We start from the raw sequence: 56,620 nt of genomic DNA, 5'->3' as shown, positions 1-56,620 counted from the left end.
GATCTCCGGGCGCGCGATCCGGTTGCGGCTGGACGAGTTCCTGGCCAGGACCCGGCACTTCCGCGACCACCGCGTCCCCGCGTACCGCGTCTACCAGAAGCGGCGCAACGAGTTGGTCGCGGCCGAGCGTGAGCGGCTGCGGCTTGAGGAGTTCCAGCCGAAGGTGATGACCGCCTTCGTCCGCAACCAGCTGCTCGACGAGGTCTACCTGCCGCTGATCGGCGACAACCTGGCCAAGCAGCTCGGCGCGGCCGGGGATGCCAAGCGGACCGACCAGATGGGCATGCTGCTGCTCATCTCCCCGCCCGGCTACGGCAAGACCACCCTGATGGAGTACGTGGCCAACCGGCTGGGGCTGATCTTCGTCAAGGTCAACGGCCCGGCCCTGGGCCACCTGGTGACCTCGGTGGACCCGGCGCAGGCGCCCGACGCGACGGCACGGCAGGAGATCGAGAAGATCTCCTTCGCGCTGGAGATGGGCAACAACGTGCTGCTCTACCTGGACGACATCCAGCACACCTCCCCGGAGCTGCTGCAGAAGTTCATCTCGCTCTGCGACGGCCAGCGCCGGATGGAGGGCGTCTGGGAAGGCCGGACCCGCACCTACGACCTGCGCGGCAAGCGCTTCGCGGTCTGCATGGCGGGCAACCCGTACACCGAGTCGGGCAAGCGCTTCCGCATCCCGGACATGCTCGCCAACCGCGCCGACGTGTGGAACCTCGGTGACGTGCTGTCCGGCCGGGACGAGCTGTTCGCGCTGAGCTACATCGACAACGCGCTGACCTCCAACCCGGTGCTGTCCCCGCTCTCCACCCGCGACCGCGACGACATCCGCCTGCTGGTACGGCTGGCGCGCGGCGACTCCGGGGTCCGGGCCGACCAGCTCTCCCACCCGTACTCCTCGGTGGAGCTGGAACAGGTCCTCGCGGTGCTGCGCAAGCTGCTCCGGGTCCAGAAGGTGGTGCTGGCCAACAACCAGGCGTACATCGCCTCGGCCGCCCGGTCGGACGCCTCCCGGACCGAGCCGCCCTACCAGCTCCAGGGCTCGTACCGGAACATGAACAAGCTCGCGGCCCGGGTCGTCCCGGTGATGAACGACGCCGAACTGGAGGCGGTGATCGACGATCACTACCTCGGCGAGGCCCAGACCCTCACCTCCGGCGCCGAGGCGAACCTGCTCAAACTCGCCGAACTACGCGGCACCCTGACCGCCGAGCAGGCCGCCCGATGGGCCGAGGTGAAGACCGCCTACCTGCGCTCCCAGGCCCTCGGCGGCGCCGAGGACGACCCGATGACCCGCGCGGTCGGCGCGGTCGGCCTCCTCGCCGACCGGGTCAGCACCGCCATCGAACACGCCGCCGACCGCCTCTCCCCCGAACCGTAAAACCCGCTCACGTAACCAAGGCGGGAAGGGCCGCAAAAGTGTCCCTTCCCGCCTTACCCGCGCAGGCCGGCACCGGTCCCGTTACGGTCTCCCTCACCTCCGGCACCACCCAGGCTCAGCAGGTGGCGAACTTCTGGCTCGGCGACTCCAGGAAAAACCTGCTCCAGGCCACGCCGTACGGGGTGCAGACCGTGATCTCCGGAAGGAGGCAGACCACCGCGGCGAAAACCCCGGCCGCGGAGCCCACGGCGGTGGAGCCGATGGGCCGCGCGCGGAGGGCCGCCGGGCTTTCGGAGAACGTCAACCTGCCCACCACCACGGGCAAGGTGTTCTTCGTCGGCGCGGACGGCCGGCCGCACTGGTGCAGCGGCACGTCGCTGAACTCGGCCCAGCGCAACCTGGTCCTCACCGCCGCGCACTGCGTGTACGACACCGCCGGCGACGCCACCACGCTGGCCAACTGGGCTTTCGTCCCCGGCTACACCGACGACGCGCTGCCGTGGGGCCTCTACGTGGGCAAGAGCGCCGTCGCTCACCACGCGTTCGCCGTCGTCTACAACGGCGTGTCCCAGCCGCCCACCGGCGGGCTGGCCGACACGGGCAGGCTCGGCGACAACGTCGGCGGACAGGGCATCGCCTGGAACCAGCAGCCCGGCCGCACGGTCAACATCTTTGGCTATCCCGCCGGATCCCACCCGGACAACACCGCGCCCTACACCGGCAAAACCCTAGAAAACTCTCAGGGCCTGACGTTCCCCTTCCAACCCATCGATTTCTACGCCGACAACCTCGTCGGGGCCACCTCCCCCTTCACCGACAAAGGCTCCCTCGGCTCGCCCTGGCTGATGTCGTACCGGCCGGACCGCGGCCTCGGTTACATCATCGGCGTCACCATGAGCGTCTCCGACATCGACCTCGACAACCGCTACGACACCGCCGTGTCCGCCACCTTCGACGGCGATGTGTCATCCGTCTACTCCAGCGCCACGCAGCTGTGGTCCGGATCCATAGCCGGTTAGCCGATTCGGCCGGCCACTCGGCCCCGGACCGTCACCGGTCCGGGGCCGAGTGGCATACGAGATCAGCCGTTGGCGTTCCCACCGACCAAACAGTGCCAAGGTCAGCCTCTACGGATCCCTTGCCGTGCAGAAGATCTACTCAGATAGGCCCTCCGACCACCGGTTGTAGCCGGTTCCAAGCCGCCTCCAAGCCGGCTGGACGATCGTCGGCCAGGTCGGCAATGAGAGGAGACCCCCAATGGACAGAAAGCGTCCGGCCATCGCGCTCATGGCCATGCTCATCGCGCTCAGCGGCACACAAACGCTCACCACCGGTACCGCGTTCGCCATGCCCCCGGTGGAACCGCCGTGCGGTGACTGCGGTGAGAACCCCGGCGGCGGAGGCGGAGGCGGGAGCACGACGCCCCCTCCGGGGACCTCGATGGTCCGGGTCGCCCTGGACACGATCATCCCGTGGCGGACGCAGGAGGGCGGTGACGGTGATGAGATCTTCGTCAAGATCATCGGACCTTGGCCGACGGCGTCCGCCAACCAGACCGTGCGCGCCTGGCCGAGCGGCGGGTCGGTCATGCCGGTCCAGGCGAACTCCTGCTACAGCCCCGACCAGGTTCCGTGCCCGCCGGGTAGCACCATCTACCCGGACTGGGCGACTCCCTCCTCGATCAAGCCCTCGTTCGTCGCCCAGGGGGGCCAGGCCGTCATCGAGATCTGGGAGGAGGACGCCCTGGCCCCGGATGACCTCATCTTCCGCCAGACCGTCAAGCTCGACCCGCTGACCGGCAACATCCGCCACCACCTGCGGCAGGTCTCCGGCAGCGACGGCCCCGACTACGAGGTCAGCGTCACGCTGTCGCCCGGCTGATCGACAGACCGGCTCCACCCGGTGGCTGCCATTACCGCCATCTGGGAATGACCACGGCATGGCTACCGAACCAAAGGTACGAGTGCGCCGGGTCTACGAGGAGCCGGAGGCCTCCGATGGTGTCCGGGTGCTGGTCGATCGGATCTGGCCGCGCGGGCTGTCCAAGGAGAAGGCGCATCTGGACGAGTGGTGCAAGGCGGTGGCGCCCTCGACCGAGCTGCGCACGTGGTACGGCCACGATCCGGCTCGGTTCGAGGAGTTCGGCCGCCGCTACCGGGCCGAGCTGAAGGATCCCGAGCGGGCCACCGCGCTGGAGCACCTGCGGGAGCTGGCGAGGCGGCGAACGGTGACGCTCCTGACCGCGACCAGGCAGGCCGACATCAGCGAGGCCGTGGTCCTCGCCGACCTGCTGCGAGGCTGAGTGCGGTGTCCCAGTTGAGCTTGGCGCGGAGAGGGTCGCACCGCCATCGAACACACCGTCGGCCGCCTCTCCCCCGAACCGTGAAGCCCGGTCACCGGACCGGCAACGCCTTACCTCCGTGACCTGTCAGCCAGGAGCGAGCAGGGTGAAGTCGGTGCGGCCGGAGGCGACTCCGTTGACCTGGAGTTCGACCGCGTGTGTGCCGGGGTGGTAGCGCCTGGTGGTGATCTCGCGGAACGAGTGGTCGCGCGAGAGATCGACGGTCTCGCCGGGGGCGAGGGTCCTGGTGGTGAGTTTGAAGGTCTTGCCGCTCTGGCTCCCGTTCGCCTTCCTGTGGTGGACGATGTAGTCGATCGCGAGCCGCGCCGGCTCCGGTCCGGGGTTGGTGACGGAGACGGCGAACCTGAGCGTGCCACCGAACGGCACGGTGGTGCCGGCGAGCTTCGGACCCACGATCTCGACGACCGTGCCCGGAGTGAACCCCATCAGTTCCAGTGCGCCGGGGTGGCCTTTCTTGATCAGCGTCCGCAGCCCGTGCCGAACGAGTCTCCGCGTGTTGCCGTCCGGGTCGGCCAGCCAGGTGGCGGCGGTCTCGACCACCAGGTCGGGCCGCTCCCTGCTGAGGTCGTTGAGATGGTTGGCGACCGAGCGTCGTACGTACTCGCTCTCGTCCCGATACAGGGCGCTGATGATCGGCACGGTCGAGTGAGGGTTCGCGAGGATGGCCGGAACCCGCTTGGCCCAGGGCAGGAAGGCCCGGGTCCCCTCGGTCGCGAGGCGGCGGACGTGCTCATTGGGATGAACGGTCCAGCCGATGATCCGTGCCATCGCGCGGTCGAGATCGTGTGCGAGCAGCAGGCGGATGGCGAACTCGGAGGTCAGGCGTGGAGTGAGCTCCGCGAGCGCGTCAAGGGCGTCGTCAAACGCCTCGCCGCTCCCGTCCTCGATCGCCTTGGTGGCGACGGCATCGCTCACCGGCCAGATCAGCCAGCCGCTGAAGGGATGCTCCCCGTTCAGCGCGGCCCGGACGGTGCCCGCGAAGGACCCGTAGTCTCCGGGCAGGTCCCGCAGCAGGGCGTCCCGCAGCAGGTCGGCACGCTCGCGCAGGGACAGCGAGCCGAGTTCGGAGGGCGCCGCTCGAAGTGCCGCGAGCCGGGTATCCGGCGCGACCGCCCCGATCGCCTGGGCCAGTGTGCGGGCGGTGTCGGGTCCGATGAGCTCGTCGGCGAAGGGCACGCGTGTTCTCCGATAGGACGTCGCGATGGGTTGCGGAGGCCCCTCCTGCTCATCGTGCGGCCTGGCACGCGACAGGAGAGACCAGGTCTTCCAGGGGGCGGCGCGCCCGGGAACCGCCCCGGCCGAGAGGCCGCATGACGGCACGGCCGTCTTCGGAGCGGGCGCGACGCTGGGCGGCTCATCTGCTGGAGGGGCGGGCGCGGACGTGCAGGCGTTCGCCCTGGGGGCCGAACAGGCTGAGTGCCTCGGCGGGTTCCGGGCCGGGGTTGCTGAAGGCGTGCGGGATGTGGGTGTCGAACTCCGCCACCTCTCCGGGCATCAGGACGATCTCCTTCTCGCCGAGCGACAGGCGCAGCCGCCCGGACAGCACGTAGAGCCACTCGTAGCCCTCGTGGACCCGCTGTTCCGGCCCGCAGGCGGGCCGGCTCGCCGGAATGATCATCTTATACGCCTGGAGCCCGCCGGGCCGGCGGGTCAGCGGGATGAACGTCATGCCGTTGTGGGTGATCGGGCGCTGGTGGACGCGCGGGTCGCCGGTCTCCGGCGCGCCGACGAGCTCGTCCAGGGGAAGCTGGTGGGCTCGGGCCAGCAGGAGCAGGAGTTCCAGGGTGGGACGGCGCTGTCCGGACTCCAGGCGGGACAGGGTGCTGACCGAGATCCCGGTGGCCTCGGAGAGTTGCGCCAGGGTCGCGTCGCGCTGCCGGCGCAGTGCCCGCAGGCGCGGGCCTACCGCGTCGAGTGCCCTGTCGAGGGCTTCGTCTGGGGTGAGAACGTCGTCGTTCATGCCACCTATTTGCCATCCCGGCAAAGGAATTTGTCAAATCTGCCGCCAGGCGCGGATAGTTCAGCGACGAGACGGCCGCCGTGATCCCACTCCGGCCGTACGACGAGCGGAGGAGAGCACGCGGTGGAGGAGAAGTACGACGTGGTGGTCGTCGGTGGCGGTGCGGCCGGGCTCAGCGGGGCCCTGACCCTGAGCCGGGCACGCCGCTCGGTGCTGGTGGTCGACGCCGGCGCCCCGCGCAACGCCCCTGCCGGGCATGTGCACAACTACCTGGGCCGCGAGGGTACGCCTCCCGGCGAGCTGCTGGCCGTCGGCCGCGCCGAGGTGATCGGCTACGGCGGTGAGATCGTGACCGGCACCGTCACCTCGGCCCATCGCCTGGAGGACGGCGAGGGCTTTCGCGTACTGCTCGCCGACGGCCGGGAGGTTCGGGCCCGGCGACTGCTGGTGGCCACCGGCCTGGTGGACGAGCTGCCCGACGTTCCCGGACTGGCCGAGCGGTGGGGGCGCGACGTCCTGCACTGCCCGTACTGTCACGGCTGGGAGGTCCGGGACCAGGCGATCGGCGTGCTGGCCGACGGGCCGATGGCCGCGCACCAGGCCCTGCTGTTCCGGCAGTGGAGCGAGCGGGTGACCCTGTTCCTGCACACCGCCCCCAAACCCACCTATGAGGAGTACGAGCAGCTGGCCGCCCGGGGCGTCACCCTCGTGGAGGGCGAGGTCGCCGCCCTGGAGACGAGTGGCGACCGGCTCGGTGGCGTCCGGATGCGCTCGGGAGAGCTCGTCCCCTGCCAGGCCGTGGTGGTCGCGCCGCGCTTCACCGCCCGGGCCGACGCGCTCGCCTCCCTCGGGCTGGAGCCGGTCGAACAGCTGGTCGGCGGCCACGTCATCGGCAGCTACCTGCCCGCCGATCCCACCGGGGCCACCTCGGTGCCCGGGGTGTGGGTGGCCGGCAACGTCGCGGACCTGCGCGCCCAGGTGATCGTCTCCGCCGCCTCGGCACTGAACACCGCCGCGGCCATCAACGCCGACCTCATCGCCGAGGACACCCGCCACGCGGTCGCCGCCCATCGCGGCGGGCCCGAGCCCCGCTCCGACCGCGCCGAGCGGGTGCCCGGCGACCACCGCCACGGCCCCGCGACGCAGCCGGCTGCTCACCGGCACGCCGATCACGACGCCTCGACCGGGGACATGTTCGACGAGCAGGCGTGGGAGCAGCGCTACCGCTCCCGCGACGCGGTCTGGAGCGGCCGGCCCAATCCCCCGCTCGTGGCCGAGACCGTCGACCTGCCCCCCGGCACGGCGCTCGACGTCGGTTGCGGCGAGGGGGCCGACGCCCTCTGGCTGGCCGAACGTGGCTGGCGGGTCACCGCGGTGGACTTCTCCACCGTCGCCCTGCGGCGCGGTGCCGACCGCGCCGACACCCTCGGCGCCGAGGTGGCCGGGCGGCTCGACTGGGTGCACGCCGACCTGACCGCCTGGACACCCGAGCCGGACTCCTTCGACCTGGTAACCGCCCACTTCATGCACCTGCCGGGGCCCCAGCGTGAGGCGCTGTTCGCCCGGCTGGCCGCCTCGGTGGCCCCCGGCGGAACCCTGCTCATCGTCGGTCATCACATGCTGGACCTGGAGACCACGATGCCCCGCGCCCCGATCCCCGACATGTTCTTCACCGCCGAGGAGGTCGCGCACTCCCTCGACGCCGACCGCTGGGACATCCTCGTCACCGACACCAGACCGCGTCCCGCAGCCGACCCCGAAGGCAACGAGGTCATCATCCACGACGCCGTCCTGCGAGCCCGCAGGTACCGGTGACGACACTGGTCAACGGTGACATCGCCCTTACCTCGACCCCACCGAAGGACGGGAGCGGTGCCCGCGCGCAGGTCGTCCGGCGCCGGCCCGAGTTCGTCCCTCCCACTCGCTGAACCGCCCGCCGCGAGACGACGAGGCCTGGACGCCGAGCCGGTGCATCCGGCAGGGCGGGCGCAGCACGTCGCCGGATGTCGAATACGGTGAGCAGGTGTCGGTCAGCGACCGGGTCGAGCGAGAGCAAGGAAAGTAGTGAAGCTTCTTCATTCAGGGAAGGTCCGCGACGTCTACGAGGACCGCGGGGACATCATCCTCGTGGCGTCCGACCGGGTGTCGGTATACGACGTGATCCTGCCCACGCCCATCCCCGACAAGGGGAGGATCCTCACGCAGCTCTCGCTCTGGTGGTTCGAGCAACTCGCCGACATCGTGCCCAACCACGTGATCTCGGCGACCGACGTACCCGCCGAGTTCGCGGGCCGTGCGGTGCGGTGCAGGAAGCTGAGGATGGCGAAGGTCGAGTGCGTCGCGCGCGGCTACCTGACCGGCGGCGGGCTGAAGGAGTACCAGGCGCACGGGTCGGTCTCGGGCGTGCCGCTGCCGCCCGGCCTGCTGGACGGCTCCAAGCTCCCCGAGCCGATCTTCACCCCGTCCACCAAGGCACCGCTCGGGCAGCACGACGAGCCCATCTCCTTCGACGAGGTGGTCGCCCTGGAGGGTACCGAGGTCGCCGAGGAGTTCCGGCGGATCACGCTGGAGATCTACCTGCGAGGCTCCGAACTCGCCGCGGAGCGGGGCGTCATCATCGCCGACACCAAGATCGAGCTGGGCTGGGACTCCGAGGGCACGCTCGTGCTCGGCGACGAGGTGCTGACCTCCGACTCCTCCCGCTTCTGGCCCGCCGACCGGTGGGAGCCCGGCCACCCGCAGTTCTCCTTCGACAAGCAGTACGTGCGTGACTGGGCGACCAGCACGGGCTGGGACAAGAAGGAACCCGCCCCGGAGGTCCCCGCCGAGGTCGTGGAGGTCACCCGAGCGCGCTACATCGAGGCATACGAACGCATCACCGGCAGAACCTGGTAAGAACCCGACGCCCTGCTCCAACGAGGTCCCACCCAGGCCATGAAGGTCACCCGAGCGCGCTACATCAAGGCATACGAACGCATCACCGGCAGAACCTGGTAAGAACCCGACGCCCTGCTCCAACGAGGTCCCACCCAGGCCATGAAGGTCACCCGAGCGCGCTACATCAAGGCATACGAACGCATCACCGGCAGAACCTGGTAAGAACCCGACGCCCTGCTCCAACGAGGTCCCACCCAGGCCATGAAGGTCACCCGAGCGCGCTACATCAAGGCATACGAACGCATCACCGGCAGAACCTGGTAGGACACCTGGAGATTCCCGCCAAGGCCGTGGAGGCCACCCGGGCACGCCGGTGCTTCCCCGACGTTCGGGGAGGCGGCGGGTCCCTACAGGGAGAGTTTCCGCTCGACCGCGGCGCCCACGATGGTCGGTTCCACCGGGGCGGAACCGGCGGGCGCCCCGAAGTCGGCCACGATGCAGGTGATGTTGTCGGGGCCGCCGCCCCGGTTGGCGAGGTCGATGAGCCAGCGGGCCGCCTCGTCGGGGTCGGAGATCTCGGTCAGCGTGTTGAACAGGGTCTCGGGACCGACCACGGCGGTCAGGCCGTCGGAGCAGAGCAGGTAGCGGTCCTCCGGGTAGGCCTCGCGCAGTGACAGGTCCAGCTCACCGTCGCCGGTGCCCTCAAGGACCCGCAGCACCATTGACCGGCGCGGGTGCTCGGCGGCCTGCTCAGGGGTGATCCGCCCCTCGTCCACCAGCGACTGGACCAGGGTGTGGTCATGGGTGATCTGGTAGAGGGCGCCGTCGCGCAGCATGTAGGCCCGGGAGTCTCCGACATGGGCCAGGGCGAAGGTGGCGCCGTCCCAGAGCATCGCGGTCAGGGTGGTGCCCATGCCACGGAGCGTGGGGTCCTGCTCGCTCATGTCGCGCAGTGTGTGGTTGACGTCCCTGGCTGCGCCCTTGAGCGCGGCGAGCAGGTCGACACCGCCGGTGGGAAGGGTGTCGTCCAGCGCCGCCATGGCGGTGACGGCAAGTGAGCTGGCGACCTCTCCACCCGCATGACCACCCATGCCGTCCGCTATGGCGAGCAGGCGCGCGCTCGCGTAGCCCGAATCCTCGTTCGCCTCACGGCGGACCCCCACGTCGGAGCGGGCCGCGTAGCGCAGTGCCAGTGGTTGGTTCAGTGCCATGAAGGCAGTAAATCATTGGTTGAAGCACTTCACAAGCAAAGACGTTGTAGACCGTTGCGGCACAGTCAACTACTGTGGCCCAACATGGAGGAGCGCCAGGAGATCACCGTGAACGCGGGCGACATCGCCCGGCTTGCCGGGGTCGGCAGGGCAGCGGTGAGCAACTGGCGCCGCCGCCACGAGGACTTTCCCCAGCCGGTGGGCGGCACCACCTCCAGCCCGCTGTTCTCGCTGCCGGAGATCGCCGTGTGGCTGCGCGCGAACGGCAAATCCTTCGAGGTCTCGCTCGGAGACCTGGTCTGGCAGCGGATGCGCACCTCGGTCGACGACCTCAGGCTGGGCGAACTGGTGGCCAAGGTCGGCGCGTTCCTGCTGTTCCTGCGCCGCGAGCCCACCGCCTGGCGTGATCATGGAACGAAGTCTCTCACCCGCATGGCCGAGGTGACGACCGATCTCCCCGGCTCCGCCGATCTCCGCCTGGACGATCTGGCCCTCGTCCGGCTGGTCGCCGAGCTGGCCACCGAACGCGACCCGCTGGAGGTCTTCGAGTTCCTGTGCGAGCGCTACGTCGAGGCGCACTCCCGCCAGCTCTCGGTCACCAGGGACGATGTGGCCGAGCTCATGGTCCGGCTGGTGGTGCGGGAGGGGGACGTCGTCCTGGACCCGGCATGCGGTGTCGGAACGCTGCTGCTGGGCGCGGACACCTTGACGGCCCGGCGGGGAAGCGCTTCGACCGGTGGGAAGACCGTCCTGATGGGGCAGGAGGTCAGCGAGACGAACGCGCTGCTCAGCGCGGTTCGGGTGCTGCTGCGCGGGACCGAGGCGCGGATCGTCGCCGGTGACTCGCTCCGCGAGGACGGCCTGGCCGGTGACGTGGCCGACGCCGTGGTCTGCGACCCGCCGTTCAACGAGCGGGTCTGGGGTCACGAGGAGCTCGCCGGCGACCCGCGCTGGGAGTACGGCCTGCCGCCGCGCGGTGAGTCCGAGCTCGCCTGGGTGCAGCACTGCCTCGCCCGCGTGCGGCCGGGCGGCCTGGTGGCGATCCTGATGCCCACCGCCGCCGCCAGCCGGCGGCCGGGCAAGCGGATCCGCGGCAACCTGCTCCGGGCGGGAGCGCTGCGGGCCGTGGTGACGCTGGCGCCCGGCGGCCCCGACCTGTGGATACTCCGCAGGCCCGACGGCGTGCGCCCGCCTTCCCAGCTGCTGGTGGTGGACGCCGGCGAGGACCTGTCGGTCGTGGAGCCCGCCTGGCGCGCGTACCTGGAGAACCCCGAGGCCGAGCTGTCCGGCGAGAGCCGCACGGTGCGCATCATCGACCTGCTCGACGACGAGGTCGACCTCGCCCCGGCCAGGCACCGCCCGCAGCACAGCGGCCTCGACTTCCCGCGCGACTTCACCGAGGCCCTGGCCAGGTTCATGGAGACCTCGGCCACGCTGTCGGAGGCCACTCCCGCCCTGGAGCTGCTCGCCGAGCGGCAGGACCTGCCGACCACCACGGTCGGCGAGCTGGCCAAGGCGGGGCTGATCACGATCCTGCAGGCGCCGCCGAGGATGTCGGCGGACGAGGGCCCTCTCCCGGTGCTGACCGCCGACGACACCGCGGCGGGCGCCGCACCCTCCGGCCGTACCACCCTCGACCCGGCACTGATCATGATCAGGCCCGGCGACGTGGTGACCACGGTGCTCGGCGCGGTCAGGGTGATCACCCAGAGCGGAGCGGCGCTCGGCCCGCAGCTCACGCTGTACCGGGTCGACCCGCAGCGGCTCGACTCCGGGTTCCTGGCCGGTTTCCTGCGCTCGGCCGACGCGGCCAGGGTCCATCCCAGTTCCAGCCGCCTCGACGTGCGGCGGGCGAGGGTGCCCATGCTGCCCCTGTCCGACCAGCGGATGTACGGCACGGCCTTCCGCGAGCTGTTCGAACTGGAGGACAGACTGCGCGCGACGAGGGCGCTGGGGGAAACGCTGATCCGGCTAGGCTTTGACGGACTGGTCGACGGCCATCTCCGGCCATGCGACCAAGGGGCGTGATGCCCGCACGTCCAGGGGAGGGTCGATGGTCATCGGCGACCGATACGTGCTCGACGACCTCCCTCTTGGCCAGGGGGGCATGGGGGCCGTCTACGGCGGCCATGACAGGCATCTCGACCGCAGGGTGGCCGTCAAGTTCCTGAGGTTCCTCACCGGCCCCGACGAGGAGCTGAAGCGGCGTTTCCTGCGCGAGGCCCGCATCCTGGCCAGGCTGGAGCACCCCGGCGCACCGGTCCTGTACGACTTCGGCACCTTCGACCAGCGGCTGTTCCAGGTGATGCAGTTCATCGAGGGCGTCACCGTGGCCGACGTGGTCAGCGAGCACGGCCCGCTCCCGGTGCCCTGGGCCGCGGCGATCGCCGCCCAGGCCTGCGCGGTGCTGACCGCGGCCCACGCGCTGTCCGTCTGCCATCGCGACCTGAAGCCGACCAACCTGATGCTCTGCCCCGACGGGAGCGTCAAGGTCCTCGACTTCGGCCTGGCCGTGCTCCGCGAGGCCGACTCGACGCAGTTCACCCGGGTCGGCCAGATTCTCGGCACCCCGTCGTACATGGCACCCGAGCAGATCCAGCGCGGCCTGTCCGGTCCCCGCAGCGACCTCTACGCCCTCGGATGCGTGCTCCACGAGATGCTGACGGGCCGCCAGCTGTTCACCGGTCCCACCGAGTACGCCGTGTTCGAGCGCCAGGTGAAGGAGCGCCCGCCCGAGGTCCCGGGGGTTCCCGCCGAGCTGAACCGCCTCGTCGCCGACCTGCTGGAGAAGGATCCCGACAACCGTCCCGCGGGCGCCGACGTCCTCTACGAGCGGCTGCAGCCCTTCGCGGTGGACCTGCCGATGCTCCCTGGCTTCCTGCACCCGTCGTCGGTGCCGAGCCCGGGCCGGATGTACGCGCGAATGGTCGGCCGGGTCCTGGCCTGACGGTCCCTCGGAGAGCAGGCCGGGCAGTGCGTGCCAAGAGCTCACGTTCCTCTATTGACATGTCACCAACGGTACGGCTGCCGCGCCGGGTGCCCACCGGCTTCCACGGCTCCTGGTTCGCCGACGCCTGACCGCCTCCGCAGTGACCCACGACCCGCGATCGGAGAGAATACGCCCCGTGGAAGGTCGATGGGTCGAGGTGGCGGACCGGGTGCTGGTGCGGCGATACGCCGAGCTGGACCTGTCGGTGGGGCTGGTCGTGGGCGACGGCGGTTGCCTGGTGGTCGACACGCGGGGAGACGAGCGGCAGGGGGCCGAGCTGGCCTCGGAGGTCAGACGGGTGACATCCGCCCCGTGGGCGGTGGCGATCACCCACTCGCACTTCGACCACAGCTTCGGTACCCGGCCGTTCCTCGACTGCCCCGTCTGGGCGCACGAGGGCTGCCGGACCGACCTGGCCGAGAACGGCGGCCGGGCCAGGGACGAGTGGGCCCGCCACTACCGGGATCGGGGACGCGCGGACATCGCCGGTGACATCGCGAAGACCGGGATCGCGCTGCCGGACCACCTGGTGACCGGCCGGACGGAGCTGGCCGTCGGCGGTCGCCCGGTCGTCCTGGCCCACCTCGGTCGCGGCCACTCCGGCAACGACCTGGTCGTCCACGTGCCGGACGCCGGCGTGGTCTTCGCCGGGGACCTGGTGGAGAACGGTGCCCCACCTGCCTACGAGGACGCCTATCCCCTCGAATGGCCGGCCACCCTCGCCGGGCTGCTCGACCTCCTCGGCGACGGCGGCAGCGGCAGCGGCAGCGGCGTCGTCGTCCCCGGCCACGGCGACCCGGTCGACCGCGCGTTCGCCGCGGCCCAGCACGCGGAGATCACCGCCCTCGGCCGCCTGTGCGAGCGGGTGGCGACGGGTCTGCTCTCCCCCGCCGACGCCGTACGCCTGTCGCCGTACCCGGAGGAGACCACCAGGACCGCCCTCGGCCGTCCCTGTTGAGCGCGGCTCAGATCTCCTTCTGGAGCCCGGTCGCCGGGTCTAGCCGGCGCGGCCGGTCCCCGATCCTCGGGTGATGCAGGTCGAAGGCCGGCCGCTCCGAGCGGATGGTCGGGATCGAGGTGAAGTTGTGCCGGGGCGGCGGGCAGGTGGTGGCCCACTCCAGCGAGTTGCCGAAACCCCACGGGTCGTCCACGGTCACCCGCCGGGCGTGGCGCGCGGTGTGCCAGATGTTGTAGAGGAACGGCAGCGTGGAGGCGCCGAGCACGAACGCGCCGATCGAGGAGACCAGGTTGAGCGTGGTGAACCCGTCGATCTGGCTGTAGTCGCCGTAGCGGCGCGGCATGCCCTGCGCGCCCAGCCAGTGCTGGACCAGGAAGGTCGCCTGGAAACCGATGAACAGCAGCCAGAAGTGCAGCTTGCCCAGCTTCTCGTTCAGCATCTTGCCGGTCATCTTCGGCCACCAGAAGTAGAAGCCCGCGAACATCGCGAACACCACGGTGCCGAAGACCACGTAGTGGAAGTGCGCGACCACGAAGTACGAGTCGTGCACCTGGAAGTCGAGCGGCGGGGAGGCCAGGATAACCCCGGTCAGGCCGCCGAGCAGGAAGGTGACCAGGAATCCGACCGCGAACATCATCGGTGATTCCATCGATATGTGCCCGCGCCACATGGTGCCGGCCCAGTTGAAGAACTTCACCCCCGTCGGAACGGCGATCAGGAACGACATGAAGGAGAAGAACGGCAGTAACACATGACCGGTGGTGAACATGTGGTGCGCCCACACCGTCATCGACAGGCCCGCGATCGCGATGGTCGCGCCGACCAGGCCGATGTAGCCGAAGAGCGGCTTACGGCTGAAGACCGGGATCACCTCGCTGATGATGCCGAAGAACGGCAGCGCGATGATGTAGACCTCCGGATGGCCGAAGAACCAGAACAGGTGCTGCCAGAGCAGCGCTCCCCCGGTCTGCGGGTCATAGATGCGGGCGCCGTGCCTGCGGCCGGCCTCCAGGGCGAGCAGCGCGGCGGACAGTATCGGGAAGGCTATCAACACCATCAGGCCGGTCAGCAGCACGTTCCAGGTGAAGATCGGCATGCGGAACATCGTCATCCCGGGGGCCCGCATGCAGATGATCGTGGTGATGAAGTTGACCGAGCCGAGGATCGTGCCGAGACCCGCCATCACCAGGCCGACGATCCACAGGTCACCGCCGACCTGCGGGGAGTGAGGTGCCGTGGAGAGCGGCGCGTACGACGTCCAGCCGAAGTCGGCGGCACCACCGGTGGTGAGGAAGCCGAACAGGACGATGACGCCGCCGAAGAGGAAGAGCCAGTAGCTCACCATGTTGAGCCGGGGAAACGCCACGTCGGGCGATCCGATCTGCAGCGGCATGATCACGTTGGCGAACCCGGCGAACAGCGGGGTCGCGAACAGCAGCAGCATGGCCCCGCCGTGCATGGTGAACATCTGGTTGTAGCGCTCCAGGCTCACCACCTGCATGCCCGGCTGGATGAGCTCCGCCCGGATGATCATGGCCATGAGCCCGGCGAGTATGAAGAAGACGAATGCGGTGATCATGTACAGATAACCGATCACCTTGTGGTCGGTGCTGGTCATCCAGTTCACGACCAGTGAGCCCGGCACTCGGTTGGGCGGCGCCGGCGGTGAGGTCAGCGGCTCCTCACGTGACTGCTCGGAGGTCGTCACAGCCCACCCCCCTCGGAAACCGGCTCGCCTTCGAACCGGCCCGTCCTCGAACCGGCGCGGCATCCGATCCCCGCCGCCTTCCATCCCGCCATCCCCAGGAAAAGCCGCTCCCACTCGCCCCCTTCCGCCATCTTGCCCGCACGCTGACCTGGCGATTAATCCCCCTCATCCGGACCTCACCGGTCCGAATGGGCGACATCGGACGACCCGCCGTGCTTGACCCGGGAGCAGAGAGGGCACTCCGCTGGAGTACGGAGCGTCGAAAGGAACACCTCATGGCCCAGCGACAGCGAGTCGTCGTGATCGGAGGAGGGTTCGCGGGCTTCACGGCGGTTCGCACCCTTTCCAGGATCGCCAAGGGCGCGATCGAGATCGTCCTGATCAACCCGACCGACTACCTCCTCTACCTGCCGCTGCTGCCCGAGGTCGCGGCGGGAATCCTCGACCCACGCAAGGTGGCGATCCCGTTGGCGGGAAACCGCCCCGGCGTGCGGCATCTGCTCGCCACCGCGGACACCGTGGACATCGAGGCGCGCCACCTGAAGTGCACGGACGCCGAGGGCAACCCTCGCGAGCTGAGCTACGACCGTCTGGTGATCGCGGTCGGCAGCGTCAACAAGCTGCTTCCCATACCCGGCGTCGCCGAGCACGCCCACGGTTTCCGCAGCATCGCCGAGGCCCTCTACCTGCGCGACCACCTGATCCGCCAGATCGAGCTCGCCGCCATCTCCGACGACCCCGAGGAGCGCGGGGCCCGGTGCACCTTCGTGGTCGTGGGCGCCGGATACACCGGTACCGAGGTGGCGGCTCAGGGCCAGTCGCTCACCCTCGACACCCGCAGGAGGCTGCCGGAGCTGCGTGACCAGCCGGTGCGCTGGATCCTCGCCGACATCGCCCCGCGCATCCTCCCCGAGCTCGACGAGCGCCTGTCCCGGACCGCGCACCGGACGCTGTCGGAGCGGGGTATGGAGATCCGCACCGGTACGGGTGTGGCCGAGGCGACGGCGGACGGCGTCGAACTCTCCGACGGGGAGTTCATCGCGACCCGGTCACTGATCTGGTGCGTCGGCGTGCGCCCCGACCCCATGGTGGAGTCGCTGGGGCTGCCGACCGAGAAGGGGCGGCTGCTCGTCGACGAATACCTGCGGGTGCCGGGACACCCGGAGATCTACGCCTGCGGCGACGCGGCCGCGGTGCCGGACCTCACCCGCCCCGGCGAGTACACCGCGATGACCGCCCAGCACGCCGGCCGCCAGGGCAGACGTGCCGCCCACAACATCGCCGCCTCGTACGGGCGCGGACGGCTCCGGCCGTACCGGCACAACGACCTGGGGTTCGCCGTCGACCTGGGCGAGGCCGCCGCCGCCGCGAACCCGCTGGGCGTGCCGCTGTCGGGCATGGTCGCCAAGGCGGTGACCCGGGGTTACCACCTGCTGGCCGTCCCGCACGGCCGGGTGCGCATCGCCGGGAGCTGGCTGCTGGACCTCGTGCTGCCTCGCCAGACCGTCCAGCTGGGCATGGTCAGCGGCGCGGAGGTCCCGCTCACCTCCACCGTCCCCGAGCGCCCACCCGGCGTGAGCGCCCCGGAGCCCGAGCGGGTGAAACGGGCCTGAGCGGGTGACGCGCAAAGGACGGCGAGCCCTGCCTGCGGAGGGAGTGACGGCCAGGCGGTTCCGCGGGAACGTACAGGGAAGGTTCACCCAGGTGAACGACGTGTGGGACCTGGCGGTCGTCGGCGGTGGGCCCGCGGGGGCGGCGGCCGCGCTGCGCGCGAGGCAGCTCCGGCCTGACGCGCGGGTGCTCCTGCTCGATCGGGCCGACTTCCCCCGCGACAAGGCCTGTGGTGACGGCATCGCCGCCCACTGCCGTGACGAGCTCGCCCTGCTGGGCATCCCCGACCTCGTCGCCGACTACCGGCCGACGCGGCGCCTGGCGGTGGTCTCCCCCGGCGGCGCGCGCGTCTCGGCCACCTCCGCCCGGCCCAACCACGTCGTCCCCCGCAGGGTCTTCGACGCCCGCCTCATCGACGCCGCCCGTGCCCGCGGTGTCGAGGTCCGCCGCCACCACGTCCGCTCGCTCGCCGTCCTCGACGGCCACATCGTCCTCGACGGCACCGTCACCGCCCGCGCCGCCGTCGCCGCCGACGGGGCCAACTCGACGATGCGGCGCCTCATCGGCGTCTCCCCCGCCCCCGACAGGCACACCGCGATCGCCGTACGCGGCTACGCCGGCGTGCCCGCCGACGACGACGTGCAGTCCATCTTCATGCAGCAGGACGGGTGGCCCGCGTACGCCTGGTCGTTCCCCATCGGCGACGGCACCGCCAACGTCGGCTTCGGGATGCTCCTGCCCAGGCTGCGCGCCACCGGCCTGCCGGGCCGCGAGGTGCTGCACGGCCGGCTCGCCGAACTGCTGCCCCACCTGAGCGCCCACGACCTGCGCGCCCACCATCTGCCCCTGTCCCCGGGGCGGCCGAGGCCGGGCTCGGGGCGGGTGATGCTCGCCGGTGACGCCGCCGGTCTCATCAACCCGCTCACCGGCGAGGGCATCTACTACGCCCTGGTCTCCGGCCGCCTCGCCGGCGAGGCGGCCGTGCGGGCCACCGCCGACCCGCTGCCCGCCTACCGGCGCGAGCTGAGGAAGGCACTCGGGTGGCACCTGCGCACCACGGACGTGCTCGCCCTCGCCGCCCAGTCGCCCGGCTTCATCGACGCGGCGATCGACACGGCCGCTCGCCGCAAGGAGGTGTTCGACCTGCTGGTCGACGTGGGCCTCGGCGCGGGCACCGTACCGCTCCCGCTGGCGCTGGCCGTGGTCCGCCGCTGGATCGCGAGCGGCGTCCGACGGCGCTGAACACCACATGTGGATTACCGCATGCCGGTGAGGCCCCGGGGAAAGGGAGCGCGCGGAGGAACGGCGGGAGACCGGGAGCCGGGATCCCGCCGTTCCCCGCAGGATCATCCGCCGGCGATCACCTTGTCCGAGCCCAGCGCCTCGGTGCGGGTCTTGAGGGTGGTACGGAGCGACGTGGCGTCGGCCTCGACCTTGGCGGTGTCGGCGCCCTCGTTCAGCCGGTAGGACTTCACGATGTCGTCGAGCAGCGTGGCGGCGGCCCCGCCTCCCAGGAGCTTCTGGTACAGGTTCCGGTACTGCTCCTCGTAGATCTTCTTGAAGGCGGGTGTCTTCAGGAACCTGTCCTTCAGCGCGTGGCCCATCCGCGGCCCGCCCATCGGATCGTTCTGACGGGCGCCGCCCTCCTGACCGGCACCGCCCTGTGGCTGCCCGCTCCGCGTCGGCTGAACCTGCGGCTGCGGCCCCTGAGTCGGCTGAACCTGCGGCTGCCCGTTCCCGGTCGGCCGGGACTGGGACTGTGAGCCCTGTACCGGCTGAGCCTGGGAACCCGCCCCCCGCGCCGGGCCGCCCCCGCCGAACCCCATGCCGATCGTGTCGTTCGGCCCCGCCGTGGCGTTGCCGTTGAAGGCGAAGTTGAGGTCCCAGGCGATGACGGTGAACTTCTTGCCGTCCAGGTCGTACCACAGGTAGTAGTTACGCCCGGGACCGCTCATGTCGTCGAAGTTGACCATCAGGTTCTGCAGGACGAGATAGCGGGCGAAGGACTCCACGTCCACCCGGTCGGCCAGCCCGGCGGCGAACTCCTCGTCGGAGGCCTGCTCCACCCACTTGACCAGGTCGATGACCGGTTGCAGGTCCTTACCTCCCACCTTGTTGACCTGTTTGAAGTCGGTGCCGTAGGCGGTCTGGTCCTCCCCCTTGTAGCTGAAGCCACTTGAGGCGAGCGACTTGTACAGCACGCCGTCGCCGAGCCTCTCCGCGTATCCCTCGTCGAGATACTCCACCAGCAGACGTGGAGACGAGGAACGGCCGTTGACCGTGAACGAGCTGTAGGCGTACCGCTGGGTCGGCTCGCCGGCCGCGCCGACCAGCGAGATCGCCAGTGCCTCGTTCAGCAGGGTCGAGGACTGCCCGGTCGCGGGACGCACGGCCAGCTGCGAGTGCCCCTGGTAGCGGCGCCCCTCCACGAACTCGTCAAAGCTGATCAGCCAGGGCAGATTCTCGGGTTCCTCCGCCTTGAGCGCGGTCATCGGCCCCCCCGGACCCCGCCCGGGTCCTGCCCCGCCACCACCCGCACCGCCGTCCGGCGGCTGGAAACCCTCCGGAGGCTGGAAGTTCCCCGGGCGCCCGCCGCCGGGGACGCCGCCCCGCCCCCCGGTGCGGGACCTGCCGTTCCAGGTGAGCCCCATCAGCGTGGAGTTGCCCTTCAGCCGGATGCCCACACTCGGCAGGGTGGTCCCATCGATGACCAGGTCGGCCTCTACGTACTTCTTCTCCCCCTCCTTGAAGTACTCCTCCAGCATGTCCCGATAGGCCCCGTCCTTGAACGTGATCTGGACGCTGTGCGAGAGCGCGGTGTCGAAGACGTCCTGGGTGCCCGTGATGTCCTGGGTGACCGTCCGCGCCGCGGTGACCTGCCCGGTGGTCACGTAGGGCCGGATCGTCCCGGTGCCGAAGCCCGCACCCACCACCAGCAGGAACACGGCGAAGAGGGCGACCACCCTCCAGTGGTGCCGGAGCCTGACCGGAATCCGGTGCCGCAGCCGCGGCCGGTTCTTGGGAATGGTCACGGCGGCCTACAGGTCGGCCTGGTCGTACCCGGTCAGAACCGTGACCGGCTGGCCGCTGTTACGCTCCCGCAGGGCCGAGATCAGGTTCGCGGGCTCGCCGCCCTTCTTGATCTTGACCGTGTACATCAGCTCGGTCAGTGCGCCACCGCGGATCGACTCCATGCTCACCAGTTCGAACTCGTCGGTGTGCCGGATCAGCACGTCCTGGATCGTGTGGGTGTAATCCTCGTCCGAGGGCACCTGGACCTTGACCACCTGGCGCTGGACGTTCAGATGGAACCAGTTGAAACGACTCATCATCATGATGACCAGCGAGATCGCCACGGCGGCGACGGCGGCCAGCACGTAGAAGCGGGTGCCCACGGCCATGCCGACGGCCATCACCAGGAAGATGAAGCCGACATCCCGGGTCTCCTTGATCGCGTTGCGGAACCGGACCACGGAGAGCGCGCCGACCAGTGCGAACGCGCGCGCGATGTTGGAACCGACGACCAGCATGATCAGCGAGATGATCATGCCGAGGATGACCAGCGTCTGGACGTAGGACTGGCTGTAGGAGACGTTGCGGTGCGTCGCCCGGTACACCCAGCCGATCATCACGCTGAGCACGAACGACAGCGACATCGCGATGGCGATGTCCATCACGCTGAAGGTGCCGGACAGGTCCTGAAAATCAAAGTTCATGGGGGTTACGCCTCCATCAGGTGGAGTAGGGATCATGGTCGGGGACGTGGAAGACCGACCGAGGGGCCCGGCCGAAGGCCTCCACGCTCTGGCAGTACTTGGAGACCCGTACCACCTGCAGGTTCCGTTTGGCGGTCAGATCGGTGAGCCAGTAGGGAACCCGTTCGTTCGCCTTGACCTCGATGATCGATTTGGTGGGCGGGACGATGAACCGGTTCTGGGCGTCGGCGCCGATGTGGAAGTCCCGGTCACGGCCCCGTACGCGCTGGTCGAAGGTGACCCGGAGGCCGACGTCGGCGTCCCTGCCCACATAGGCGTGCCGCTGGTAGCCGGTCATCGCGGTGGCCCGCAGATCGAGCCGGCAGACCAGGTCCAGAACCTCCTCGACGAAGGGCCGCTCCGCCTCGGTGTGCTCGACCGGCTCACGCCCGTCGCACAACCGCAGCGCGTCGGCGTACGGCAGGCGGACCCGGCGCTTCTGGGTGACGCGGTTGACCCGCTGCTTGATCTCGACGAACACCGGGGTGTCCGCGGTGACCGTGAAACGGTCGCCGTAGTGCCTGATCCGCAACTTGCGCCGGAACTTCAGGCCCTCGATCTTCTCCCAGTAGAAGCGGAGCCCGCGGGTGTCGTAGTAGACACTCCAGATGCCGTACCCCTCGTCCCCGCTGTGAGCGTCCCGGTCGAGTCGCCGCTCCATCTCGCCCCGGAGCTCGTCCACCAGAGCGGTGTCGACCAGATACTTGATCTCGTAGCGGTTGAACGCGTGCAGCCTGCTCGGCGCACGCAGTGCGCGCCCGGCATCGGACACCCGCCCCTCCCCGCCACCGTCCCCGGGATCTGCGGGGCTGTCTGCGATCGCGGACGACCTGCGGAGTCTGCGCAGCATGTTGCTCCATTCGAGAGAGCGTCGGCGGACATGTCATGGTGCGAACCCGGGAGCGACGTGTCCGAGCCCCCGGCGTGGGACATCCCGGACGCGTACCTCCCATGAGCGGCGGCCCGCATGGCGAGGCCGCCCGGCCGGAACGCCCGGGACGGCGGCTCACGGACGTCAGGCCCGTCACCGGCGACCAGCGCCTTCACGGCGGCCGAACCGTTCATGACGTCGTTCTACGTGCCCTCGATGAGAGTCGTCTGAGAAGCGGGTCGACTTCCGTTCATTCGGTGGACGAACAACGGTGGCCCGCCGTTAAGCACAGACCGCGAACAGGTCCGGATCTCTCCTCATGACGGATACCCGTCCGTCGCGTTTCATCTGTAAATTTCCGCCTATCACCCTAAAAAGTTGTGACTCTAGTTCACAATATGTTTCACTGTGTTGCAGCGCAGTAGCACCTCTGCTTCCCCCATACCGAGGAGAGTGCGTTGAGTCAGCCCCCCAGCACCGAGTTCACCGGAAATCCCGATGTCATCCGGCTGTCGGCGAGCCTGCTCGACCGCCGGGACGGCGACTGCGAGGACTTCGCCGCGGTCAAGGCCCGCCCGAAGCTGTGGCCGCGGGTCTCCGAGAGGCGCAGGTACGCGCCCTGGGAGACCTTTCCGCTCGGCCTGGTGATGAATGTGCTCAACGCCGTCGAGTTCGAGGCCGCCCCGATCGACGAGGCTCTGCTGAGGACCCTCGGAGACGCCCGCGACACCGTGCACCCGGGGGCCGCCAACTGGATCGAGCACGCCTGCCACACCTACCTGGAGGTCTCCGAGAGCCTGGCCGCCACACTCGCCGCCGAGGGGGTGGAGCTCAGGCCCGAGCACCACCCCCGGATCGTCCAGGGCGGCCGGTCCCCCGCGGAGATGCGCTCCCTCACCGTCTGGGGCCGGTGGTACGGCTCACCGGACGGCACGGTGGTCGAGTTCCGGCGGATGCGCCTGCGCCGCCCCCTGGGCGGCACGGATATTCCGTCCACCCAGGCGATGGCGTACGTGGCGGCGGCCGGCAAGCAGGTGGCGGACCCGTCGGAGCTTTACAGCGCCATCCCCGTCCCGGTGCGGCCCGTTCCCGTCCCGGTGCGGGTGCGGGTGGTCGAGGTCGGGTTGACCACCGGCACGGACCGGGTCCTGGTCGACACGACGGACCTGGAGGAGATCCGCGGCGCCTACACCTCGAACGTCAGACCCGCGACGGCCCGGCTGCTGGCCGGTGGCGGCCGGGCCCCGGGGCGGGACTGCGCCGACTGCAAGGCACGCGCCTCCTGCGGGCACCTCGCGCACGCTCCCGGCCTGCTCGGCCTCGACGACCGGGGCACGCACCGGCGGACGTGGTCGATCACGACGTCCCGGTACTACCAGGTCTGCCCGGCACAGGCTCACCTGCGAGAGCTCCGGCTGCCCGGCGACTGGGAGACGAGCCCGGCGGCCGAGCGCGGCCAGCACGTGCACGCGTGGCTTGAGGCCGCACACGGCCGGGGAAGAGCCTGCGTTCCCGCGGACCTGCCGGAGGTGGACGCCGATGACTGCGGCCTCGCCGACGAGCTGATGGAGCGCCAGGAGTACCACCGGGCCCGGCCGTACCTGCTCCGGCATCTGGCGGTATGCCCGCTGCGTGGTCCGGGCGAGGTCTCCGAGGTCAGGCCCGAGCCGAAGATCGCCGCGTACGACGCGCGGGCCGATGTGATGGTGCTCGCCCACCCGGATCTCCTCCGCCGGGTGGACGGACGCCTCGTCTACCGCGAGCAGAAGACGTCGGCCGTGCCGCGCGGCATCACCACCGAGAACGCGCTGGAGATGGTCCCCCAGCTCGCCCTGGCGGTCTGCCTGATCGCCGCCGGCGTCTTCGGGGACACCGACGGGCTGGTCGAGCTGGAGCAGCTCACCCCGGACTCCGCCGAGGTGCTCACCTTCGACGCGACCGACCCGGCGACCGCCTCGACCGCCCAGGCGGTCGTCCTCGACCGGGTCCGGCCCTGGCACCGCGACGTCGCCTTCCGTGCCACCCCGGGCGCCTGGTGCCGGTTCTGCCCGGTGTCCCGCTGGTGCCCGAGCGCCTCCGAGGCCACCGAACACGTCGCGGACGGTCTCGCCTTCGACCCCCGCACCGGGGAGATCCTGGCAAGCCCCGGCCGGTTGGACGGTCGCGTCGAGGCGATCGCGGCCACCCTCGCCGACCCCGAACCCGACGACGAACCTCCGTTCTGAGCACTCACCTGGAGCGCATCCGGCCATCCGTACGGTGACTCGCTGACTCTCATCGGATCGAGGCTAGGCAGGGCCTGATCACCGGTGTACAAATGAATCATGATCTTCAAGGGAGCGGCGCGTGCCCTGCTCGCGGTCATGGCGGCACTTCCGCTGGCCGCGTGCGGGGCCTCCTCGGCGCAGACGGGAGACAGTGCGGGGATGCGTACTCAGCCGGGCGAGGGCAGTCTGGAAGCGCCGCGGCTGCTCACCTGTTCCAACCGCAACGGCGACATCGGCGACGAGAGCAACCTGCTCGCCTCGATAGGGCCTGACGACCTGGTCGTGGGGCCGCTGGTCCTCCCTGGCCTGCTCGCCTGGGGTACGGCCAACCCGGAGGAGTACGGCAGCGACAACCGCTTCAAGGTCGGCGCGGTGGTGCGCAAGGGCGGCAAGGTCACCCTGTCGATCCCCAAGGAGTTCCACGAGAGCGCCGGCATGCTCTACGCCGAGGTGGCCAGGAGGGCCGCGGACCCGGCGGGCGCCGACCACTCGGTGACGTTCGTGGCCTGCGACGCTCACGACACGGTGTTCGTGGGCGGGTTCCACGTGCTGGCGCCCACGTGTGTGCCGTTCGACATCGCGGTCCCAGGCAAGCCGGTGGTCCGCAAGGAGATCTCCTTCTTCCACGGGAAGTGCTGAGACGCGGTGGGCGGGCGCGGGGCCCGCCCACCGCGCTCAACCGAGGAACACCGTCGCCAGTACGCCGGCGAACGTGAGAGACAGCAGGGCGAACGCGTAGGTCCGGACCGCCTTCTCTCTGTCCATGAGCCAGTCCATCAGCCAGATCGGCTCGGCCTTGGTGTCCTGGTCCTTCGACGAGGGCACGACGACCACCATCGCCATCGACGGAAGTACGAAGCCGAGCGCGTAACACAGACCGGCCCACCAGGGCACCAGTCCGAAAAGCGTTACGCCGAGCGCCGCCCACGTCAGCGACGTGACGCGGAAGGTGGTCACGACAAGCCCGGTGTCGAGCCCCCACAGGAGCGCGCCTCCGGCAGGGCCGAAGCGGGCGAAGTGTTGCCGAGGGGTCTGCCGCCGCAACATGGGCGTGCGGAGGCCGAACTTACCGGAATCGATGGCCATGCAGGCGAGCAGCACGGCACAGGCGGCGATCTTGGGGCCTGTTCCGCGTAGTCCGCTGCCGATGAGATGAACCAGCCCGTACGTGGAGACGGCGGAGATCACGAAGCCGATCGACAGATTGAGGATGGGCCAATACATGGCCTTCTCCCCAGTTGCTCTCCCCTGAACCAGGGGGCGGAGATATCCGACGAAGGATAGGCCTCAAAAACTGAAAAGCTGCGCGAAGCCCGCACTCATAATGAGCAGGAGCAACGCGATTGTCACCCACGTGTCAAGGGGCAAGGCATCTCCTGAAAGGGATTAGCAGCCGTTGGCGTTGACGGTCCAGCCAGCCGAGCAGATGAACGGCCCGGCATTGCAGTTCGCACCCTTCGTGCACTCTCCGCAGGCGTACCTGCGCTGCCAGGGAGCCGTCCCGCTGCAGCAGGTCCAGGTTTTCATGCTGTAGCCGGACGGACACACATACTGCGCGGAACTGTTCCTTCCGCAGAACTTGTTCGGCAGGGCGAGGGTGCAGCAGTTCCAGTTGGCCGCCTCGGCGGACTTGGACATCGCGGCCACGCCGGCGACAGCCCCGACGGCTGTGACGCCGATCTTGCCCATCCAGCCGAGGAAACCCCGGCGATTGGATCCCGGCAAGCCGGAGATCTTCTCCATGTGGTGCCTTTCTGTGCGGCGGGGAGAGGGATCAGTGCTGGACGGACGGCTTGCGGACCAGGTCGTACTTGTAGGAGATGGGAGCGGCCGCGTACATCTGCCTGACCGTCGGCACCGTGTGGGCCCGTGTCAGTTTTCCCTCGGCGATGTGGAGGGCGACGGGCGTCAGATCGAGCCCGATGCTGTTGACGATGAGCTCCCCCTCGTCGAGGAGGACACGCTCGCCACGCAGCTCGAACTCGTCGATGAACTCGTTGCCGTCCCCGCTCACCGGGACGACCACGACCCACATTGAAGGGGGCACCGCGCCACCGCGCAGTGCCGAGGCCAGGTTGCGGCAGGTCTCGCACTTGTTGGAGACGAACAGCACCACGGCCTGTTCAGCGTGATCGAGGACGGCGGGCAGGCCGAACCGGCTGGGGCTGGCCCCTTCCAGGGTGCCCAGGTCCACCGGGGTGGGCTTGTCCTCCATATCGAGATAGCCGCGGATCTGTCTGATCTGCTCAAAAAGCTCGACTTGGGCGCCGATCTGGATGAAAAGCACCACAGCCAGCAAGCAGACCACCACAAGCAGCACCGTCGTCATGCGGCGGACACCTCCGCGTCCTCGTGTTGTTTCGGTTCCGGGATGGCCATACGGTCGCCCCGCAGCACTCGCCAGAGCTTGACCTCAGCCAGGAGTTTCCATGCGACGAGCGCCAGCAGGAGGGTGGCCAGTCCGGCCAGCCCCTCGTCGGCGCTCCACGACGGCGGCGCGTATTCGGCCGCGACTGCCAGGCCCAGCCAGAGCGGCAGGTACACCACCTGCCGCCAGCCCAGTACGGCTTTACCGCCGCCGAAGCAACCGCACTTGATCTTCTCCTTGACCCCCAGCGCACGGATTCCCGCCCCGGCGAACGACAGGGCCAGGAGCACGACGAGCACCCTCGGCCAGGCCGCCGACGGCATGATCGTCAGCGCGGTGACGGCCAGGAGTTCCGCGCCGATCACGAGCAGGGTCGCCGGTCTGGCGACGGCGCCCAGGCCGAGCTTGGAGATGATCTGAGTGAGGTCACGGTTAGTGAGAATCTTCGACAGGGCCGCAACTAGAAAGATGGCGATGAGCGCACCCTGCCCGACAACTCCTGCGGCACTAATCGTCATGACCGAAAAATACGCAAATGACCGCAACTCGGCAATGGGTAATGGTGATCTTTCTTGCCGGACCTCTGACGTTTTTATTGTCAAGAAATAGTTTGAATCCGTCAGTTGACAGGGGTGCAGGTTCGTGATTCATTATCATGCCGCCTCGTATGACCCAGCCTGTCAAGCATTTCCAGCAGTGGCACCGCCACCCGCCGCGTGGTCTGCAGCGCGACCCGCGCCTGGCTCACGGTGAACGGGCCGGACAGCTCGCGCAGCCGCTTCGTCGCCTGGTCGGGGGCGTTGGGCAGCAGCACCACACCGTCGGTGACGACCAGCACGGCACCGGCGCGCTCGGCCTCGGCCAGCGCTCTGCCGGTCAGTCCGAGCTCGGCCAGCCGCCGCGCACTCGGCGCCTGGAAGGGCCGGTCGGCGAGCTCGGCACGGAGCCGGTCGATCGCACGCCGCAGCTGCGGCGGCAACGGCGAAGGGGCCAGGTCCCGCCTGCCGATGACTCCCGCCTCCATCGTGAGCGGCGGCGCGATCAGCGCCCTGGTCAGCCGTCGGTCGGGCAGACCGAGTAGGTGCGTCGCCGCCTCGACGGTCAGCCGCCTGTCCTTGGCCGCGGCCACGGCCTCGCCGAGCGCTTTTCTCAGTCCCGCCCAGTGCTCCGGGTCGGTGTGCCAGCCGCCCGGCAGAGGAGAGGGTGGCGCGGTGACGCCCATCGCGGTGAGGTCGGCGCCGCTGAGCAGCCCGTGCCAGCGCAGCAGATCAGCCGCTCCTGGCGCGGCTCTGGCCGCGGTGAGTGCCGCTCCGCGAGCCGCCGCCGCGCCTCTTCGGGTCAGTGCCGGGGGCCGCACGTCCAGGACGACCACCCCGGTGTGTACGTCCGAGCGGCTGGGATCACGCAGCAGCGCCCGATCGCCCACCCGCAGCGGCAACGCCCTGGCGAACGACAACCTCGCGGTGTCCGCGCCGAGCGGCCTGATTCTGGTGGGCACGGCGGCAGAACCGATGTGGAGGAGCAGATCGCCCTTCGGCGGTTCGCCCGGCGACAGCCGGACATCGGCCGAGGTCGTGAGGTGCCACCCGCCAGGGGTCAGCAGTGCGGCCCCCCGCGACAGGGAGACGGGCCCGCGCAGGTTGACCGCCACGCGGGCGGTGGCGGTGACCAGGTCGGCGCGGGTGTTGAGGGTCTGCAGACCACGCACCTGCACCGGCTCGCCGTCGAGGTGCAGTGTGTCGCCCGTACGCAGGGTTCCCGCCGCCAGAGTGCCGGTGACGACGACCCCCGCCCCCGTGATGGTGAACACCCGGTCGACCCACAGCCGCACAGGACCGTCGGCGTCGGGCGGCGGCAACTCGGCCGCGAGCCGGTCGAGCGCGGCGACCAGCTCGGGCAGGCCCTGCCCGGTGACCCCGCTGACGGCCAGCGCCGGTATCGCCGCCAGGCCCGTTCCCCGCAGCCGGGAGCGGGCTTCGGCGAGCGCGGGAGCCGGGTCGGCCAGATCGGCGCGGGTGATCACGAGCAGGCCATGGCGCACGCCGAGCCGGCCAAGGGCGGCCAGGTGCTCGCCCGACTGAACACGCCAGCCCTCGTCTGCGGCGACCACGATCATGGCGGCCGGGCACGACCCCGCCCCGGCCAGCATGGTGGTGACGAACCGCTCGTGGCCGGGCACGTCGACAAACGCCACCGTCCCTCCAGACGGCAGCGCCGTCCAGGCGAAGCCGAGGTCGATGGTCATGCCCCTGCGGCGCTCCTCGGCCCAGCGGTCGGGCTCCATCCCGGTCAGTGCCCGGACCAGCGTCGACTTACCGTGGTCGACGTGGCCCGCGGTGGCGATCACCAGCATGGCGCCAGGCGGGGGCTCGTGGGACGCTCCGGCCTGACGACCGGCAGGCCGGCCGCGAGCCAGGACTGGAAGCCGCCGACCACATCGGTGGCGCGCCCTAGGCCGAGCTGGTGCAGCGACCAGGCGGCCAGGCTGGAGGAGTATCCCTCGTCGCACAGCACGATCCATCGGATGCCCGCCGACGCCTCGGGGATGCGTGCGGGAGAGTGCGGGTCGAGCCGCCACTCCAGGTGGTTACGCTCGATGACGATGGCGCCGGGCACCTCCCCGCCTCGGCGGCGCTGGAACTCCGGACGGGTGTCGACGATGAAGGCGTCGGGAGCGCGAGCGGCCGCCTCCGCCTCTGCCGGATCGAGCCGACGCATGATCTTTCGAGCCTGAACCAGCAGGTCGTCGACGCTCATCACACTCCAGGGGAGGTTGGCGGAGACGGACGGGAATCGAACCCGCCGCGCCGAGATACTCGGCGCCACCGGTTTTGAAGACCGGGAGGGCCACCAGGCTCCTGGACGTCTCCGGGCGCGATCCTATCCGCGAAGATCGTTCAAGAGAAGAAGGAGATCGTCATCCTCCTCCGGCGGCACAGCCAGCAGGTCGAGGAGGCAGCGTCCGTCCTCGACCCGGCCGAGCACCGCCGGATCGCCCAGCCGCAACGGCCGCGCCAGCCGCTCAGGCACCGCGACCGCCACGCTCGGCAACCCGACCCCCGGTGCTCCGCCGCCACCGACCGTGCCCGTGGTGGCCACCGCCTCGGCGTCGATCCCCGCCTCCTCCAGGCGTACCACCAGCGCCTTGGCCCGCTGCCACAGCACGGCCCGGTCGGTGTGCAGCGCGGTCCACGTCGGCGTCTCCTCCAGGGCGGTCAGCGTGGCCTCGAGCGCGGCGAGCGTGAGCTTGTCCACTCGCAGTGCCCTGGACAGCGCGTGCCTGCGCAACCGCTCGACCAGCTCGGCCCGGCCCAGGAGCAGCCCGCACTGTGGTCCGCCGAGGAGCTTGTCGCCGCTGGCCGTCACCAGGTCGGCGCCCTGCGCGAGCCAGGTCATGGCGTCCGGCTCCTCCGGCAGCAGCGGCTCCCCGCGCAGAAGTCCTGAACCCGCGTCCGCCACCAGCGGCACCCCCGCCGCCCGGCACACCCCGGCCAGCTCGGCGATGTCCGGCGTGCTGGTGAAACCCTCGATCCGGTAGTTCGACGGGTGCACCCTGAGCACGAAGCCGGTCTCCGGGCCGAGCACCGCCTCGAAGTCGGCCGCGCTGGTGCGGTTGGTGGTGCCGACCTCCCGCAGCCGGGCGCCGGTCGAGGCCAGCAGTTCCGGCAGCCGGAAGCCGTCACCGATCTCCACCAGCTCGCCTCTGCTGATGACGATCTCGCGGCCCTGGGCCAGCGCGGTCGCCGCCAGCACGAGCGCGGCGGCGTTGTTGTTCACCACGTGCACCGCCTCGGCGGCGGGGACGGCGGCGGCCAGTGCGGCCAGCGCCCCCCGTCCCCGCCGGCCTCGCCGCCCGCTCGCCAGATCGAGTTCGACGTCGGTCACTCCGGCCGCCACCTCGATCGCGGCGAGCGCCGCGGCCGACAGCCTGGCCCTGCCCAGATTGGTATGCAGGAGCACACCGGTGGCGTTGATCACTCGCCGGGTGCCCTGGCGGCTCAGGACGGCCACCGCGGTGCGCGCGACATCCTCAGGCGCGATCGTGCCCGCCCTGGCGGCCTGCTGTGCCTCATGAACGGCCACCTTCACCCGCTCGCGGCCCAGCCGTCGCACCGCACCGGCGAGGAGAGGGTCGGCCAGAATGGTGTCGGTGCGCGGAACGAACCGCCGAAAATCAGTCATGATGGCCTTACATTACGATCATGATGTGCCTGACGCACCACGCCCAGGGCGGCGGCTGCGCCTGCGAGATCCCCGCGGCAGATCTCAACGACAGGCACAAGGCGACGGGGGAGCCGTTCCCTCAGGCGGTCGAGGTGATGACGGCGCTCAACGCCGAGGCGTCCGCGGCGGTGCTCGCCGCTGGAGTACGGTGCGCCACCGACGTGACCGGGTTCGGATTGCTCGGCCACCTCTACAAACCGGCGCGCGCCTCAGGGGTGACGGCGGTCCTGGACGCGGCGGCCGTGCCGCTCATCGACCGCGCCATGGGACGAACGACGAGGCGGACACCCAGATGGGCATGCATGCCGAGCAGCCACGCCGCGCTGACGTACACCGAGACGGTCGAGCCGCCGAAGATCTGGGCCACCATGGTCACCGGGAACCACATGCCCGCCAGCAGCGGCAGCCACCGCAGTGCTCCCTGGTAGCGGGCCTTGACCGCGATGACGATGCCCAGGACCAGCATGCCGAGCTGGCTGAGCGGCCAGCAGGCGTCCAGGATCATCAGCGGCAGCGGGAAATCGTCGTGGGTGGCGTAGCCGAAGGACAGCGCGTTGAGCAGGAACGCGCCGGGGAGCAGCACGAGCAGGCCGGCCGGGACGATCCGGGCCCACCCGTCGCCGGCGCCGCGGGTGGCCCGCACCGTCCAGACGAAGGCGAACAGACCCACGACGAACAGCATCCCGGTGATGGTGTCGAGGGTCTGGATGCCTTCCTCGATCTTGTCCCCGACGATGACGGTGCCGGCCGCCCAGGAGGCGGCCCCGGCGGCCAGGAGCAGTCCGGCGATCCGGATCCATGCCGGGTCCGCGGTGCGTTGGATCGCGACGGGCTCGTTGGGATTGACGTTGCTGGGCACGATGCGACTGGACATTGGTGTTCCTCCGTTGCTTGTCGGTGGTAACACGATCCCGGCCGTGCGTCCCGGGCGCCCAGGGAGCGCGGCCATGCGCGCGGTCCCGAGTTGGCCCGGCGTGACCTGGGCCAGGCGTCCCGGGGCGGCGGGGACACCGCTCCCAGGCACGCGGGGCGAGCTGCGCGATACCGGCCGTGTCCCCGGAAAGACGCGGCGGTGAGCGTCTCCACGAGATGGTCGAGCAGGCCGGCTGGACCGGCGGGTTGCGTCCACGGAGGGTGGCTCAGCCCCCACGCCATACGACGCGATCTTGTCAGCCGGCCCCTGGGGCCGGCGTCGGCCAATCCTCACTCACCCTTGCGAGGGCGCCGCCCGAACGAGGCCGAGAGCACGCCGGTCACCGGCCAAGGCCGGCCTCGCGAGCCTGGATGATGGCCTGGGCGCGGTCGGCGACCTGAAGCTTGGCGAAAACGCTGGACACGTTGTTACGCACCGTCTTGGGCGCCAGCGACAGCCGTTCGGCGATCATCCGGTTGGACAGGCCGGCCGCGAGCAGGTCGAGTATCTCCCGTTCCCGAACGGTGAGCTGGGGGAACGGCCCCTCTCGGACCGGACAGGCTACAGCCAGCCGGGCGAAGTAGCGCGTCACCCGCCCCGCGAGTGCCGGCCCGAAGATCACCTCCCCGCTGGCCACCGCCATGATGGCGCGCAGGATCTCCGTCTGCTCAGCCCCCTTGAGCAGGTAGCCGCGAGCGCCGGCGAGCATGGCGGCGAAGACGCTCTCGTCATCCTCATGCATCGTGAGCACCAGCACGTGCGTGTCCGGGCAGGTGGCGACGATCCGCTCGGTGGCCTGCACACCGTCCATCCTGGGCATACTCAGGTCCATCACCACAACCTGAGGGCGCAGCCGGACGGCCTCGGCGACGGCCTCCTCCCCGTCCGCGGCGATCCCCACCACCTCGGCCTGGTCAGTCGAGGCGAGCATCATGCGCAGACCGTCCCGGTACACGGGATGATCGTCGGCGATCAGCACCCGAGGCGTCACGAGGAGGTCACGGTCCCGACGGGCAGGACGGCGTGGACCCGGGTTCCGCCGCCGCGGCCGACCCCGACCGCGCACTGGCCGCCCAACTCCTCCGCGCGCTCACGCATGCCGACCAGACCCACCCCGACCACGGCGCCCGGAAGGACCCCGTGCCCATCGTCGGTCACCTCGACCTCCAGTTCGTTCCCCGCCACGGCGACACGCACGTGGCAGGTGTCCGCGCCCGCGTGCCGGGCGACGTTGGTCAGAGCCTCGCAGACGATCCGGTACGCCGCCACCTCGCTCGCGGCGGACAGTCCCGTCAGGTCCCCCTCCACCTCCACCCGCACGGCGAGCCCATCGCCACGGAACCGGGCGGCCTCCTGCCGCAGCGCCCCGGCCAGGCCGAACTGATCCAGAGCCGGCGGGCGCAGATCGTGCACGAGCCGCCGCACGTTCCCCAACATCGTGGAAAGATCCTTCCTCACCTGGTCCAGCGCCTCCCGGGCGGTGCCGGGATCCCGGGTCAACAGGTTGTGCGCCGCCTCCACCTTCAGCGCGGCGGCGGCCAGCGTGGGCCCCAGCCCGTCGTGCAGGTCCCGGCGCAGCCTGCGCCGCTCCTCGGCCACTCCGGTGACCAGACGCTCGCGGCTGTGCTGCAGTTCCTCGGTCAGCGCAGTCGCCCGCACAGCCGCGGCGGCCTGCCGTACCACGTCGGCCAACAGCCGCTGGTCGGATTCGGCCGGCCGCGCACCCGCGCGCAGCACCAGGACAAGCCGCCCGATCGGCACGTCACGGTAGGCGAACGGCAGCACCACGACGTCCTCGCTGGACGTGCCGTGTTCCACCACGACGGTCTTCCCGTCCGCCCGGTCCAGTTCGACCCGCACGTACGGCGAGCGGAATACCGCCGACACCGCTTTCGCCACCTGCAGCAACAGCTCCTCCGGCCGCACGGACTCCTCAAGCCGCCGGGCGAGGGCCGAGACCACCTCGTACGGCTCCGTCCGCCCCATCAGCCCCCGGTTCACCCACCGCCGGACCCGCTCCCGCAACGGCGCGTAGACCACCCCGACCAGGACCGCCGCCAGGACCGCCGCCACCGGCTCGTCGATGATCGCCCCCAGGCTCACGAAGACCGGCACGTCGATCGCCACGACGGCGACCGCGAGCCCGCCGTACAGGAGGGTCCAGCCGAGCACCGGATCAATGTCATAAAGCCGGTACCGGCTCACCGCCACCACGACCGCCGCTGCGACCGCCACCAGGGAGACGACGAACGACAGGTCCTGCGGCAGCCCGTCCACCACGGCGGAAGCCAGGATCAGTGCCGCGTTCAGCAGCGCCGCCATCAGCATCCAGCGAAGCTGCGCCCGCCGAACGCCCGCCGAGCCCCGGAACCGCCAGGCGAAGGCCAGCACCGACACCAGCAGGCTCACCACCAGCAGCGCCGGCACCGCCGCCAGCCCCGAGCGCCATACCGCATCCGGGAGTGGCGGGAACGGCGGGTCGAGTCCCGGCCAATTCATGCCCGGCGATTCGATCCGCCACGGGACGGCGAGGAACACCGCGACCGCCAGGCCCGTAGCCCCCAACGACAGCCACGCGGCCCATCGCCACCGCGGTGACGGCAGCCGCCCATCAGGAAAGAACAGCAGCACCAGCAGCGGGAGCAGGTTCAGCAGCGGCCCCAGCCGCGCCCCGGCGTAGACCGCGGCCGGGGTCAGCGGCAGCGCGCCACCGTGGCGGGTCAGCGACAGCACCGCGTACGCGGCGGCCAGGCCGTTCACGGCGGCGACGACGCCTCCGGCGATGAGCAGCCAGGTCATGAGGTGGCGGGGCAGGCGCACCGCCAGCACGATGCCGGCGATCGCGAGGGCCACGCCGGGCACCGTCGAGGACCACACCGCCCAGTCCAGTGGCTCGGGCCGCGTCACCGTCCCGGTCGCCACGTCAAGCCAGGTGGCGACCCCACACGCCACAACGCAGAGTGCGGCGAGAACCGACGCCCCAACCGCCAGGCGCCGATCCACGGCAGAGGCATCGCCGGTCATGGAAACGCCATGGCCGCCGGAGGCGGGCCCTGGCGGGGCCGGGACACGACCGGCGGGAAAGGGGGCGGACACATCACTCAGAGTGCCACACGGCGCGCCTCGCCCCCCGGGATCAGCGAGGCGTTTCGGAAGGGTGCAACGCGCATACCAGTTGTCAGGGATTCCCTTGGGCCACCGCCACCACCCGCGATTCCGGCCGCCCCCAGGGCGGTGTTTCGGCACCCGGCCACCCGGGAGGGCGACCGCCACCCGTCCGCGGCCGGCGCGGTGCCCCTTACCGCCCTCGCCGATCCGCCCGATCGGCACAAGCCGTCAAGTTCCCTGCGGACGGGCCCGGTCACCACCCGGACGAACGCCCTGGGAGTGTCGTCTCGACAGGCGATTCAACGTTCACTAGAAAGGATCAAAGCCAGGATCTGGGGGAACCCCCGGGGATTCACATGGCCTTCCACACGTCGATCGGATGTGGAATCGGGGCTCGGATGAACCCACTCACTACGAGCCGGCCCCGGTACGTCTCCTTCATACCGGCCGCCATGGTCGTCGTCGGCGCCGTCCTCAACGTGCTGTCCCCGCGCTACTACTGGGGCGACTACCTGCTGGGCGCCGCGGTCGTGATGGCAGGGGCGCTGTTCTCACTCCGGCACACCCTCGCGGTCGCAGCGGCCATCGTCCTGGCCCAGCTGGTGTTGTTGATCAAGGATGGTTACTTCGGTCATGTCATCGGCACGCTCTCATTGATCAGCGCGGTGTTCACCGCACTCGTCGGCCTCGGGGTGAACCGCGTGGTCACCAGCCACAGCCGCCGGCTGGAGGTGGTGCGCTCCGTCGCCGAGGCCGCCCAGCGTGCCGTGCTGCCCGCCCCGCCGGCGCGGATCGGCCCGCTGGCCGTCGCCGCGCTCTACAAGACCGCGCAGATCGAGGCACTGATCGGCGGAGACGCCTACGCCGTGCAGGAAACCCCGTACGGCACCAGGCTGCTGATCGCAGACGTGCGAGGCAAGGGCCTGGGCGCGGTCGGCACGGTGGCCGTACTGCTGGGCGCATTCCGGGAGGCGGCGGACCAGGCGGCCGACCTCGTGCCGCTGGCCGAGCTTATGGAGCGCGCGCTGGTCAAAGAGGCTGCGTCACGCGAGGAGAGCATCCGCATGGAGGGGTTCGTCACAGCGGTGCTCGGCGAGATCACACCGGACGCGGACAGTGTGCGGCTGCTGAACTGCGGCCACCCCCCGCCGTACCTCCTTGACGGTGACACGGTGTCCTCGCTGGATCCCGGCGAGCCGAGTCTTCCCCTGGGCATGAGCGGCCTGGGCGTACCGCGGGCAGAGCCGGAACGCTGGCCGTTCCCGGCCGGGAGCACGCTCCTGCTGGTCACCGATGGAGTGACGGAGGCCCGGGACCGTTACGGCACTTTCTACGATCCGCTAAGCCGGCTCACCGGCCGGGGTTCGTTCCGGCGGCCAGAGGAGGTGGTCGAGGCCCTGGTACGCGATGTCGAGTGCTGGACCGGCGGCCCGCGCGATGACGACATGGCGATTCTGGCGATCACCCGGTACGCCGGCGGGCTACGTTGAGCCATCTGGACACCACCGACGATCTCCAGACGGTCAGAGGCATGACCGTCGTGTTTTGATGCTCGGCCGCCTGGGAGGGCGACCGCCACATCGCCCAGGGACTCGGGCAAGAAGGTCCACGACTGGTCCACAACCAGTGAACGCCAATGAGAACGGGCGGGACTCCATGAGACTGGAGACCCGCCCGTTCCTACGTCGTTCGCCCTGGCCAGCGGCTAGACCCGCTGGTCAGGACTGTGTGCCCCCTGCAAGATTCGAACTTGCGCTCCCGGCTCCGGAGGCCGGTGCTCTATCCCCTGAGCTAAGGGGGCCAACGCGTCATTACATTACCAGCATCCTGGGGTTAACCGACACTCACTACGGAGAGCGAACGATCTTTGGAGAGGATTCGGAGGTGGAGAGTCATCCGGCGGGCCGGCTCGGGGCGGGGCGGACGGCGCCCCGGTAGCGGGAGAGGTAGTAGGCCGAGGCGGCGAAGTCGGTCGTCCTGACGACGTCACCGGTTCCCGGAGCGTGGACCATGACACCGTCCTTCACGTAGACGCCCACGTGGGTGGGGTCTTTGACGCCTCCGCCGAAGAAGACCAGGTCTCCCGGGCGGAGCTGCGAGAACGGCACCCGGCGGCCCTGTCTGAACTGGGTTCCGGTGTAGTGGGTGAGCCTGGCCCCGGCCCTGGACCAGGCGTGCAGGGCGAGCCCTGAGCAGTCGAAGCCCCCGCCGGTCGGGCCGGCGCTCGAACCGCCGCCCCAGACGTACGGCCTGCCGACCTGGCGGAGCGCCGCGGCGGCCGCGATCTGCCCCAGCGAGGGCGCGCCGCGTCCACGCGAGACCGCCGCCTGCCCGCGTGCGGACGCTGCCCGCCCTCTGGATGGGGCTTTCCGTCCGGGTGAGGACGCCGCCCATCCGCCGGATGGCGTTCTCCTCCCACGTGGTGGGCGCTGTGACCGCTCGGCGAGCGCTCGCGAGGATTCCGGCCGGGAGGAGGCCCGAGGAGCCCTCCGCTTCGCTGAGGGAGCGGAGGCCGAACTCGAACCGACGGGAGGATCTACCGAAGCGCCGGCGAGAGAGCCTGCGGCAGCACCGGCAGGGGAAACCGGAGGGGTGGCGAGCCGGTGGGAGTGGTCGTCTCCCGGAGGGCCGTCGCTTCCCGGCCGTTCGTCATGCTCGCCCTGGAGGTGGGCCTTCAGTCCGCTATCGGGACTGTGCGGGGCGCCTGTCCACTCACCGTCCGCCCCCGAGAGATCCATCGGCCATCCGCCGCCCGGATCCGAGAAGGCCGTTGACCGGTTGCCGTCTGTGTCCGGGAGGGCGGCACCGGGCGGTGTCGGCGCGGGGTGGTCTGTCAAGGCGGCTCCGGTATCCGGGAGAACGGTGCGCCGAGCCCCGCAGACGGCGGTGAGGGTGACGCGGACCTCCTCCGGCAGCCGGCGCGGGGCCGTCGTGGAGAGGAGGCCGGCCCAGGCGCCGCAGGCTTCCGGGGAGAGGCGGGGCGCGGGGACCTGGAAGCTCCCCGCGAGGGCCGCCGAGAGGATGGAGACGGTGACGAGTGCGGTGATCACGCACGCCCTCCTTGGGCTCGATGAAGGATCGAGGCCCCAGGATCGGCGGGCGGAGATGATCACCAAGAAGCCGAACGCGGTTCTGTGGAAAACCTGTCGCCTGTGGACAGCTGTGCGTACACATCCGTGGAAACCCGCACGGGGGCGGGAAAGAGGAGTTAGCCTCACGCCGTGGGAGAGGTTCTGGGCAGGGTGTTGGTAGTGGATGACGACGACGTCATCCGGCAGCTCATCGCGGTCAACCTGACCCTGGAGGGGTTCCAGGTCGACACGGCCTCCGACGGGCAGGACTGCCTGGATCGGGTGCTGGACGTGATGCCCGACGTCATCACGCTGGACGTCATGATGCCCAGGCTGGACGGCTGGATGACCGCCACCAGGCTGCGGGGCGACAAGGGGACCAGGCACATCAAGGTGGTCCTGATCACCGCGCGGGCGCAGGAGGACGACAAGCGGCGGGGCCTCGGGATCGGGGTCGACGCCTACCTGACGAAACCCTTCGACCCCGCCGAGCTGATCCAGGTCGTCCGCGATCTGGCCCTGACCGCCCGCAGCGGTTAGCGCGAGTCCTGACCCGGCGGCCGACCAGGACGAGCCCGACCACGCCGGTCAGCGGAAACCCTGACCGCCAGGCGGGACGGAGCAGACCCCGATCACGCGAATCCGGCCGAAGCAGGTCGTGATCGCGCGGCCGATCGGAACGAGCCCGGCCACACCGGGCAGGCCGGGACAGACCGCGATCACGGTGGCGGGGTGAGTCAGAGCAGGCCGTCCCTGCGGGCCACGGCGGCGGCCTGGGTACGGGAGGAAACCCCCAGCTTGGCGAGAATGTTGGAGACGTGCACGCTCACCGTCTTCTGCGCGATGAACAGCCGCTCACCGACCTCCCGGTTGGGCAGTCCCTCGGCCACCAGGGCGAGCACCTCCTGCTCACGAGCCGTGAGCAGGGTCGGCGGCGCGGAGACGAAGCGCGCCCTGCGGCCCAGTTCGGCCAGGGCGGTGGCGAGCGGCTGGGCGCGCAGTGACTCGGCGGCCTCGACGGCGAGTTCCCATTCCTTCAGGGCCGCGACGCGGTCGCCCGCGACGAGCAGCGCCTCGGCCAGCCGCCACCGCGAGCGAGCGACCTCGTAGACGAACCCGAAGTCGAACGCCTCGACCACCGCGCGCCACGCCGCGATGTCGAGGCGACCGTGCGCCCGGTGCCACTCGGCCTCGGCCCTGGCCAGCCAGGCCAGCCCTTCGGGACCCATCGGCCCTCGGCGGACGGTGCCGGGACCGACGGCGGCGGGCACCCTGGCCCGTTCCAGCAGGGCGTCGGCCTCGTCGGCGCGCCCCAGGTCCGCCAGCGCCCACAGGGCGGTGCTGCTGAGCCGGATCACGGCCGGATCGTTGGGAACATGGGCGTCGAGCCCCGCGAGGGCGTGTTCGAGCGCGCTTTCCGGGTCGCCGCGCCACAGCGCGTGCTCGGCGGCCAGGCCGCGGCCCATGGAGGTGACCGTGACATCGTCGGGCCAGAAGGGCTCCAGCCAGGACAGGCGCTCCTCGACGACGGGCAGGCCCCTGGCCACCTCGACGAAGAGCGCGAAAGACGACAGCAGCGCCTCCGCCGGGGTGCCGACGCGAACGCCGAACCCGGAGGCGACCTTCTCCGCCTGGTCCCACTCCCCCGCGGCGTAGTGGATCAGGAGCCGCAGGAAGCGCAGATCGGTGCCGAAGGTGCTCCAGTTGAGCCCGGTCTCGTGCGCCACCCGCAGCCCCCGGTCGGTGGTGACCGCCGCCTCGGCCAGATCTCCGTTCTCGTACTGGAGGCGGGCCTGGTTGAAGATGGCCCGCAGGTCGATGGCGAGGTTGCCCGAGCTCTCCGCGGTGGCGCAGGCGAGCAGTTCCTTGGCTCGGGGGATGTCGCCGGCGAGGGCCGCGAGGATCGCGAGGGTGATCAGCGCGCTGGCCTCCGCGTCGGCGGCGCCGCTCGCGCGGGCCGCCTCCAGGGCGCGGCCCGCCAGGGCCTCGACCTCGTCGTGCCGCTCGGTCCAGTAGAGCGAGCGGGCGTAGGTGGCGAGCGAGCGGGCGAGCACCGGCCCCTCCGGTGCCGCCTCGACGGCCGCGTGCGCGGCGGCGATCGCGCCCTGGACGTCCTCGGTGTCGATAAGGACGTACGCGAGCCGCTCGTTGACCTCCGCCGAGGGCGGGAGGCGCCGGAGCTGGGAGACCGCCCGGTGGTTGTCGCCGCTGTCGGCCGCCGCGTCGGCGCTGCGCCAGGCAAGGCCGACATGGTCGATCCCGGCCAGTCGCTCGGCGTCGGGGACCCTGTCCCAGAGCCCGAGTGCCCGGTCGAAGTGGCGGTGTGCCTCGGCCGGGGCGCCCAGCCGCTCGGCCCTCCGCCCGGCCTCCACCGACGCCGCCAGCGCCCCCGGCAGATCGTGTCCCGCCAGGTAGTGGTGGGCGAGCTCGGCCGCGGAACCCTCTCGGGCGGTCAGCAGGCGGGCGAACTCGGCGTGCGTCCTGGTCCGCTCACCGGGCAGCAGGTCGTGGTAGACGACCTCCTGCAGGAGCGCGTGCCGGAAGGCGTAGCCGTACTCCCCGTCGGGGCGGAGCAGGCCGCGCGAGACGATCTCCCGCATGGCCTCCTCGAAGGCCAGGTCATCGAGGCCGGAGGCCTGCTGGAGCAGGTCGTGGTCGGCCCGTCGGCCCGCGACGGCCGCGCCGCGGAGCACCCCCTGCGCGGGATCGGAGAGCATCTCCACCCGGGAGAGCAGCAGACCGGCCAGACCGTCGGGCATCGAGCAGCCGGCGGAGACCGCCTCCAGCAGCTCCTGGGCGTAGAAGGGGTTGCCCTCGGCCCGGTCGACCACCTCCCGCAGCACGCGAGCGTCGGTACCGCCGAGCGCGGCCAGATAGTCGGTCATCTCGTGACGGTCGAGGGGATCCAGCTCCACGGAGGTCACCGAGGGGAGCCGCTTGAGCTCGGCGAGGACCCTGCGGAGCGGGTGCCGGCGGTGCAGATCGTCCGTGCGGTAGGTGCCGACGAGGCAGACCGGCTCGGTCTGCAGCATCCGGCTGAGGAAGACCAGCAGGTCGCGGGTGGACTGGTCGGCCCAGTGCAGGTCTTCGAGCACCAGCAGCACCGGCCGCACGGCCAGGAAGCCGAGCATCGAGCCGAAGAGCTGCTGCTGCACCAGGCCCGATGTGCTCTCCCTGCCCGGATCGGTGCCACCGGGCAGCAGCCTGCCGAGAGCCGGCCGCGCGTCAAGCTCCGCACGCAGTTCCCCGCGTACGGAGCGCAGGGCGTCGGCGAGCGGGAGGTACGGAAGGGCGTCGCCGAGTTCTGCGCACTGCCCGATGAGCACGGCGAATCCGGCGGCCTCGGCCCGCTCGGCCAGCTCGGTGACCATCCGGGTCTTGCCGATGCCCGCGTCACCCCCCAGCAGGGCGACTCCGGCCTGCCCCGCCGCGGCGGTGTCGAGCACGGTGGTCAGCCGATTGAGTTCTGCCGCCCGCCCAATAAGAACGTTTTGCACGCTTTGCTACCCCCCGTCGGCGAGTATCGCACGTGGCACCGATGGGAATGGCCGGTCGACATCGCACCGGCCCGGGGATCGATCACCCAGGACGGGCACCGGCGGGGCCGATTCCGGCCGGCTCCGCACCGCGGTCGACGTCGCGCCGGCGCCGGGATCGATCGCCCGGCCGGAACGCTTCACAAGACATCGGCGGGGCCGGTTCAGGCTGACGCGGGGACCCGATTGGTACCCCGAGGCGTCCGCGCATTGGCCCTGACGACACCGAGCCGGGCGACCCTAAGGTCGGAGCATGGTCTCCCCGTCCACCTTGCTGATCTTCTCGGTCGCGTCGCTGGCACTGGTCCTGGTGCCGGGCCCGAACCACATCTACATCATCACCCGGGCCGTCTCGCAGGGCCGCGCCGCCGGTGTCGCGAGCGCGTTCGGCGTGGAGGTCGGCACGCTGGCGCATATCGCCGCGGCGGCGGCCGGTCTCTCGTACGTGATCGCACGGTCCGCGACCCTGTTCAACGTGATCAAGTGGGCCGGTGTGGCCTACCTGGTCTATCTGGGCGTCCGGGCGCTGACGAGCAGGCAGAAGCTCACGGCCCGGGAGGCGGCCCCGCAACCGCTGCGGGCGATCTTCCTTGAGGGCATGGTCGTCAACCTGCTCAACCCCAAGGTCATCCTCTTCTTCCTGGCGTTCCTGCCACAGTTCGTGGAGCCGGAGGCGGGTACGGTGCCGCTGCAGATCGCCGTCCTGGGCACGACCCTGCTGGTCCTGGGCCTGCTCTCCGACCTGATCTACGCCATGGCCGCGGGCGCCCTCGGCAGCCGGCTGCGGATCAGGTCGGCCCTGCTCGGCCACTTCAGCGGGGTCGTCTACCTCGTCCTCGGCGTCGCGACCGCGCTCTCCGGCCGCTCCGTCTGAACGTACGAACCCGGCTGGTCGCACGGGCTCGCCCGGTGAGGTGAGGTCAGGCGGAGAGCGCGCCCGGGATGCGGTCCAGGATCGGGTAGGGCATGAGCCCGTACGCGTAGAAGTCGACCGCGTCCGCCCCCGAGGCCCGAACGGCGCGGACCTTGGCCGCGAGGCGCTCGGCCGAGTCGGTGTCGGGGAGGCCGGGCCGGAGGACGACCCGCAGTTCCCTGTCCTTGCCCGTCGAGCGGCGGTAGGCGACCACGTCGTCCGCCACCCTGCCCGCGTCGCGGGCGTAGGCGAGCACGCCGAGCGAGGGCACCAGGTCGCCGAGGGCGACCAGGTCGACGCCGAGCTGCCAGGAGTCGTGCGCGGCGAGCCCCGGCGAGGGCAGACCGTCGCGGTAGCCCTTGACGGAGCCGGTGGCGTCCAGGAAGACCAGTCGTGAGCCCTCGGCGGAGACGGCGGCGGAGACGTCGGAGACCAGCGAGGTCACCACCTCGGAGCGGGCCCGCGCGTAGGCGACCACCTCGGGACCCGCGTACGCGGTCAGTGCCGCGCGGGTCACCTCGCCCTGGGCGGGCGGGTCGCCGTCGAGGACGGCGCCCACGATCCTGGTGCACTCCTCGCGTGCCACCTCGGCGTTGACCCCCAGGCCGGCCGCCCCGCGCATGCAGAAGTCGCAGAAGCAGAGGCCGAGCAGGAACTCGTCCATCGGCCCGAACGGGACGAAGCAGCGCTCGTGGTGGTAGCCGTGGCCGAACGTCGAGAAGTGCAGCGCCTCGGCCACCACGCTGTCGACGCCCTGCCTGGCCACCGCCCTGCCCAGCGCGACCGCGTACCGCCGCACGTCGGGGTGGGAGGGGCACAGGTCCGCGGGCGAGCTCCGGTCACCGAAGCAGTTGCGTACCGTCACCTCCGGGTTGGCCAGGCCGAGCGTGGTGTTCTGCAGGAAGACGGTCCAGCCGTGCAGCGCGAGTCCCCGCTCGGCGGTGGCCAGGCGGAGCGCGGCCAGCGGCTCCTCCTCGGCGCCTTTCTGGACCGGCGGGACCAGCCGCAGCTCGCCGAACAGGTCGGCGGGCGGCATGAAGTGCGCGCCGTCGCCGCGGAGCGTCACCCGGGAGGGGCCGTGCGGGGTGACGTCGCGGGTGCGGCGGTATGCCGCGGCCACGGTCATCCCCGTCAGACCGTATCCGGTGATCCGGTCAAGGACCGCCTCCATGCCCTCCCCGCGTACGTCCTCGACGTAGACGTATAGCGAGCTGTCCAAGCCGCCGCCCTCCCATGAAGTCGGTCAGACTCTAACGCGGCTTGTAGGCCACGAAGTCGATCTCGACAAGGATGTCCATCAGGTCCGAGCCGACGGTCGTGCGGACGGGATAGGGGCGGGTGAAGTAGGACTTGTACGCCTCGTTGTAGGCGGCGAAGTCACGCTTGAGGTGCTGCAGGTGCACCGTCGACTTCACCACGTCGTCGAAGCCGAGGCCGTGCGCCGCGAGGACGGCGCCGAGGTTGCGCATCACCTGGTGCGTCTGCTCGGCCACATCGGTCCCGACGACCTCGCCGGTCTCGGGGCTCAGCGGCCCCATGCCCGAGGTGTAGACGAAATCACCGACCACGAGGCCCTGCGAGTACGCCCCCACGGGCGCCGCGCCCTCGTCGGTACGCAACTCCTGCTTGCCGCTCATCTCGTCACTCCTAAAAAGGGGAAAGGGGGATCAGAAGAAGGTGTTTATCAGATCGACGACGACGTACTCCTCGTCGACCACCGGCATGACCCGCCACTTGTCGAAGGCGGTGCACGGGTGGGAGATGCCGAACGACACCAGGTCCCCCGGCTTCACCGGCGATCCCGGTGCCAGTCTCAGGACCGTGTGCTGGTCCTGGACCTTGAGCACCGTCGCGTCCGCGACGGCTCCGCGCGGGATCGGCAGCCCCTCGTCGAAGGGGGCGTCGCGCTTGCCGAACCCGACCACGGCCAGGCCGGGCTCGGGAACGCTCAGCACGTGTGCCCAGATCTCCAGCGCGGCGCGCAACTCCCCGTCCATCCGGGTGTACGGGGTGCGCTCGCGGTAGTAGCCGTCGTCGTGGGAGACGTAGGCGCCGCTGCGCAGCATGACCCTGGCCCGGCAGGTGGCGAGTTCGCGGCCGATCACGTCGAACCACTGGCTGCCGCCCACGGACAGGATCGGGTCGCGCACCCGCAGGTGCTCCAGCGCCTCCAGCAGCCGGTACAGGTAGGCCCGCACCTCGTCCGCGGAGCCCAGCGAACCCTCGTACCCGGCGACGCCGGCCAGCTGCACGCCCTCGGCCGTCTGCGCCGCGGAGGCGACCTCAAGCAGCTCGGCGAGGGTACGGCTGCCACCCCGGCCGCCCTCATGGCCCAGCTCCGCCAGGACCCGGAACGGTCTGGCCCCGGCATGCCGGGAGAGCGTCTCGACCCCGGCCACCGAGTCGACGAAGCAGAGGAACTCGAAGGCGGGGTCCTCCGCCAGCCGCGCAGCGAGTGCGTCCAGCCCCGCGGGGTCGAAGACCTGGTTGGCGAGGACGATCCTTGCGACTCCGAACTCGCGCAGGGTGAGCGCCTGGCTGGGGGTGGCCACGGTCATCCCCCACGCGCCCGCCTCCAGCTGCGCCCTGACGAGCTCGGGCGACATGGTGGTCTTGGCGTGCGGGGCGAAGGTCAGCCCGTACCCCCCGGTGAAGGCCGCGAGCGTCGCGATGTTGTGCTCCAGCGCGCTTCTGTGGGCCACCATCACCGGGAAGGTGAACGCCCCGCCGAACAGCGAGGCCCCCAGCGCCCCCTCGGGATCCACGATCCCCTTCACGTCCCGGCCCTTCCTGTGGTCACCTGTGCGGATTTACCGGGCCATCGGCCGTTGAATCCGGGCGTGGGAGATCACATCCCCGTTGGTCGCCCTGAGGACCCTATCCTCCTGGCGCCCTCTCCGGTGCCGTGTTGTCAGAGCCGCGGTTCGTCAGGGCTACGGCTTTTCAGGACCGCGGTTCGTCAGGGGCACGGTTTTCAGGGGCGCAGCGCCCTGCCGGGGGTGGCGCCGGTGAGCCGGCCTCCGGCGAGGACCGGGATCCCGGAGACGAGGACGTCACCGATCCCGGTGGCCGGGGTGCGTGGGGCGGCGTAGGTGGCCAGGTCGGCGACCGCTCCCGCGTCGAGGACGACCAGGTCGGCGACCTGTCCTGGGCGGACGAGCCCGCGCCCTTCGAGGCCGAAGCGGCGTGCCGGGTGCGAGGCGAGGTGGACCGCCGCCTGCTCCAGGGTCCAGTCCCCGGTCTGGCGGACGTGGTGGCCGAGCATCCTGGCGAACGCCCCGTAGCCCCGGGGGTGGGGGTGGCCGCCCACGTAGATACCGTCGGAGCCGCCGGTGTGCGCCGGGTGGCGCAGGATCGCGCGGACCGAGGCCTCCCCCTCGGGGCCCTCGTCAGGGCGGGCCATCACGCATCCGGCCTCCAGCCGGGTGTCGATCAGGATCCGGCGGCAGAACTCTCCCGGCTCCAGCCCCGCCTCCTCGGCGGCCTCGGGCAGCGTCAGCCCCTCGGCCCACTCGGCACCCGGCACGTGGGAGAGGGTGACCCTCGGCCAGAGCCTCTCGTCCCACTCGATCCGGTCGGACTCCAGCGCCTCCAGCGCCCGGTCGACGTCGGCGGCCGGAACCCACCGAGGCAGCGCGACCATCGCCAGGATGGTGCTGCCCCGCAGGTAGGGGTAGGTGTCGAAGGTGATGTCCAGCCCCCGGAGCCGGGCCTCGTCGATCAGTGGCAGGAGGGTCGCGGCCGGGCCGTGGTAGTGCGAGACGTGCACCGCGACGCCCGAGCGCCGGGCGATGTCGGTCACCTCGGCCATCCCCTCCGGGGCCGCCGCCCCGTACCCGCGCATGTGCGTCACGTACGGCAGGCGGCCGAGCGGCGCGCAGAGCGCGGCGAGCTCGGCGGCGTCGGCGTAGCGGCCGGGGGCGTACTCCAGCCCGGTGGAGAGGCCGGCCGCGCCCTCGGCCAGGCCGCGCTCGACGCGGGCCAGCATCGCGGCCAGTTCGTCGGTGGAGGCGGCCCGTTCGGCGGCGCCCATCACGTCGTACCGGATCGTGCCGTGCGGCAGCAGGTAGGCGGTGTTCAGCGCGGTCGCCCTGTCGTAGCCGTCGAGCAGTTCCCCGACGCCGATCGGCCCGTCGGCCGAGGGGTGGACGCCGTTGACCGCCGCGAAGTAGCGGGTGGCGTAGGCGAAGGTCTCCGGGGTGGTGGAGGGCGCGAAGGAGAGCCCGTCCTGACCGAGGACGAAGGTGGTCACCCCCTGCCGGAGCGCGGCGAACTGCACCTCCTTGTCGAGGACGAGGGCGTCGCCATGGGCGTGGCAGTCCACGAGGCCGGGCATGACATGGCATCCGGCGGCCTCGACCACCGTCGTGGCCGCCGCCGCGTCCAGGCGGCCCACGGCTACGATCCGGTCACCGGTGACGCCGACGTCGGCCCGGCAGGCCGGGGCCCCGGTGCCGTCGAGCACCCAGCCATCCCTGATCAACACATCAAACGACATGCCCGGATTCAATCACCGGGAAGGTGTTCGAGGCACCCGCCACCCGTCTGCGTTCTTCCTGGTTTTCCGCTACATCGCACACAGCCGGGAATTTGGGCCCCCTGCCCTCTTGACCGTGACGTGTCATGGATGGTGGCATCTTTTCCTAGTTAGGAATCTTTCCTAACTAGATGATCGCAGAGAGGGCACCCCCTGTGCATGCGAGACCGCGTCTCCAACGCCCCTCGACCGTCCTCGTCCTGGCACTGGCGTCGGCACTGATCGCATCGGTGTTCGTGCTGGCGGCCCCACCCGGCTTCGCCGCCGACTCCCTGCTGTCCCAGGGGCGTCCGGCCACCTCCTCCTCCAACGAGGACGCCACGTTCCTCCCCTCGGCCGCCTTCGACGGCAACACCACCACCCGCTGGGCCTCCGCCGAGGGCCACGACCCCGAGTGGCTCCGCGTCGACCTCGGTAGCTCCGCCACGATCTCCCGGGTCAAGCTGACCTGGGAGGCCGCGTACGGCAAGTCGTACCGGATCGAGACCTCCCCCGACGGCAACGCCTGGACCTCCGTCTACTCCACCACCTCCGGTAACGGCGGCGTCGACGACCTGACCCTGTCCGGCACCGGCCGCTACGTGCGGATGTACGGCACCGCGCGCGGCACCGTCTACGGCTACTCGCTGTACGAGATGGAGGTCTACGGCAGCACCGGCGGCAGCACCCCGAGCCCCACCCCGACGATCACTCCCGGTGGCCCCGGCGTGCCGTTCGGCTCGCACACGATTCCCTACGCGGCCGGGATGCTGCGCCCCAGCGGTGCCCAGGCCACGCTCGACCAGAAGGTGATCGACTACTACCAGCGCTGGAAGGCCGCCTTCGTCAAGCAGAACTGCGGCAACGGCTGGTACCAGATCATCTCCCCCGACGCCGACCACCCGTACGTGGCCGAGGCGCAGGGCTACGGCATGGTCATCACCGCCACGATGGCCGGGGCCGACCCGGACGCGAAGAAGATCTTCGACGGCCTGGTGAAGTACGTGCTGGCGCACCCGTCGTCGATCACCCCCGGTCTGCTCGCCGCCGAGCAGAACACCGCCTGCCAGAGCGTCAACGGCAGCGACTCGGCCACCGACGGCGACCTGGACGTGGCCTACGGCCTGCTCCTGGCCGACCGGCAGTGGGGCAGCACGGGCACCTACAACTACAAGCAGCTCGCGATCAACCACATCAACGCGATCAAGGCCGGTGAGGTCAACCCGACCACCAAGCTGATGAAGCTCGGCGACTGGAGCAGCTCGGGCGACCAGTACTACTGGATCAGCCGCTCCTCGGACTGGATGATCGACCACTTCAGGGCGTTCCGCAAGGCCACCGGCGACACGACCTGGGACACCGTCCGCACCAACCACCAGAACCTGATCGCCTCCCAGCAGTCGACCTACGCGGCGAGCACCGGCCTGCTGGCCGACTTCGTGGTCAACACCAACACCACCCCGAAGCCGGCCCCCGGCCAGGTCCTGGAGGACCCCAACGACGGCAAGTTCTGGTGGAACGCCTGCCGTGACCCGTGGCGGATCGGCAACGACGCGGTGACCAGCGGCGACGCCAAGTCCCTCGCCGCCGCACGCAAGCTCAACACCTGGATCAAGAGCAAGACCGGCGGCAACCCGAACAACATCGCGGTCGGCTACTCGCTCAACGGCACCCAGATCTCCAGCGGCAGCGAGCCGGCCTACTTCGCCCCGTTCGCGGTGGCGGCGATGACCGACTCCGGCAGCCAGGCCTGGCTGGACGCCCTGTGGACCAAGATGCTCAACACCCCGTTCACGGCCACCGACTACTACTCGACCAGCATCCAACTCCAAGTCATGATCACCGTAACCGGCAACCACTGGGTCCCCTGACCTCCGCCCGAACCAAAACGGCCCCCGCCTTCCGGCGGGGGCCGCACTTTCCTTAAAGTCCGTACCGTTTACTCAGGCGACTTTCACGGAGTGATCCCCAAAATCGGCCACCACGTCCAATGTTCCGCCCAGGGCGACGACATAGGAGCGCAGGGTATCCAGGCCACCGATCTGACCGTGCTCGATCTGGGACACGCGCGCCTGAGTGATGTTCATTCGTTCGGCGAGGAGTTTCTGGGAGACGCCCAGGCGTTTGCGCATCTCGGCGAGCTGGGCACCGCGAAGATCTGCCCGCATCTGCTCACGACTGGCTTCTCGGGCTGCGACTCGTTCGGGAGAGTCATGGTCGGGATCGATCTCACGGATCTTGGCCTTGGTGTCGGACCACTTCACGAACTCGCTCATCGTTCCTCCTCCTTCTCCTTCTCTGCGCGGTATGCCGCGTAGCGCTCCTCCGCCAGAGGAATCGCCGTACGGTACCACCGGCTCCATTCCCCGGCCTTGTCTCCGGCGACCAGCACGATCGCCTCCCTCGTCGGGTCGAAGACGAACAGCAGGCGGATCTCCGCCCCACCTGGCACTCGGGGCCGCAACTCTTTGAGGTTGTGCAGGACGCGGGAGTGGTGGATTCGGTCAACCAGCGGGCGGCCGAGTTTCGGCCCCTGCAACGCGAGCTCGTCCAATGCTTCTTCGATCTTCTCCGCAGTGGCGAGATCGTTCTTGCAGATGTCGAGGAACCAGGCGTTCACCTCGGCGTGCAGCGTGATCTCCCAGGCCATAGCACCAATATAACGGATCCTTATATCGTTCCGAAGGCTGTCACCGGAAGTGTGCGACACCGGTGTGATGCGGCAGCGTCTTCCCGCATCTCGACTACCGAGATCAGCTTCCCACCGCGCGGCCTATTCCGCCTCGTTCACGGTGGCGGCGATGACCGGCTCCGGCAGCCAGGCCTGGCTGGACGCCCTGTGGACCAAGATGCTCAACACTCCGTTCACCGCAGGCGACTACCACTCGACCAGCATCCAGCTCCAAGTCATGATCACCGTAACCGGCAACCACTGGGTGCCCTGACCCCGCACGAACCGACGCGGCCCCCGCCTTCCGGCGGGGGCCGCACCTTCTCCTTACCTCGACTCCCGGCCGTGGGCGCCGGGCGTGCGGGGGGCCAGCTGAAGATCAGGCGACCGGAGCAGTGCGCAAAGGCGCGAGGTAGTGCCATAGATCCGGGTCTCGATCCACCACCTCCCCGATGGCCGGGCAGTTCTTGAACATCTGGAGGCTGTAATCCCTCCAGAGGTTCAGACCGTGCCCGGTGGAGGGAATCTGTTCCGCCGCACGCAGGCCGATGCTCAGCACGTCACACAGCATCTCCGCCGTCACGAGCACGCGAACCCGGGTCTCTCCGCTCTGCGGCACCGGCTTGGACTCGTAGAAGTAGGGATACAGCTCGGGGTGATCGATGATGATCCGCAGAGCATTGTGGAGATTGACGAAAACGCTGTCCGTGGTCGACGCCCCGGCGATGGCGTTGCCGATCCGCACCTGCTTCGTTGCGGCACGTGTCTGCTGTGCTGCGAAGCCGACGGCCGCCACGGCGATGACAATGCTGCAGATGGCCACGACGCTCTCGAATGACACTTTCCCTCCGAAGGAACTGGCGACCTTGACATCAAGAACGTCCACCGGCCGCGATTAGCTCCCCATGAAGGAACGTTTCTCAACTCGCCCGCACCCCGAAGCTACACAGGTAATGCCTCTAATAGACTTGTATGCAGATTTACTACTAATAGAACATTGGGGCGAAAAAGCCTCATTTGAGGCGTGGTGGCATCAAACTTGACACCGCAGCAGACGAACGTGATCGGCCGCTGGCCCTGAAGTCACCACGCCGCACGCGGAAGAAGCGAATCAAGACCGGAAAGTGGTCAAGGGGCTCGTTCCGATCGACTCGATCCGGGTCGGCACGGCATGGAGCTTCACAGGAAACCGCACGTGGCCCGGCGCGGGCCGCGTGCGGAGTCGGCGGGCCTTGTTACGCGGGCTCCAGGTGTCCCCTGAACCGGTAGGAGAACCCCTTGCCGGCGGGGGAGTAGGCGTCGATCTCCTGATAGCCGCCCGTGGCGGTCACCGGGATGCGCAGCAGCAGGTCGTCGCCGATGTGGTCGTCCTCCCACACCTCGATGGTGAACGAGCCTCCGGCGACGGTGGTCTGGCTCTTGTACGCCCCGGCGGCGCGCTCTGTGGAACCGGCGGTGCACACCGAATACTCCCATACCCAGCAGGTTCCGGCCTTGGTGTCGGCCTCGTCGCCATTGGTGGGCCAGCCGATGTACTCAGCACCGTTCGGACCTATGATCCGCACACGGATCTCGTCCTCGCCGCTCTCCTCCAGGTCGAAGGCCTGAAGCGAGCCGAACACGATCTTAAGGAGGAAGCCGGCGGCGGCCGTGGGAGGCTCGGCGGCCTGGGCCGGAGACGCAAGGGCCGCGACGAGTGTCAGCCCGGCGGCCAGCGTGCCGACCCTGGACAGAATGTTGTTCATGCGCTCCTCGTTTCCCGTTGGCAGGCGGACTCCAGGCGGAAATTGAGCCTGTGGTGGTAGCCGTTCATGTCGCCCCTGTGAGTGGTGATGACGTTCGCCATACAGCCTGTCGGGGGCGTCTTGTCGGCGGCTTGGAGCCTGCTGGTGGTGGGGGTCCGACATCAAGATCACGCCCCCGGGCGGATCACCGTCAGCCACCTGCGGTCATGGCGACATGAACCACCGGCGCGAAGCCCTCCGACTGGATGGCGGCCAACAAGGTCCCCCGTGCGCTCTTCACGGAACGCGCCGACGGCTTCCCCGATCACTCCACCCTGCCCGCCGCTATGGAACACGGCCAGGATCCGGCCGGCGAGGCGTTCCCCTGACGCGGCAAGGACACCACACGTAGCCTGAGGTTGTCGGGACCAGTGCGGATACGGGCGGGGCCTGCTCATGCGCGACGGCAGTACGAATGCCCCAGCCGCCGAAGAAGGCATCGGGCGGCGGATCGCTCAGGCTCGCAAGCTGCGCGGCCTGACACAGCAGCAGCTCGCTGACCGGGTGCCCTGTTCCAAGAGCCTGATCGCCCAGGTCGAACGGGGACACAAGCCGGCCACGCAGGCCCTCATCACCGCCGTGGCACGAACCCTGCGGATCGAGCTCGGCGAGCTGACCGGTCAGCCGTACCGGGATCCCGGCGCGCGCGAGGACCGGATCCATGAGTGCGTTCCGCAGATCCGGCAGGCGCTCCTGTCCTGGGACCTCCCCGACGAGGACGTCCCGCCGCCACCGATGGAGCAGCTCCGCGCGGACGTGCGGCGCGCGTCCGCACTGGGCAGACAGGCCCGGTACATCCAGCTCGGGGAGATGCTTCCGGGCCTGCTGGAGGAGCTGACCCGCGCCGTCCACGTCAGCGAGGGGACACGGCGCGACGAACTCTTCGGGCTGCTCTCCGAGGCGTACACCGGGGTGACGGCGATCGCCTACACGCTGGGCTACTTCGACCTGCGTGGCCTCGCCATGGATCGCGTGGCATGGGCGGCCCAGGCATCACAGGACCCGCTGCGGGTCGCCCGCACGCGGTGGCAGCGTTCGACGCTGTTCCTGGCCACGGCCTCCTACGACAAGGGGCTGATCCTCCTGGATCGGATACGGCGCGAGGTCGGCGAGGACCTCGGCCGGCTGACCGCCGCCGAACTGAGCGTGTACGGCGCGGCTCATCTCCGATCCGCGATCTTCGCTGCCCGTGCGGCTGACCGGCAGACCGCGTTCGACCACATCGAGCACGCACGCGAGGCCGCCCGCGTACTGGGCCGGGACGCGAACCACTACGGCCTGGAATTCGGTCCCTCCAACGTGATCATGTATGAGGTCGCGACAGCCGTGGAGATGTACGACGGCGGCGAAGCGGTCCGCCGCGCTCGGCATGCGGTGCTCCCTCCGGCGGTCGCACCGGTCCGGCTCGGCCACCACTACATCGACCTGGCCCGCGGCTGGCTCTACCACGGCGACCGCCAGAAGGCCCTGGAGACACTGCTCGCCGCCCGCCGGGTCGCCCCTCAACAGACCCGCAACCATCCGATGGTCCGCGAAACCGTCCGGATGCTCGTCAACCTCGAACGCCGACGCCCCCGAACCCTCAGCGGCTTCGCGAACTGGCTCGGCCTGCCGTAGCGGATCGACGTTTCACGAACCTGTGATACTTCACCGTCCACTACGACGGTCACGCTGTCCCCATGCACCGGGACACGAGATCGCCGCACACATCGGATGCCGAGGGTCTGCCCCTTCTGACCGACGACCAGACTGACGCGCCCGCCGAACAGCCGTCCTGCATTCGGCCTGCCGAGGGCCTGGCCGCCGTACTGAACGATGTCTGCAACGCCCTGTCCCGATCCGTCCTCGCCAGGCCGTCCCAGCCTGGACACCGGCATCATTCCGCGCCCTGCCCTGGGCGAACGGCCATCTGCGCCCCACACCGCGCAGCGCTCACCTCATCTTCGTACCGGCCACTCGGTCCGTACGGCGCACCCCTCCATGTCCTTGCCCGCCCCATGAAGCTCGCCCGTCCACCGCTGCGAACGTCCGGACAGGCCCTGATCAGATGGAGGTCCAATCAGTGAACGATGCCAAGTCCACCAACTCCGAGTCGACCATTCCCGGCCGGCGGTTGATCCTTAGTGATGCCGGGCGGTTGTGGGCCAGCCGGGAGGAGCCCTTCTGCGCTCTCGGGTTCCACGCCGGGGCCGAGCGGACGGTCGACGCCGACAGTCTGGAGGCACTGCGCGCCGAGACCGAGCGACAGGAGACCATCGCCAGACAGGCGCGGCAGCGGGCCGCCGGGCAGGTGATCTCATGATCCGCCGCTGCCTGGCCGCCGCCCGGGGCCGCCACCGCGACGGCCAGGCCGCCGCCCCGGTCCCGTACTACACCTGGGACCACGAGGCCCGCGCCGAAGCCGCGATGCTGCAGATCACCTGGCCCGGCTGGGCCGTGTTGTACGGAACGGGCAGCCGTCTCTTCCACGCGATCGCCACCTGGCCCACCCCCGAACCACTGCTCCTGTGCGACCGGACCATCGACGGGCTCAAGGCGCAGATGCGCGAGGCCGAGATGACCTCACTCCTGCAGCGTTGGGCGCTCACCTCCACCTCGGCCACCATCGGCCACTTCTGAACGGGCACGGCAGCCGCACCTTCCCCGACCTGGGCCGCCGTACCGCACGGGTGTGAAGAGACGCCCATGCGGTGCGCGACGCGGGTGGGCACGCCCTCACCCGGCCTGCCCGCGTCGCCCACGCAGAAGCCCCCTAAATATCCGAAAACGACATCTCGGAAGACGGCCTCGGCTCCGCGAGAGGGGTGATTTCTGTGATCTGGGTGACGAGGCATATCCACAGCGTGCAACGTTGACCCGCGATAGACCAGTCCGATGCTCTGCTTCCGAGGCCGGTTCGTATGACAACAACAGGGTAATCTGTATGACAGGGAAGGTCGTGGATGAGCAAGCCGCTCCCGATCATCGAACTGCCGTTGGATTGGGATGATTGGAACATCTCGACCATGCGCAACGGCATGGGATCTCGCGAGAGGAGATCGAGCAGGTCGTCCGCAACCTGCCTGACGTGCGCCAATCACGTAGGGATGGGAAACCTGTCCCTGATTACTACCTCCTGGTGGGGGTGACCGACGCGGGGCGATGTGTCACCGTGGTCGTCCTCTACCCCGTCGCCAGGAAGCGTGACTGGGGTGTGTACGAACTGGAAATCGCACGACCGGTTACCGCCTACGACACACCGAAGAAGGGGTGAGCATGACTGACAACGAACCGACCGCGCGGGACATCGCCGCGATGGACGAGGCTGAGCGCGCCCAGTGGTTCTACGACAACCGCGAGCAGGTCGCCGAAGAATCTACACCTGCCGTTCTCGACCGAGTCGTATCAGTACGGGTCAGCCCCGAAGACCTCGGCCTGCTGGCCGAGGCCGCGGCGGCAGCGGGAATGAAACTGAGCGCATGGTTGCGCAAGGTTGCGTTGGAAGCCGCAGCGATGGCACCTGCCACCCCGCCTGCGGCAGTGCTGTCTGGCGAGGAGACACGGCAGCTTCAGGATTCTGTTCTCAACATCGTGGAACTGCTGGAACGTAGCGGTATCAGGCTTGATACGGCAGCAGACGAGCGCGATCAATCGCTGGTTCTGAAATCACTACGTCGTCCGCGAAAGAAGAAGATCAAAGCCGGAAAGTAGTCCAAGAAGCCGAACCGCGAACACCGGACTCAAGGTGACGTACGGTTACACGTCCCGGCGGCGCCCAACGACGCCTCACCAGGGCTGGACACCCGGTCAGACGCCGTTTCGCGTGGTCAGCGAAGAAGCACCGTGAGATCGGTCCTTCGGGGTCGCTCAGTCCTGGTTGGGGATCTCCAGGCGGGAGAGGGTCTGCGGGCAGGGGACGCCGCTGAGCACCGGGCGGCGTTCCAGGAGGTCTCTTGCCTCGCGGCGGGCCAGGTTCCAGCCGTTCCAGGAGTCGGGACCGGCCAGGTCGTTGGCCGCGACCACGTCGCGCAGCACGCAGCTGCGGGACGGCTCGGGCAGCCGGTCCAGTACGGGGACCGCCTCGGCGCCGAGGTCGCCCAGGTATTCGAGGTCGATCCGGTCCACGCCCCGTACCGCGATCTGGGTCTCCGCGACCCGCAGGTCGGGGTTCCACACCGCGAACGCCAGCAGCGAGGCGCCCGTCATCAGCACCAGGGTCCTGGGCAGCCAGCGCGCCTGCCCGCGCCTGGTGAGCCGGGTCGCGCCCGCCGCGAGGACCAGGGCGAAGACCCCGCCCAGCCACCAGATCGCCGCCACCACCGAGGCCCGCAGCCGGGAGAGCCCGTAGGCCTCGGCGTACAGGTCCAGCCGGTGCATCGCGGAGAAGAGGATCACCAGGGTCAGCACGCAGAGCAGGCCGAGCAGCCCGGCCATCAGCCACCGGTCGAAGCCCTTGAGATCCAGCGTCCCCGAGGCGACCGCGACGATCGCCAGCACGAAGACGCTGACGATGACGAGCTGGAAGAACCCCGAACGCGCGTACTCGGCGTAGGTCAGGCCGGTGGCGGAGGCCACCCACCGGGTGGTGCCGAACAGCACGGTGAGCTGCATCCCCACGAACGTGGCGAACAGCAGGTTGAGCGCCGTCAGCGGAGTCACCCAGAGACCTCGGCCGACCGCGACCTTCAGGTCGGGGGCCTTCGGCTCGGCCACCGGCCGCAGGCCGACCAGCACGGCGGAGGCGACCACGGCCGCGAAGACCGCGAAGAGCAGGATCCGCAGCGGCAGCGACTCGGCCCAGTCCTGCGCGCTGAACACCTGCTGGACGGCCTCGGCGAAGACCGCGTCCGCCGAGGCGAACAGCGCCCCGAACACCGCCAGCAGCACGACGGTCAACCCGCCCCCGAACAGCAGGGGGACCACCTTCCGGCGGTCCGCGACACCTTTCAGCCTCGCTCCGAGGAACCACGGCACCGGCAGCAGGCCGAGGACCACCGACGCGCCTCCCCTGAGCACCCCGAGCCAGCCGCGCCCGGCCCCCGACAGAGCGAGCGCGGCCAGCAGGAACCCGGCCAGCAGGAGCATCCCGACCAGCCAGTCGGCGTCCCTGAACATCACCGTCGCGACCAGCCCGTAGGCGATCGCCCCGATCCCCGCCGACCACGGGGTGATCCTGCCGCGCACCGCGGGAATCGCCGCCGCCCCCATGGCGGCCGACACCAGCACGAGTCCGAGACCGGCCCTGCTGTACGGCACCGCGATCGCGGCGAGCAGCCCGACGGCGGCGGAGACCGGCAGCACCCACCGAGGGGTGTCCGGCAGGTCGGGCCGGGGGAAGACGGGCGGCGCCTCATACCTGCCGGGGCCTCCGGAGGCTCCAGGTCTTCCCTGTGGCTGAAAAGCCGGTCTGTATTCCTCCCTGATCGGCGCGAAACCTCCCGGGGAGCCGCTCCTGACACCCACCGGCTGCGCCGCTCTCTCCTTCTCCTGGACCTCCGGTACGGTGACGCGCTGCGCGACGGGTCCCCGCGCGGGAGGCCGGTCCGGGAGCGGTTCGCCGGCGGGCCAGGTCTCGCCGGCGGGC

Annotated in this window: 52 protein-coding genes and 2 tRNA genes (2 of these 54 cut by a window edge); 25 read left to right on the top strand and 29 right to left on the bottom strand. The window is 70.1% G+C overall.

The features are described 5' to 3' along the window. The 4 genes from ACQP0P_RS10310 to ACQP0P_RS10295 all read left to right on the top strand — a co-directional run. Window positions 1-1,384, top strand: partial view of a DNA repair ATPase gene (locus tag ACQP0P_RS10310; protein ID WP_433374073.1) — the end only. It extends 3,674 nt beyond the left edge of the window; only the last 1,384 of its 5,058 coding nucleotides appear in the window; the start codon falls outside the window, past its left edge; the stop codon is at window positions 1,382-1,384. A gap of 38 nt (window positions 1,385-1,422) precedes the next feature. Next, the gene (locus ACQP0P_RS10305) at window positions 1,423-2,403 is read left to right on the top strand and encodes a trypsin-like serine peptidase (protein WP_433374070.1); all 981 of its coding nucleotides are present in this window, start codon (window positions 1,423-1,425) and stop codon (window positions 2,401-2,403) included. Between the two features lie 238 nt (window positions 2,404-2,641). Beyond that, the gene (locus tag ACQP0P_RS10300) at window positions 2,642-3,265 is read left to right on the top strand and encodes a hypothetical protein (RefSeq protein ID WP_433374067.1); all 624 of its coding nucleotides are present in this window, start codon (window positions 2,642-2,644) and stop codon (window positions 3,263-3,265) included. A 58-nt stretch (window positions 3,266-3,323) separates the two neighbouring features. Further along, on the top strand, window positions 3,324-3,686 hold the full coding sequence (locus tag ACQP0P_RS10295) for a DUF488 domain-containing protein (protein WP_433374065.1): 363 nt from the start codon (window positions 3,324-3,326) through the stop codon (window positions 3,684-3,686). A gap of 126 nt (window positions 3,687-3,812) precedes the next feature. Here ACQP0P_RS10295 and ACQP0P_RS10290 read toward each other — a convergent pair whose 3' ends face one another. Continuing rightward, on the bottom strand, window positions 3,813-4,922 hold the full coding sequence (locus tag ACQP0P_RS10290; protein ID WP_433374062.1) for a DNA alkylation repair protein: 1,110 nt from the start codon (window positions 4,920-4,922) through the stop codon (window positions 3,813-3,815). Window positions 4,923-5,100: 178 nt separating this feature from the next. Beyond that, window positions 5,101-5,706 (bottom strand): helix-turn-helix domain-containing protein, encoded by a 606-nt coding sequence (locus ACQP0P_RS10285; RefSeq protein WP_433374059.1) that lies wholly within the window; start codon window positions 5,704-5,706, stop codon window positions 5,101-5,103. 123 nt (window positions 5,707-5,829) lie between these two features. Between ACQP0P_RS10285 and ACQP0P_RS10280 the strand changes: the two genes are divergently transcribed. Then, window positions 5,830-7,521 (top strand): methyltransferase domain-containing protein, encoded by a 1,692-nt coding sequence (locus ACQP0P_RS10280; RefSeq protein WP_433374056.1) that lies wholly within the window; start codon window positions 5,830-5,832, stop codon window positions 7,519-7,521. Between the two features lie 249 nt (window positions 7,522-7,770). Continuing rightward, window positions 7,771-8,601 (top strand): phosphoribosylaminoimidazolesuccinocarboxamide synthase, encoded by an 831-nt coding sequence (locus ACQP0P_RS10275; protein WP_433374053.1) that lies wholly within the window; start codon window positions 7,771-7,773, stop codon window positions 8,599-8,601. Window positions 8,602-8,990: 389 nt separating this feature from the next. On the opposite strand, the gene ACQP0P_RS10270 is transcribed toward ACQP0P_RS10275, so the two are convergent. Continuing rightward, window positions 8,991-9,794 (bottom strand): PP2C family protein-serine/threonine phosphatase, encoded by an 804-nt coding sequence (locus ACQP0P_RS10270; RefSeq protein ID WP_433374050.1) that lies wholly within the window; start codon window positions 9,792-9,794, stop codon window positions 8,991-8,993. Between the two features lie 84 nt (window positions 9,795-9,878). On the opposite strand from ACQP0P_RS10270, the gene ACQP0P_RS10265 reads away from it, so the two are divergent. From ACQP0P_RS10265 to ACQP0P_RS10255, 3 genes are all read left to right on the top strand, one after another. Next, a complete protein-coding gene (locus ACQP0P_RS10265; protein ID WP_433374048.1) occupies window positions 9,879-11,822 on the top strand; it encodes an N-6 DNA methylase in 1,944 nt (647 codons plus the stop codon). Window positions 11,823-11,847: 25 nt separating this feature from the next. Next, window positions 11,848-12,741 (top strand): serine/threonine-protein kinase, encoded by an 894-nt coding sequence (locus ACQP0P_RS10260; RefSeq protein WP_350928038.1) that lies wholly within the window; start codon window positions 11,848-11,850, stop codon window positions 12,739-12,741. A 178-nt stretch (window positions 12,742-12,919) separates the two neighbouring features. Continuing rightward, window positions 12,920-13,741 (top strand): MBL fold metallo-hydrolase, encoded by an 822-nt coding sequence (locus ACQP0P_RS10255; protein ID WP_433374045.1) that lies wholly within the window; start codon window positions 12,920-12,922, stop codon window positions 13,739-13,741. A 7-nt stretch (window positions 13,742-13,748) separates the two neighbouring features. Here the strand turns inward: ACQP0P_RS10255 and ctaD are convergent, their stop codons facing one another. After that, on the bottom strand, window positions 13,749-15,359 hold the full coding sequence (gene ctaD / locus ACQP0P_RS10250) for an aa3-type cytochrome oxidase subunit I (protein ID WP_433381788.1): 1,611 nt from the start codon (window positions 15,357-15,359) through the stop codon (window positions 13,749-13,751). 365 nt (window positions 15,360-15,724) lie between these two features. Between ctaD and ACQP0P_RS10245 the strand changes: the two genes are divergently transcribed. Further along, the gene (locus ACQP0P_RS10245; protein ID WP_433374042.1) at window positions 15,725-17,062 is read left to right on the top strand and encodes an NAD(P)/FAD-dependent oxidoreductase; all 1,338 of its coding nucleotides are present in this window, start codon (window positions 15,725-15,727) and stop codon (window positions 17,060-17,062) included. Between the two features lie 91 nt (window positions 17,063-17,153). Then, window positions 17,154-18,302, top strand: coding sequence for an NAD(P)/FAD-dependent oxidoreductase (locus ACQP0P_RS10240; RefSeq protein WP_433374039.1), 1,149 nt, complete (start codon window positions 17,154-17,156; stop codon window positions 18,300-18,302). A gap of 104 nt (window positions 18,303-18,406) precedes the next feature. On the opposite strand, the gene ACQP0P_RS10235 is transcribed toward ACQP0P_RS10240, so the two are convergent. The 3 genes from ACQP0P_RS10235 to ACQP0P_RS10225 are packed head-to-tail and all read right to left on the bottom strand — an operon-like array spanning window position 18,407 to window position 21,665. After that, window positions 18,407-20,092, bottom strand: a complete 1,686-nt coding sequence (locus tag ACQP0P_RS10235; protein ID WP_433374036.1) for a CotH kinase family protein — start codon at window positions 20,090-20,092, stop codon at window positions 18,407-18,409. Window positions 20,093-20,098: 6 nt separating this feature from the next. Next, entirely contained in the window at window positions 20,099-20,776 is a 678-nt protein-coding gene (locus tag ACQP0P_RS10230) for a DUF4956 domain-containing protein (RefSeq protein ID WP_433374033.1), read from the bottom strand. Between the two features lie 16 nt (window positions 20,777-20,792). Further along, on the bottom strand, window positions 20,793-21,665 hold the full coding sequence (locus ACQP0P_RS10225) for a polyphosphate polymerase domain-containing protein (RefSeq protein WP_433374030.1): 873 nt from the start codon (window positions 21,663-21,665) through the stop codon (window positions 20,793-20,795). 479 nt (window positions 21,666-22,144) lie between these two features. Between ACQP0P_RS10225 and ACQP0P_RS10220 the strand changes: the two genes are divergently transcribed. Both ACQP0P_RS10220 and ACQP0P_RS10215 read left to right on the top strand, forming a co-directional pair. Further along, the gene (locus ACQP0P_RS10220) at window positions 22,145-23,911 is read left to right on the top strand and encodes a PD-(D/E)XK nuclease family protein (RefSeq protein ID WP_433374027.1); all 1,767 of its coding nucleotides are present in this window, start codon (window positions 22,145-22,147) and stop codon (window positions 23,909-23,911) included. A 99-nt stretch (window positions 23,912-24,010) separates the two neighbouring features. Continuing rightward, a complete protein-coding gene (locus ACQP0P_RS10215; RefSeq protein ID WP_433374025.1) occupies window positions 24,011-24,592 on the top strand; it encodes a hypothetical protein in 582 nt (193 codons plus the stop codon). Window positions 24,593-24,628: 36 nt separating this feature from the next. Here ACQP0P_RS10215 and ACQP0P_RS10210 read toward each other — a convergent pair whose 3' ends face one another. The 8 genes from ACQP0P_RS10210 to selA form a co-directional block, all read right to left on the bottom strand. Then, window positions 24,629-25,177: a hypothetical protein gene (locus tag ACQP0P_RS10210; RefSeq protein ID WP_433374022.1), complete on the bottom strand. Its 549-nt coding sequence runs from the start codon at window positions 25,175-25,177 to the stop codon at window positions 24,629-24,631. Window positions 25,178-25,339: 162 nt separating this feature from the next. Continuing rightward, complete coding sequence (locus ACQP0P_RS10205) at window positions 25,340-25,678, bottom strand: hypothetical protein (RefSeq protein ID WP_433374020.1); 339 nt, start codon at window positions 25,676-25,678, stop codon at window positions 25,340-25,342. Between the two features lie 49 nt (window positions 25,679-25,727). Beyond that, on the bottom strand, window positions 25,728-26,282 hold the full coding sequence (locus ACQP0P_RS10200; RefSeq protein ID WP_433374017.1) for a hypothetical protein: 555 nt from the start codon (window positions 26,280-26,282) through the stop codon (window positions 25,728-25,730). Then, on the bottom strand, window positions 26,279-26,839 hold the full coding sequence (locus tag ACQP0P_RS10195; RefSeq protein WP_433374014.1) for a MauE/DoxX family redox-associated membrane protein: 561 nt from the start codon (window positions 26,837-26,839) through the stop codon (window positions 26,279-26,281). The genes ACQP0P_RS10200 and ACQP0P_RS10195 overlap by 4 nt, the downstream gene beginning before the upstream one ends. Window positions 26,840-26,940: 101 nt before the next feature. Further along, a complete protein-coding gene (locus ACQP0P_RS10190; RefSeq protein WP_433374012.1) occupies window positions 26,941-28,674 on the bottom strand; it encodes a SelB domain-containing protein in 1,734 nt (577 codons plus the stop codon). Next, window positions 28,665-29,078 (bottom strand): rhodanese-like domain-containing protein, encoded by a 414-nt coding sequence (locus tag ACQP0P_RS10185; protein WP_433374009.1) that lies wholly within the window; start codon window positions 29,076-29,078, stop codon window positions 28,665-28,667. Before ACQP0P_RS10185 ends, ACQP0P_RS10190 begins: the two co-directional genes overlap by 10 nt. A gap of 17 nt (window positions 29,079-29,095) precedes the next feature. Continuing rightward, window positions 29,096-29,191, bottom strand: a tRNA-Sec gene (locus ACQP0P_RS10180). Between the two features lie 10 nt (window positions 29,192-29,201). Further along, complete coding sequence (gene selA, locus ACQP0P_RS10175; protein WP_433374006.1) at window positions 29,202-30,503, bottom strand: L-seryl-tRNA(Sec) selenium transferase; 1,302 nt, start codon at window positions 30,501-30,503, stop codon at window positions 29,202-29,204. A gap of 20 nt (window positions 30,504-30,523) precedes the next feature. Between selA and ACQP0P_RS10170 the strand changes: the two genes are divergently transcribed. Beyond that, window positions 30,524-30,973 (top strand): AIR synthase-related protein, encoded by a 450-nt coding sequence (locus tag ACQP0P_RS10170; RefSeq protein ID WP_433374004.1) that lies wholly within the window; start codon window positions 30,524-30,526, stop codon window positions 30,971-30,973. 825 nt (window positions 30,974-31,798) lie between these two features. Here the strand turns inward: ACQP0P_RS10170 and ACQP0P_RS10165 are convergent. After that, window positions 31,799-32,449 carry a response regulator gene (locus ACQP0P_RS10165; RefSeq protein ID WP_433374001.1) on the bottom strand — a complete coding sequence of 217 codons (651 nt, stop codon included), beginning with the start codon at window positions 32,447-32,449 and terminating at the stop codon, window positions 31,799-31,801. Further along, window positions 32,446-34,482 carry a sensor histidine kinase gene (locus ACQP0P_RS10160; RefSeq protein WP_433373998.1) on the bottom strand — a complete coding sequence of 679 codons (2,037 nt, stop codon included), beginning with the start codon at window positions 34,480-34,482 and terminating at the stop codon, window positions 32,446-32,448. The genes ACQP0P_RS10165 and ACQP0P_RS10160 overlap by 4 nt, the downstream gene beginning before the upstream one ends. Before the next feature lie 482 nt (window positions 34,483-34,964). On the opposite strand from ACQP0P_RS10160, the gene ACQP0P_RS10155 reads away from it, so the two are divergent. Further along, window positions 34,965-36,056, top strand: a complete 1,092-nt coding sequence (locus ACQP0P_RS10155; protein WP_433373996.1) for a PP2C family protein-serine/threonine phosphatase — start codon at window positions 34,965-34,967, stop codon at window positions 36,054-36,056. Window positions 36,057-36,295: 239 nt separating this feature from the next. On the opposite strand, the gene ACQP0P_RS10150 is transcribed toward ACQP0P_RS10155, so the two are convergent. After that, window positions 36,296-36,367, bottom strand: a tRNA-Arg gene (locus tag ACQP0P_RS10150). Between the two features lie 91 nt (window positions 36,368-36,458). Further along, window positions 36,459-37,616 carry a C40 family peptidase gene (locus tag ACQP0P_RS10145; protein ID WP_433373993.1) on the bottom strand — a complete coding sequence of 386 codons (1,158 nt, stop codon included), beginning with the start codon at window positions 37,614-37,616 and terminating at the stop codon, window positions 36,459-36,461. Between the two features lie 171 nt (window positions 37,617-37,787). Here ACQP0P_RS10145 and ACQP0P_RS10140 point away from each other — a divergent pair, with 171 nt between their 5' ends. Then, window positions 37,788-38,177, top strand: coding sequence for a response regulator transcription factor (locus ACQP0P_RS10140; RefSeq protein ID WP_350928090.1), 390 nt, complete (start codon window positions 37,788-37,790; stop codon window positions 38,175-38,177). Window positions 38,178-38,374: 197 nt separating this feature from the next. Here the strand turns inward: ACQP0P_RS10140 and ACQP0P_RS10135 are convergent, their stop codons facing one another. Further along, a complete protein-coding gene (locus ACQP0P_RS10135) occupies window positions 38,375-41,134 on the bottom strand; it encodes an ATP-binding protein (RefSeq protein WP_433373990.1) in 2,760 nt (919 codons plus the stop codon). A gap of 292 nt (window positions 41,135-41,426) precedes the next feature. Here ACQP0P_RS10135 and ACQP0P_RS10130 point away from each other — a divergent pair, with 292 nt between their 5' ends. Next, a complete protein-coding gene (locus ACQP0P_RS10130) occupies window positions 41,427-42,047 on the top strand; it encodes a LysE family translocator (RefSeq protein WP_433373987.1) in 621 nt (206 codons plus the stop codon). A gap of 46 nt (window positions 42,048-42,093) precedes the next feature. On the opposite strand, the gene ACQP0P_RS10125 is transcribed toward ACQP0P_RS10130, so the two are convergent. From ACQP0P_RS10125 to ACQP0P_RS10110, 4 genes are all read right to left on the bottom strand, one after another. After that, window positions 42,094-43,305: a hypothetical protein gene (locus ACQP0P_RS10125; protein WP_433373985.1), complete on the bottom strand. Its 1,212-nt coding sequence runs from the start codon at window positions 43,303-43,305 to the stop codon at window positions 42,094-42,096. Window positions 43,306-43,336: 31 nt separating this feature from the next. Beyond that, a complete protein-coding gene (locus ACQP0P_RS10120; RefSeq protein WP_433373982.1) occupies window positions 43,337-43,723 on the bottom strand; it encodes a Rid family detoxifying hydrolase in 387 nt (128 codons plus the stop codon). A 30-nt stretch (window positions 43,724-43,753) separates the two neighbouring features. After that, window positions 43,754-44,863 (bottom strand): alanine racemase, encoded by a 1,110-nt coding sequence (locus ACQP0P_RS10115; RefSeq protein WP_433373979.1) that lies wholly within the window; start codon window positions 44,861-44,863, stop codon window positions 43,754-43,756. A 197-nt stretch (window positions 44,864-45,060) separates the two neighbouring features. Continuing rightward, window positions 45,061-46,584, bottom strand: coding sequence for an N-acyl-D-amino-acid deacylase family protein (locus tag ACQP0P_RS10110; protein ID WP_433373977.1), 1,524 nt, complete (start codon window positions 46,582-46,584; stop codon window positions 45,061-45,063). Window positions 46,585-46,754: 170 nt separating this feature from the next. Between ACQP0P_RS10110 and ACQP0P_RS10105 the strand changes: the two genes are divergently transcribed. Further along, a complete protein-coding gene (locus ACQP0P_RS10105; protein WP_433373974.1) occupies window positions 46,755-48,473 on the top strand; it encodes a glycosyl hydrolase family 8 in 1,719 nt (572 codons plus the stop codon). 72 nt (window positions 48,474-48,545) lie between these two features. Here the strand turns inward: ACQP0P_RS10105 and ACQP0P_RS10100 are convergent, their stop codons facing one another. Next, the gene (locus tag ACQP0P_RS10100) at window positions 48,546-48,878 is read right to left on the bottom strand and encodes a helix-turn-helix domain-containing protein (RefSeq protein WP_433373971.1); all 333 of its coding nucleotides are present in this window, start codon (window positions 48,876-48,878) and stop codon (window positions 48,546-48,548) included. Further along, a complete protein-coding gene (locus ACQP0P_RS10095) occupies window positions 48,875-49,252 on the bottom strand; it encodes a type II toxin-antitoxin system RelE/ParE family toxin (protein WP_433373968.1) in 378 nt (125 codons plus the stop codon). Before ACQP0P_RS10095 ends, ACQP0P_RS10100 begins: the two co-directional genes overlap by 4 nt. 151 nt (window positions 49,253-49,403) lie before the next feature. Here ACQP0P_RS10095 and ACQP0P_RS10090 point away from each other — a divergent pair, with 151 nt between their 5' ends. Beyond that, entirely contained in the window at window positions 49,404-49,547 is a 144-nt protein-coding gene (locus tag ACQP0P_RS10090; RefSeq protein WP_433373965.1) for a hypothetical protein, read from the top strand. Between the two features lie 105 nt (window positions 49,548-49,652). Here the strand turns inward: ACQP0P_RS10090 and ACQP0P_RS10085 are convergent, their stop codons facing one another. Together ACQP0P_RS10085 and ACQP0P_RS10080 are read right to left on the bottom strand one after the other, a co-directional pair. Beyond that, window positions 49,653-50,159 (bottom strand): hypothetical protein, encoded by a 507-nt coding sequence (locus ACQP0P_RS10085; protein ID WP_433373962.1) that lies wholly within the window; start codon window positions 50,157-50,159, stop codon window positions 49,653-49,655. A gap of 349 nt (window positions 50,160-50,508) precedes the next feature. Further along, entirely contained in the window at window positions 50,509-51,018 is a 510-nt protein-coding gene (locus ACQP0P_RS10080; protein WP_433373960.1) for a hypothetical protein, read from the bottom strand. A gap of 245 nt (window positions 51,019-51,263) precedes the next feature. Between ACQP0P_RS10080 and ACQP0P_RS10075 the strand changes: the two genes are divergently transcribed. The 6 genes from ACQP0P_RS10075 (at window position 51,264) to ACQP0P_RS10050 (ending at window position 54,747) form a co-directional block, all read left to right on the top strand. Continuing rightward, window positions 51,264-51,386: a hypothetical protein gene (locus tag ACQP0P_RS10075; protein WP_433373957.1), complete on the top strand. Its 123-nt coding sequence runs from the start codon at window positions 51,264-51,266 to the stop codon at window positions 51,384-51,386. A 67-nt stretch (window positions 51,387-51,453) separates the two neighbouring features. Then, a complete protein-coding gene (locus ACQP0P_RS10070; protein WP_433373955.1) occupies window positions 51,454-52,674 on the top strand; it encodes a helix-turn-helix domain-containing protein in 1,221 nt (406 codons plus the stop codon). A 445-nt stretch (window positions 52,675-53,119) separates the two neighbouring features. Continuing rightward, window positions 53,120-53,359 carry a hypothetical protein gene (locus tag ACQP0P_RS10065; protein ID WP_433373952.1) on the top strand — a complete coding sequence of 80 codons (240 nt, stop codon included), beginning with the start codon at window positions 53,120-53,122 and terminating at the stop codon, window positions 53,357-53,359. Then, complete coding sequence (locus ACQP0P_RS10060) at window positions 53,356-53,676, top strand: hypothetical protein (protein ID WP_433373949.1); 321 nt, start codon at window positions 53,356-53,358, stop codon at window positions 53,674-53,676. Before ACQP0P_RS10065 ends, ACQP0P_RS10060 begins: the two co-directional genes overlap by 4 nt. A 499-nt stretch (window positions 53,677-54,175) precedes the next feature. Continuing rightward, on the top strand, window positions 54,176-54,310 hold the full coding sequence (locus ACQP0P_RS10055; RefSeq protein ID WP_433373947.1) for a hypothetical protein: 135 nt from the start codon (window positions 54,176-54,178) through the stop codon (window positions 54,308-54,310). A 2-nt stretch (window positions 54,311-54,312) separates the two neighbouring features. Beyond that, window positions 54,313-54,747 (top strand): plasmid mobilization protein, encoded by a 435-nt coding sequence (locus ACQP0P_RS10050; RefSeq protein WP_433373944.1) that lies wholly within the window; start codon window positions 54,313-54,315, stop codon window positions 54,745-54,747. A 156-nt stretch (window positions 54,748-54,903) separates the two neighbouring features. Here the strand turns inward: ACQP0P_RS10050 and ACQP0P_RS10045 are convergent, their stop codons facing one another. After that, window positions 54,904-56,620: the 3' end of a DUF4153 domain-containing protein gene (locus ACQP0P_RS10045; RefSeq protein ID WP_433373941.1), read on the bottom strand. Its footprint extends 1,799 nt past the window's final position; only the last 1,717 of its 3,516 coding nucleotides appear in the window; the start codon falls outside the window, past its right edge; its stop codon occupies window positions 54,904-54,906.

Source organism: Streptosporangium sp. CA-115845 (genome assembly GCF_050943795.1).
GTDB lineage: Bacteria > Actinomycetota > Actinomycetes > Streptosporangiales > Streptosporangiaceae > Streptosporangium.
This window is presented reverse-complemented; position numbering and strand designations above follow the sequence as displayed.

Excerpts from the sequence above, each read along its gene's own strand:
- ctaD (WP_433381788.1), bottom strand. The coding sequence starts at position 15,359 with ATGACCAGCACCGACCACAAGGTGATCGGTTATCTGTACATGATCACC.
- ACQP0P_RS10130 (WP_433373987.1), top strand. The coding sequence starts at position 41,427 with ATGGTCTCCCCGTCCACCTTGCTGATCTTCTCGGTCGCGTCGCTGGCA.
- ACQP0P_RS10215 (WP_433374025.1), top strand. The coding sequence starts at position 24,011 with ATGATCTTCAAGGGAGCGGCGCGTGCCCTGCTCGCGGTCATGGCGGCA.
- ACQP0P_RS10200 (WP_433374017.1), bottom strand. The coding sequence starts at position 26,282 with ATGACGACGGTGCTGCTTGTGGTGGTCTGCTTGCTGGCTGTGGTGCTT.
- ACQP0P_RS10210 (WP_433374022.1), bottom strand. The coding sequence starts at position 25,177 with ATGTATTGGCCCATCCTCAATCTGTCGATCGGCTTCGTGATCTCCGCC.
- ACQP0P_RS10070 (WP_433373955.1), top strand. The coding sequence starts at position 51,454 with ATGCGCGACGGCAGTACGAATGCCCCAGCCGCCGAAGAAGGCATCGGG.
- selA (WP_433374006.1), bottom strand. The coding sequence starts at position 30,503 with ATGACTGATTTTCGGCGGTTCGTTCCGCGCACCGACACCATTCTGGCC.
- ACQP0P_RS10190 (WP_433374012.1), bottom strand. The coding sequence starts at position 28,674 with ATGCTGGTGATCGCCACCGCGGGCCACGTCGACCACGGTAAGTCGACG.
- ACQP0P_RS10245 (WP_433374042.1), top strand. The coding sequence starts at position 15,725 with ATGGCCCAGCGACAGCGAGTCGTCGTGATCGGAGGAGGGTTCGCGGGC.
- ACQP0P_RS10075 (WP_433373957.1), top strand. The coding sequence starts at position 51,264 with ATGGCGGCCAACAAGGTCCCCCGTGCGCTCTTCACGGAACGCGCCGAC.
- ACQP0P_RS10060 (WP_433373949.1), top strand. The coding sequence starts at position 53,356 with ATGATCCGCCGCTGCCTGGCCGCCGCCCGGGGCCGCCACCGCGACGGC.
- ACQP0P_RS10295 (WP_433374065.1), top strand. The coding sequence starts at position 3,324 with ATGGCTACCGAACCAAAGGTACGAGTGCGCCGGGTCTACGAGGAGCCG.
- ACQP0P_RS10170 (WP_433374004.1), top strand. The coding sequence starts at position 30,524 with ATGATGTGCCTGACGCACCACGCCCAGGGCGGCGGCTGCGCCTGCGAG.
- ACQP0P_RS10195 (WP_433374014.1), bottom strand. The coding sequence starts at position 26,839 with ATGACGATTAGTGCCGCAGGAGTTGTCGGGCAGGGTGCGCTCATCGCC.
- ACQP0P_RS10110 (WP_433373977.1), bottom strand. The coding sequence starts at position 46,584 with ATGTCGTTTGATGTGTTGATCAGGGATGGCTGGGTGCTCGACGGCACC.
- ACQP0P_RS10100 (WP_433373971.1), bottom strand. The coding sequence starts at position 48,878 with ATGAGCGAGTTCGTGAAGTGGTCCGACACCAAGGCCAAGATCCGTGAG.
- ACQP0P_RS10050 (WP_433373944.1), top strand. The coding sequence starts at position 54,313 with ATGACTGACAACGAACCGACCGCGCGGGACATCGCCGCGATGGACGAG.
- ACQP0P_RS10120 (WP_433373982.1), bottom strand. The coding sequence starts at position 43,723 with ATGAGCGGCAAGCAGGAGTTGCGTACCGACGAGGGCGCGGCGCCCGTG.
- ACQP0P_RS10185 (WP_433374009.1), bottom strand. The coding sequence starts at position 29,078 with ATGAGCGTCGACGACCTGCTGGTTCAGGCTCGAAAGATCATGCGTCGG.
- ACQP0P_RS10230 (WP_433374033.1), bottom strand. The coding sequence starts at position 20,776 with ATGAACTTTGATTTTCAGGACCTGTCCGGCACCTTCAGCGTGATGGAC.
- ACQP0P_RS10260 (WP_350928038.1), top strand. The coding sequence starts at position 11,848 with ATGGTCATCGGCGACCGATACGTGCTCGACGACCTCCCTCTTGGCCAG.
- ACQP0P_RS10090 (WP_433373965.1), top strand. The coding sequence starts at position 49,404 with ATGACCGGCTCCGGCAGCCAGGCCTGGCTGGACGCCCTGTGGACCAAG.
- ACQP0P_RS10095 (WP_433373968.1), bottom strand. The coding sequence starts at position 49,252 with ATGGCCTGGGAGATCACGCTGCACGCCGAGGTGAACGCCTGGTTCCTC.
- ACQP0P_RS10155 (WP_433373996.1), top strand. The coding sequence starts at position 34,965 with ATGAACCCACTCACTACGAGCCGGCCCCGGTACGTCTCCTTCATACCG.
- ACQP0P_RS10225 (WP_433374030.1), bottom strand. The coding sequence starts at position 21,665 with ATGCTGCGCAGACTCCGCAGGTCGTCCGCGATCGCAGACAGCCCCGCA.
- ACQP0P_RS10300 (WP_433374067.1), top strand. The coding sequence starts at position 2,642 with ATGGACAGAAAGCGTCCGGCCATCGCGCTCATGGCCATGCTCATCGCG.
- ACQP0P_RS10285 (WP_433374059.1), bottom strand. The coding sequence starts at position 5,706 with ATGAACGACGACGTTCTCACCCCAGACGAAGCCCTCGACAGGGCACTC.
- ACQP0P_RS10080 (WP_433373960.1), bottom strand. The coding sequence starts at position 51,018 with ATGAACAACATTCTGTCCAGGGTCGGCACGCTGGCCGCCGGGCTGACA.
- ACQP0P_RS10265 (WP_433374048.1), top strand. The coding sequence starts at position 9,879 with ATGGAGGAGCGCCAGGAGATCACCGTGAACGCGGGCGACATCGCCCGG.
- ACQP0P_RS10105 (WP_433373974.1), top strand. The coding sequence starts at position 46,755 with ATGATCGCAGAGAGGGCACCCCCTGTGCATGCGAGACCGCGTCTCCAA.
- ACQP0P_RS10160 (WP_433373998.1), bottom strand. The coding sequence starts at position 34,482 with ATGACCGGCGATGCCTCTGCCGTGGATCGGCGCCTGGCGGTTGGGGCG.
- ACQP0P_RS10270 (WP_433374050.1), bottom strand. The coding sequence starts at position 9,794 with ATGGCACTGAACCAACCACTGGCACTGCGCTACGCGGCCCGCTCCGAC.